The organism is Haliea salexigens DSM 19537 (assembly GCF_000423125.1).
Taxonomy (GTDB): domain Bacteria; phylum Pseudomonadota; class Gammaproteobacteria; order Pseudomonadales; family Halieaceae; genus Haliea; species Haliea salexigens.
Map to the genome: position 1 here is coordinate 173,015 of NZ_AUHJ01000003.1, position 57,241 is coordinate 230,255.

At 62.7% G+C, this 57,241-nt stretch carries 58 protein-coding genes (2 of these 58 cut by a window edge); 26 read left to right on the top strand and 32 right to left on the bottom strand.

Features of this window, described 5'->3' with window-relative positions:
- The 16 genes from G533_RS0105030 to gyrA form a co-directional block, all read right to left on the bottom strand.
- A protein-coding gene (locus G533_RS0105030) for an acetyltransferase (protein WP_027949021.1) crosses the window boundary here: on the bottom strand, positions 1-816 show its 5' portion. Its footprint begins 141 nt before the window's first position; the window shows 816 of its 957 coding nt (coding positions 1-816); it begins with the start codon at positions 814-816; its stop codon lies beyond the left edge, outside the window.
- Positions 817-837: 21 nt separating this feature from the next.
- Complete coding sequence (locus G533_RS0105035) at positions 838-2,880, bottom strand: polysaccharide biosynthesis protein (RefSeq protein WP_035526522.1); 2,043 nt, start codon at positions 2,878-2,880, stop codon at positions 838-840.
- Positions 2,881-2,957: 77 nt separating this feature from the next.
- A complete protein-coding gene (locus G533_RS0105040; RefSeq protein ID WP_051229983.1) occupies positions 2,958-3,959 on the bottom strand; it encodes an MraY family glycosyltransferase in 1,002 nt (333 codons plus the stop codon).
- A complete protein-coding gene (locus tag G533_RS20600; protein WP_051229984.1) occupies positions 3,956-4,897 on the bottom strand; it encodes an NAD-dependent epimerase/dehydratase family protein in 942 nt (313 codons plus the stop codon). The genes G533_RS0105040 and G533_RS20600 overlap by 4 nt, the downstream gene beginning before the upstream one ends.
- Positions 4,898-5,031: 134 nt before the next feature.
- A complete protein-coding gene (locus tag G533_RS25230; RefSeq protein ID WP_084638807.1) occupies positions 5,032-5,439 on the bottom strand; it encodes a ComEA family DNA-binding protein in 408 nt (135 codons plus the stop codon).
- 124 nt (positions 5,440-5,563) lie between these two features.
- Positions 5,564-6,265, bottom strand: coding sequence for an orotidine-5'-phosphate decarboxylase (gene pyrF / locus G533_RS0105055; protein WP_027949025.1), 702 nt, complete (start codon positions 6,263-6,265; stop codon positions 5,564-5,566).
- A gap of 30 nt (positions 6,266-6,295) precedes the next feature.
- Positions 6,296-7,498 carry a lipopolysaccharide assembly protein LapB gene (gene lapB, locus G533_RS0105060; protein WP_027949026.1) on the bottom strand — a complete coding sequence of 401 codons (1,203 nt, stop codon included), beginning with the start codon at positions 7,496-7,498 and terminating at the stop codon, positions 6,296-6,298.
- The gene (locus tag G533_RS0105065; RefSeq protein WP_051229985.1) at positions 7,491-7,832 is read right to left on the bottom strand and encodes a lipopolysaccharide assembly protein LapA domain-containing protein; all 342 of its coding nucleotides are present in this window, start codon (positions 7,830-7,832) and stop codon (positions 7,491-7,493) included. Before G533_RS0105065 ends, lapB begins: the two co-directional genes overlap by 8 nt.
- A gap of 2 nt (positions 7,833-7,834) precedes the next feature.
- Positions 7,835-8,164: an integration host factor subunit beta gene (locus tag G533_RS0105070; protein WP_276202564.1), complete on the bottom strand. Its 330-nt coding sequence runs from the start codon at positions 8,162-8,164 to the stop codon at positions 7,835-7,837.
- 177 nt (positions 8,165-8,341) lie between these two features.
- Positions 8,342-10,012: a 30S ribosomal protein S1 gene (rpsA, locus tag G533_RS0105075; RefSeq protein ID WP_027949029.1), complete on the bottom strand. Its 1,671-nt coding sequence runs from the start codon at positions 10,010-10,012 to the stop codon at positions 8,342-8,344.
- Positions 10,013-10,173: 161 nt separating this feature from the next.
- Positions 10,174-10,860, bottom strand: a complete 687-nt coding sequence (gene cmk, locus G533_RS0105080; RefSeq protein WP_027949030.1) for a (d)CMP kinase — start codon at positions 10,858-10,860, stop codon at positions 10,174-10,176.
- On the bottom strand, positions 10,860-12,164 hold the full coding sequence (aroA, locus tag G533_RS25100; RefSeq protein ID WP_027949031.1) for a 3-phosphoshikimate 1-carboxyvinyltransferase: 1,305 nt from the start codon (positions 12,162-12,164) through the stop codon (positions 10,860-10,862). Before aroA ends, cmk begins: the two co-directional genes overlap by 1 nt.
- Positions 12,165-12,191: 27 nt before the next feature.
- Positions 12,192-13,091, bottom strand: coding sequence for a prephenate dehydrogenase/arogenate dehydrogenase family protein (locus tag G533_RS25105; RefSeq protein ID WP_027949032.1), 900 nt, complete (start codon positions 13,089-13,091; stop codon positions 12,192-12,194).
- A gap of 2 nt (positions 13,092-13,093) precedes the next feature.
- The gene (gene pheA, locus G533_RS0105095; protein WP_027949033.1) at positions 13,094-14,212 is read right to left on the bottom strand and encodes a prephenate dehydratase; all 1,119 of its coding nucleotides are present in this window, start codon (positions 14,210-14,212) and stop codon (positions 13,094-13,096) included.
- A 15-nt stretch (positions 14,213-14,227) separates the two neighbouring features.
- Positions 14,228-15,307 carry a 3-phosphoserine/phosphohydroxythreonine transaminase gene (serC, locus tag G533_RS0105100; RefSeq protein WP_027949034.1) on the bottom strand — a complete coding sequence of 360 codons (1,080 nt, stop codon included), beginning with the start codon at positions 15,305-15,307 and terminating at the stop codon, positions 14,228-14,230.
- Positions 15,308-15,342: 35 nt separating this feature from the next.
- Positions 15,343-17,910 carry a DNA gyrase subunit A gene (gene gyrA, locus G533_RS20605; RefSeq protein ID WP_035526526.1) on the bottom strand — a complete coding sequence of 856 codons (2,568 nt, stop codon included), beginning with the start codon at positions 17,908-17,910 and terminating at the stop codon, positions 15,343-15,345.
- 285 nt (positions 17,911-18,195) lie between these two features.
- Here gyrA and G533_RS0105110 point away from each other — a divergent pair, with 285 nt between their 5' ends.
- From G533_RS0105110 to G533_RS0105125, 4 genes are read left to right on the top strand one after another with little or no spacing between them, the layout of a single operon-like run.
- Positions 18,196-19,527 (top strand): TRZ/ATZ family hydrolase, encoded by a 1,332-nt coding sequence (locus G533_RS0105110; protein WP_027949035.1) that lies wholly within the window; start codon positions 18,196-18,198, stop codon positions 19,525-19,527.
- Entirely contained in the window at positions 19,524-20,240 is a 717-nt protein-coding gene (gene ubiG, locus G533_RS0105115; protein ID WP_027949036.1) for a bifunctional 2-polyprenyl-6-hydroxyphenol methylase/3-demethylubiquinol 3-O-methyltransferase UbiG, read from the top strand. The genes G533_RS0105110 and ubiG overlap by 4 nt, the downstream gene beginning before the upstream one ends.
- Positions 20,237-20,926 carry an HAD family hydrolase gene (locus G533_RS0105120; RefSeq protein WP_240472376.1) on the top strand — a complete coding sequence of 230 codons (690 nt, stop codon included), beginning with the start codon at positions 20,237-20,239 and terminating at the stop codon, positions 20,924-20,926. The genes ubiG and G533_RS0105120 overlap by 4 nt, the downstream gene beginning before the upstream one ends.
- Positions 20,927-20,935: 9 nt before the next feature.
- Complete coding sequence (locus G533_RS0105125) at positions 20,936-21,697, top strand: YciK family oxidoreductase (protein WP_027949038.1); 762 nt, start codon at positions 20,936-20,938, stop codon at positions 21,695-21,697.
- 16 nt (positions 21,698-21,713) lie between these two features.
- On the opposite strand, the gene rluB is transcribed toward G533_RS0105125, so the two are convergent.
- From rluB to G533_RS0105150, 5 genes are read right to left on the bottom strand one after another with little or no spacing between them, the layout of a single operon-like run.
- Positions 21,714-22,631 (bottom strand): 23S rRNA pseudouridine(2605) synthase RluB, encoded by a 918-nt coding sequence (gene rluB / locus G533_RS20610; protein ID WP_051229986.1) that lies wholly within the window; start codon positions 22,629-22,631, stop codon positions 21,714-21,716.
- Positions 22,628-23,383 carry an SMC-Scp complex subunit ScpB gene (scpB, locus tag G533_RS20615; protein ID WP_051229987.1) on the bottom strand — a complete coding sequence of 252 codons (756 nt, stop codon included), beginning with the start codon at positions 23,381-23,383 and terminating at the stop codon, positions 22,628-22,630. The genes rluB and scpB overlap by 4 nt, the downstream gene beginning before the upstream one ends.
- Positions 23,383-24,222 (bottom strand): segregation and condensation protein A, encoded by an 840-nt coding sequence (locus tag G533_RS0105140; protein WP_051229988.1) that lies wholly within the window; start codon positions 24,220-24,222, stop codon positions 23,383-23,385. Before G533_RS0105140 ends, scpB begins: the two co-directional genes overlap by 1 nt.
- A gap of 39 nt (positions 24,223-24,261) precedes the next feature.
- Positions 24,262-24,885, bottom strand: a complete 624-nt coding sequence (locus G533_RS0105145) for an L-threonylcarbamoyladenylate synthase (RefSeq protein ID WP_027949040.1) — start codon at positions 24,883-24,885, stop codon at positions 24,262-24,264.
- Positions 24,882-25,748 carry a PHP domain-containing protein gene (locus G533_RS0105150; RefSeq protein ID WP_051229989.1) on the bottom strand — a complete coding sequence of 289 codons (867 nt, stop codon included), beginning with the start codon at positions 25,746-25,748 and terminating at the stop codon, positions 24,882-24,884. Before G533_RS0105150 ends, G533_RS0105145 begins: the two co-directional genes overlap by 4 nt.
- Before the next feature lie 99 nt (positions 25,749-25,847).
- Here G533_RS0105150 and G533_RS0105155 point away from each other — a divergent pair, with 99 nt between their 5' ends.
- Genes G533_RS0105155 through G533_RS0105180 form a run of 6 tightly spaced genes read left to right on the top strand, consistent with a single transcriptional unit; the run spans position 25,848 to position 29,523 of the window.
- On the top strand, positions 25,848-26,438 hold the full coding sequence (locus G533_RS0105155; protein WP_027949042.1) for an inner membrane-spanning protein YciB: 591 nt from the start codon (positions 25,848-25,850) through the stop codon (positions 26,436-26,438).
- A gap of 8 nt (positions 26,439-26,446) precedes the next feature.
- A complete protein-coding gene (locus G533_RS0105160; protein WP_027949043.1) occupies positions 26,447-26,746 on the top strand; it encodes a YciI family protein in 300 nt (99 codons plus the stop codon).
- Between the two features lie 58 nt (positions 26,747-26,804).
- The gene (locus G533_RS0105165) at positions 26,805-27,479 is read left to right on the top strand and encodes a TIGR04211 family SH3 domain-containing protein (protein ID WP_051229990.1); all 675 of its coding nucleotides are present in this window, start codon (positions 26,805-26,807) and stop codon (positions 27,477-27,479) included.
- 24 nt (positions 27,480-27,503) lie between these two features.
- The gene (locus G533_RS0105170; protein ID WP_144079794.1) at positions 27,504-28,079 is read left to right on the top strand and encodes a peptidylprolyl isomerase; all 576 of its coding nucleotides are present in this window, start codon (positions 27,504-27,506) and stop codon (positions 28,077-28,079) included.
- Positions 28,076-28,846: a pyridoxine 5'-phosphate synthase gene (locus G533_RS0105175; protein WP_027949046.1), complete on the top strand. Its 771-nt coding sequence runs from the start codon at positions 28,076-28,078 to the stop codon at positions 28,844-28,846. The genes G533_RS0105170 and G533_RS0105175 overlap by 4 nt, the downstream gene beginning before the upstream one ends.
- 5 nt (positions 28,847-28,851) lie before the next feature.
- Positions 28,852-29,523 carry a pseudouridine synthase gene (locus G533_RS0105180; protein WP_240472377.1) on the top strand — a complete coding sequence of 224 codons (672 nt, stop codon included), beginning with the start codon at positions 28,852-28,854 and terminating at the stop codon, positions 29,521-29,523.
- 4 nt (positions 29,524-29,527) lie between these two features.
- Here G533_RS0105180 and G533_RS0105185 read toward each other — a convergent pair whose 3' ends face one another.
- Positions 29,528-30,349, bottom strand: a complete 822-nt coding sequence (locus G533_RS0105185; protein WP_027949048.1) for a sulfurtransferase — start codon at positions 30,347-30,349, stop codon at positions 29,528-29,530.
- A 133-nt stretch (positions 30,350-30,482) separates the two neighbouring features.
- Here G533_RS0105185 and G533_RS0105190 point away from each other — a divergent pair, with 133 nt between their 5' ends.
- The 3 genes from G533_RS0105190 to G533_RS0105200 all read left to right on the top strand — a co-directional run bounded on the left by G533_RS0105190 (position 30,483) and on the right by G533_RS0105200 (position 33,215).
- Entirely contained in the window at positions 30,483-30,986 is a 504-nt protein-coding gene (locus G533_RS0105190; RefSeq protein WP_027949049.1) for a DUF2244 domain-containing protein, read from the top strand.
- A 188-nt stretch (positions 30,987-31,174) separates the two neighbouring features.
- Entirely contained in the window at positions 31,175-32,500 is a 1,326-nt protein-coding gene (rimO, locus tag G533_RS0105195) for a 30S ribosomal protein S12 methylthiotransferase RimO (protein ID WP_027949050.1), read from the top strand.
- Between the two features lie 7 nt (positions 32,501-32,507).
- The gene (locus tag G533_RS0105200; RefSeq protein WP_027949051.1) at positions 32,508-33,215 is read left to right on the top strand and encodes a 16S rRNA (uracil(1498)-N(3))-methyltransferase; all 708 of its coding nucleotides are present in this window, start codon (positions 32,508-32,510) and stop codon (positions 33,213-33,215) included.
- 6 nt (positions 33,216-33,221) lie between these two features.
- Here G533_RS0105200 and G533_RS0105205 read toward each other — a convergent pair whose 3' ends face one another.
- Positions 33,222-35,696 (bottom strand): TonB-dependent receptor, encoded by a 2,475-nt coding sequence (locus G533_RS0105205; protein ID WP_027949052.1) that lies wholly within the window; start codon positions 35,694-35,696, stop codon positions 33,222-33,224.
- Positions 35,697-35,852: 156 nt separating this feature from the next.
- Positions 35,853-36,518: a peptide-methionine (S)-S-oxide reductase MsrA gene (gene msrA / locus G533_RS0105210; RefSeq protein ID WP_027949053.1), complete on the bottom strand. Its 666-nt coding sequence runs from the start codon at positions 36,516-36,518 to the stop codon at positions 35,853-35,855.
- A gap of 203 nt (positions 36,519-36,721) precedes the next feature.
- Between msrA and G533_RS0105215 the strand changes: the two genes are divergently transcribed.
- From G533_RS0105215 to htpX, 5 genes are all read left to right on the top strand, one after another.
- Positions 36,722-36,913 (top strand): hypothetical protein, encoded by a 192-nt coding sequence (locus G533_RS0105215; RefSeq protein WP_027949054.1) that lies wholly within the window; start codon positions 36,722-36,724, stop codon positions 36,911-36,913.
- 13 nt (positions 36,914-36,926) lie between these two features.
- On the top strand, positions 36,927-37,613 hold the full coding sequence (locus tag G533_RS0105220) for a hypothetical protein (RefSeq protein ID WP_027949055.1): 687 nt from the start codon (positions 36,927-36,929) through the stop codon (positions 37,611-37,613).
- 8 nt (positions 37,614-37,621) lie between these two features.
- Positions 37,622-38,341: a J domain-containing protein gene (locus tag G533_RS0105225; protein WP_027949056.1), complete on the top strand. Its 720-nt coding sequence runs from the start codon at positions 37,622-37,624 to the stop codon at positions 38,339-38,341.
- A gap of 85 nt (positions 38,342-38,426) precedes the next feature.
- Positions 38,427-38,747: a hypothetical protein gene (locus G533_RS0105230; protein ID WP_027949057.1), complete on the top strand. Its 321-nt coding sequence runs from the start codon at positions 38,427-38,429 to the stop codon at positions 38,745-38,747.
- 10 nt (positions 38,748-38,757) lie between these two features.
- Entirely contained in the window at positions 38,758-39,639 is an 882-nt protein-coding gene (gene htpX / locus G533_RS0105235; RefSeq protein ID WP_027949058.1) for a protease HtpX, read from the top strand.
- Here the strand turns inward: htpX and G533_RS0105240 are convergent.
- Both G533_RS0105240 and G533_RS0105245 read right to left on the bottom strand, forming a co-directional pair.
- Positions 39,617-40,330, bottom strand: coding sequence for an EthD domain-containing protein (locus G533_RS0105240; protein WP_027949059.1), 714 nt, complete (start codon positions 40,328-40,330; stop codon positions 39,617-39,619). The two genes, htpX and G533_RS0105240, sit on opposite strands and share 23 nt — an antisense overlap.
- A gap of 8 nt (positions 40,331-40,338) precedes the next feature.
- Positions 40,339-41,109 (bottom strand): glucose 1-dehydrogenase, encoded by a 771-nt coding sequence (locus tag G533_RS0105245; RefSeq protein ID WP_027949060.1) that lies wholly within the window; start codon positions 41,107-41,109, stop codon positions 40,339-40,341.
- 194 nt (positions 41,110-41,303) lie between these two features.
- Here G533_RS0105245 and G533_RS0105250 point away from each other — a divergent pair, with 194 nt between their 5' ends.
- On the top strand, positions 41,304-42,041 hold the full coding sequence (locus G533_RS0105250) for a DUF1499 domain-containing protein (protein ID WP_035526534.1): 738 nt from the start codon (positions 41,304-41,306) through the stop codon (positions 42,039-42,041).
- Positions 42,038-43,087 (top strand): S1C family serine protease, encoded by a 1,050-nt coding sequence (locus tag G533_RS0105255; RefSeq protein WP_027949062.1) that lies wholly within the window; start codon positions 42,038-42,040, stop codon positions 43,085-43,087. Before G533_RS0105250 ends, G533_RS0105255 begins: the two co-directional genes overlap by 4 nt.
- Before the next feature lie 47 nt (positions 43,088-43,134).
- Here the strand turns inward: G533_RS0105255 and G533_RS0105260 are convergent, their stop codons facing one another.
- On the bottom strand, positions 43,135-43,884 hold the full coding sequence (locus G533_RS0105260; protein ID WP_027949063.1) for an SDR family NAD(P)-dependent oxidoreductase: 750 nt from the start codon (positions 43,882-43,884) through the stop codon (positions 43,135-43,137).
- A 259-nt stretch (positions 43,885-44,143) separates the two neighbouring features.
- Here G533_RS0105260 and G533_RS0105265 point away from each other — a divergent pair, with 259 nt between their 5' ends.
- From G533_RS0105265 to G533_RS0105275, 3 genes are read left to right on the top strand one after another with little or no spacing between them, the layout of a single operon-like run.
- A complete protein-coding gene (locus tag G533_RS0105265; protein WP_027949064.1) occupies positions 44,144-45,352 on the top strand; it encodes an acyl-CoA dehydrogenase family protein in 1,209 nt (402 codons plus the stop codon).
- Between the two features lie 10 nt (positions 45,353-45,362).
- Complete coding sequence (locus tag G533_RS0105270; RefSeq protein ID WP_027949065.1) at positions 45,363-46,502, top strand: acyl-CoA dehydrogenase family protein; 1,140 nt, start codon at positions 45,363-45,365, stop codon at positions 46,500-46,502.
- Positions 46,503-46,538: 36 nt separating this feature from the next.
- Positions 46,539-46,901 (top strand): nuclear transport factor 2 family protein, encoded by a 363-nt coding sequence (locus G533_RS0105275; RefSeq protein ID WP_035526537.1) that lies wholly within the window; start codon positions 46,539-46,541, stop codon positions 46,899-46,901.
- On the opposite strand, the gene G533_RS0105280 is transcribed toward G533_RS0105275, so the two are convergent.
- Genes G533_RS0105280 through G533_RS0105290 form a run of 3 tightly spaced genes read right to left on the bottom strand, consistent with a single transcriptional unit; the run spans position 46,902 to position 51,590 of the window.
- Positions 46,902-47,963 (bottom strand): efflux RND transporter periplasmic adaptor subunit, encoded by a 1,062-nt coding sequence (locus G533_RS0105280; protein ID WP_027949067.1) that lies wholly within the window; start codon positions 47,961-47,963, stop codon positions 46,902-46,904.
- Positions 47,956-51,273: an efflux RND transporter permease subunit gene (locus G533_RS0105285; RefSeq protein WP_027949068.1), complete on the bottom strand. Its 3,318-nt coding sequence runs from the start codon at positions 51,271-51,273 to the stop codon at positions 47,956-47,958. Before G533_RS0105285 ends, G533_RS0105280 begins: the two co-directional genes overlap by 8 nt.
- Positions 51,270-51,590 (bottom strand): ArsR/SmtB family transcription factor, encoded by a 321-nt coding sequence (locus G533_RS0105290; RefSeq protein ID WP_205622549.1) that lies wholly within the window; start codon positions 51,588-51,590, stop codon positions 51,270-51,272. The genes G533_RS0105285 and G533_RS0105290 overlap by 4 nt, the downstream gene beginning before the upstream one ends.
- A gap of 153 nt (positions 51,591-51,743) precedes the next feature.
- Here G533_RS0105290 and G533_RS0105295 point away from each other — a divergent pair, with 153 nt between their 5' ends.
- The 3 genes from G533_RS0105295 (at position 51,744) to cls (ending at position 54,958) form a co-directional block, all read left to right on the top strand.
- Complete coding sequence (locus G533_RS0105295) at positions 51,744-52,511, top strand: class II aldolase/adducin family protein (RefSeq protein ID WP_051230014.1); 768 nt, start codon at positions 51,744-51,746, stop codon at positions 52,509-52,511.
- A gap of 90 nt (positions 52,512-52,601) precedes the next feature.
- Positions 52,602-53,510: a tyrosine-protein phosphatase gene (locus G533_RS0105300; RefSeq protein ID WP_027949071.1), complete on the top strand. Its 909-nt coding sequence runs from the start codon at positions 52,602-52,604 to the stop codon at positions 53,508-53,510.
- 17 nt (positions 53,511-53,527) lie between these two features.
- Positions 53,528-54,958 carry a cardiolipin synthase gene (gene cls / locus G533_RS0105305; RefSeq protein WP_027949072.1) on the top strand — a complete coding sequence of 477 codons (1,431 nt, stop codon included), beginning with the start codon at positions 53,528-53,530 and terminating at the stop codon, positions 54,956-54,958.
- Positions 54,959-54,987: 29 nt separating this feature from the next.
- On the opposite strand, the gene G533_RS0105310 is transcribed toward cls, so the two are convergent.
- Together G533_RS0105310 and G533_RS0105315 are read right to left on the bottom strand one after the other, a co-directional pair.
- Positions 54,988-56,376, bottom strand: coding sequence for an alanine/glycine:cation symporter family protein (locus G533_RS0105310; RefSeq protein ID WP_027949073.1), 1,389 nt, complete (start codon positions 56,374-56,376; stop codon positions 54,988-54,990).
- 50 nt (positions 56,377-56,426) lie between these two features.
- Positions 56,427-57,241: the 3' portion of a sodium-dependent transporter gene (locus G533_RS0105315; RefSeq protein ID WP_027949074.1), read on the bottom strand. 535 nt of this gene lie beyond the right edge of the window; the window shows 815 of its 1,350 coding nt (coding positions 536-1,350); its start codon lies beyond the right edge, outside the window; it ends in the stop codon at positions 56,427-56,429.

Genomic DNA, 57,241 nt, shown 5'->3' on the forward strand with positions numbered 1-57,241 from the left:
AGGCGCACGTACACTGACGAGATAATCTCCATCTTTTCGCGCTGTCACCACGGCGTGTGCTCGCGCCGGATCCTGGTTGGCCAGATCGTTGCCAAAAACGCCACTCACCCGCCGCGCCCAGGCCGCGTCGGGCAATTGGTACACCGCTGCACTCTCTCCACGGTGAATGGGCTCGAGCGCCGCAGCTGCCGCCATATCTTCCCGGTACCCTGTTTCGAGGCGTTCGAAGTGGCCGCGTTCCGCGTCCATGAACTGGAACGGGTCATCGTGCCTTGCGAGCAGCTGGTACAGCTCCGCGGGGGCGAAATGCAGGTCCTCCAGAGCCGGGCCATAGCCGTTGTAGTTGATATAGATACCCAGATCTTCCAGCGCCTGCACCTGCGCGGCAGACAAATCCAGCGTCTTCGCCAGCCGTTGCGCGGAATCGCGCAGGTTATCGCCAAAGGCACCGGTCACGGCCCAGGCAGTATAGGCCCCCTGTAGCCGGCCGTTGACCAGCAGACTGGTGCACACGTCGGATGCGGGATTGATCAAGGTCTCGAGCTGCGGGCTGGCGGGGATCTCCCCGGCAAAGTGGTGATCGCAGTAAAATATATCGGCACCGGCAGCAAGCAGGCGCTGTAGATCGGTGCGATTCTTGTCCAGTGAGATATCCAGCACGGTCACGCGGTCGCCGGGCCCGGCCTCAACCTGCTGCAGCAGGGCGATGTCGCGCTTGACCCCGGTTACCAGTACAGCGTCGAGAGGTTCCGCTCGGCGCAGCTGCACCAGCGCACACAGGCCATCCGCATCGCCGTTAAAGACGTCATAGTTCATTCTGATTCCTTCCGGCTGAGATCAGGACTTGTCGGGGAACAGTTCCTGAACGTTAGACAAACCGACGGCGGCCGGTTTTTGCTTGGGCTTGGCAAGCGTGGGACGCCCGGCCATGCCCTGTTTGCGCCAGACATGATCATAGCGCACTTCGTGTAAATTAAATCCGCTCACAGCGGCGTTCAGGATTGAGGTAATACCGGCGCAATCCATCGTATCGCAGTAATGCATGAGCTCGGTCAGCAAGCGGTGAATCTGATTGTAGGAGAGACACTCTTCCTCGGCGCGCATGATCATGGGGTGCCCGGTGCCGGTCACGTTGCTGCCGAGCAAAAGCTCCTCACGCAACTTCTCCCCGGGGCGCAAACCGATAAACTCGATCTGGATATGGTCGTGTGCGTGGCTGTCGTGCTGCATCTCGTAGCCGCTGAGGCGGATCATACGCCGCGCGAGGTCCACAATCCGCACAGGCTCGCCCATATCCAGCACGAACACATCGCCGCCAGTGCCCATTGCGCCGGCCTGTAATACAAGCTGCGCGGCTTCCTGAATGCTCATGAAATAGCGCGAGACTTCCGGGTGGGTGACGGTTACCGGGCCACCGCCCTCAATCTGTTCGCGAAATAGCGGGACCACAGAACCGGAGGAACCAAGCACATTGCCGAATCGCACCATGCAGAAGCGGGTACCGGAATCGCGCTGTGCGAGCCCCTGCAACACCATTTCCGCAAAGCGCTTGGAAGCACCCATGATATTGGTGGGCCGCACGGCCTTGTCGGTGGAAACCAGGACGAAAGTCTCCACCCCGGCCTTGCGCGCAGCTTCCGCCGCGTACCAGGTGCCGAACACATTGTTGGCCACACCCTCGGCAACGTTGTATTCAACCATGGGTACGTGCTTGTAGGCCGCGGCGTGATATACCGTTTGAACAGCAAAGGTGCGGTACACCGTTTCCAGCCGCCGCTGGTCCTGCACGGACCCCAGCAATGCGATGACCTCGACGCCGGAACCGAGTGCCTGGCCCATCTCGCGCAGCTCGCGCTCAATGCGGTACAACGCGTACTCGGAGTTATCCAGGAGGACGAGCTCTCGAGGCCCTGAAGTCAGTATCTGACGGCACAGCTCCGAACCGATAGAACCACCCGCACCGGTAACCATCACGACCTTGTCGGTAATACAGCGGTCGATCAGCTCGGGGTGCGGCGGCACCGGGTCGCGCCCGAGCAGGTCATCGAGATCGATATCCTGGATCTGGTTGACGCTCGCGCGACCTGCGACAAGTTCATTGATCTTCGGCACGGTGCGCACATGCACCGGGAGCCCGACCAGCGAGTTAATGATTTCCCGGCGACGCTCCGGCGAAGCCGCTGGAATGGCGAGCAACACCTGAGTGATATTGTGCTCGCCTATAAGCCGCTTGATCTCTTCGGGCCGCGCCACCTGCAGGCCATTGATGACCGAGTGCTGCAGCCGCACATCATCGTCCACGAACACCACCGCCCGGTACTGGTCGCCATGGTGCAAGGCAGTCAACAATTGACGCCCCGACTCACCCGCACCATAAATAATGACGTTGCGCGACAGCGAGCGCAGCTTGGCCTGGTAATACGCGCGCACGGTGAGGCGCGTACCGCCAATCAGCAACAGGGCAATACCCCAATAGAAAAACGGCATGGTGCGCGGCACTTCAGCCTGCGCAACAAACACAGAAGCGGCAAGTATCAGCGTGGAATAAGTGACAGCAGTAATCACTGCCCAGATCGCCTGCTGGCCCATGAAGCGGATAACCGCTCGATAGAGGCCAAGACGCAAAAATATAATGGCGCTGATAACCACGGTGATGGCAGCACACGCTATTTCCGTTGTGCCCAGCGTGAACTCGGTGCTGCCGTGGCGAAGCGCTACCGCGGACCACATGGCCGCGCTGACAAACACCATATCGAGAGCGAGAAGAAGCGCCTGCTTGATATTCCGCGGCAGCTCTATGAGTTTTTCGAGTGCATCCCGCACGCTTCCAAGCACCCCGGAAATCGCTTGCAGCACACCATTGCCAAGCCGATTCAGCAAAATCCCTCCCGCTCCGGATAATCGTGACAGGCTCGCTTGAAGTGATTAATTGTGGCGCGAACCCGGAGACCCCGATGTTACGTCAATCGCTGCAACTTCGCCATGCCGAGCAGGAGGGGAAGGTATGCCAAAATTACCAAGAAAAGCTGGAATTCAGGCCAGCGCCAGATCGTCCATGCCAGTGGGAAAAGCCATAATGCGTTCAGCGCCACAAGCAGGAAATCCACCGCGAGGTGAGATCCCCAGTGGCGACTGAGACGCTGATAGGCATGATCTCGATGCGCCTCAAACACGCTTGCCCCTGCTCGCCAGCGCGTCAGCAGGGTCCACGTGGCATCGGTGACAAAGGCAGCAAGTAAAACCAGCCAACACGCCAACGGCAAGGTGCCGTAACCGGCTCCGATCAGCGCGAGACCGCCGAGCAAAAAACCCAGGGGCACACTGCCCGCATCCCCCATGAACAGTCGAGCGGGTGGCCAGTTCCAGTAGAGAAAGCCCAGCTGGCTCAACGCCAGCAGCACACACATCAGGGCGAGTGTGACATCCCCGGCCAGCAGTGCCAGCAAGCTCCCTCCCATGCCCGCAAGAAATGCCTGCAGGGTGGCCAGGCCATCAATGCCGTCCATGAAATTGTACAGGTTGACCAGCCACAGGAGCGCCAATACCAGTAGCGGCGCCTGCACCCAGAGCGGAAAGGCCACCCCGAAAAGCACATCGCTACGCGGAGCAGCGGCAAACACAGCAGTGACGAGCAGCGTACAGACCGCGCAGTAGACACCCAACCGCAACCACGCCGGCAGGTTGTAGCGATCATCCAGCAAGCCCACCAACATCAGCAGCACCGCAAGTCCGAGCAATATACCGTACACCGGTGGCCATACCACCCCGGCCTGCGCGGCCACCGCCGTGGCGAGCGCCAACGCCAGAATAATCCCCACACCGCCGCCGCTTGCCGTGGGCAGGCTGTGCGAGCTGCGCTGACCCGGGCTATCCAGCCATCGGCCGCGCCGCGCCAACTGCAGCCAGAGCGCACAGAGCAACGCGGCGGCGAGCGGTGCGGACAGCATGGCGGCAATCACGGAGGGCCCTCCCCCGCGCACGCCATAGCCGGTGCAACGGTAGCCAGCGTATCGCGCGGCACCCAGCTGGTTGCCTGCAAAAGCGCGTGGTTGTCGTAACGCTCGGCACCGAACAACTTGTCGAAGCTGGACCCCTGTGCCTGCCGCTGGACCAGATCGAGCAGGGAAGCGAGAACGCGCCACAGCCAGGCGGGGCTCGCCACACCGGGCCCCTGTTTGCCCAGCGCGGCTCGCAACAGCTGATACGTCTCTCTGGTGCTGTACGCCCGGCCATCCGCGACATTGAAGGTGTTCACCCCGCTCAGGCCAGCCCCGGGCAGCAGCAACAGGAGCTCGACCAGGTCGTCCAGACCAATCATGGAACGCGCGCCGCCGGCCGGCGGCGCTGGCACACCGAATCGCGCAGCACGCAACAGCCACTTCAGGTTGCCTTTCGGCTCCGGACCATACACCAGTGCCGGGCGCAGAATCGTGACCGTCATGGCACTGCGGTGAAAGCGCTCGCGCAGCGCACACTCGGCCTCCCACTTGGAGCGACCATAGGCGTCCGCGGGGGCAGACACCTCCATCTCCCGCCGTGGCGTGGATGTTGCCGGAGGGCCCATCGCCTTGACGCTGCTGACAAAAATGAAGTGGTGTACGCCTGCGCGCTCAGCTGCATCTGCAAGTGCCAGGGTCGCGCGGCAGTTCACGGCGGCATACTGTGCGGCCGGCGCCTGCGAGTGGGCGATACCCGCAAGGTGATAAACGGTGCTCACACCCTGCAGCAGGGATTCGTCCAGGTTCTCCGTGGCGAAATCCACAGCGTGCATCGCCGGGCCGCCGCGGGCAGTTCCACCCCGGCGGCTGACAAGTACGGGAGCCAGCTCTTGCTGCTGTAGTCGCACCGTGAGTGCCTGCCCGATATAACCGCTGGCACCGGTTACCAGCACTGACATGCACACCCCGCCAATTTCCTGTTGCCTTGTGCCGCGCCGGCGTAATGTGCGGACATACATTTCCCTTAAGCAGCGTTTCTGCACCCGCAAAAAAAAGTGGGGGCCAGGGCCCCCATGATACGGATGCCCGGCGCCTAATCCAGTGTTATGACCGTGCGGTTCTTTTCCAGCGTGGCGGGACCAATGCCCTTGACGTCCGCCAGCTCCTCCACCGCCGTGAAAGGCCCATAGGCCTCCCGGTAGCGAATGATGTCCTGCGCCCGCGACAGCCCTACACCCTGCAGCATAGCGGCCAGTGTGGCGGCATCCGCAGTGTTGATGTTGACGCGCTGTACCGCGACCTCGGCAGCAAGCGGCGGCACATCGGGCGCCGCCGATACTGGAGCTGACAGGCCGCCCAGACTGAGGCATACCGCCAGGGCGCCCAGCAAAGCCGGCCAGCGCTGTCGGCGTTTTCCGCCGGGTGATTGTAACTCCGGGTGGACCTGTGAGTCGGGCTGACAGGCCCGATAAACATGCGTGAGGTGTTGTTTGAGTGACATGGCGTTATCTCCGTATGACGTTTGTGGCATCCCTGCACATCCGTATCGAAGCAAAGTCTAGCAGCCACCCGGACAGGCGGGGTGCCTTTGGTCACATCTGACTTAATGCGCCAGCTCGCCAACGCTATCCGCCCGCCGTACGCAACTCCTCGTGCACCCGCTGCAGGGCCGCCAGCGGGTCGGCTGCCGACGTAATTGAACGACCGACCACGAGATAGTCCGCCCCTCGCCTGCGCGCGTCAGCGGGTGTGACAACCCGACGCTGGTCACCCGGCGAGTCACCCGCGAGACGAATGCCCGGTGTGACCAGGGCAAAGTCTTCGCCGCGCTGCTTCCGCAGTGTGGGGCACTCCTCGGCCGAACACACCACGCCCTGCATCCCGCAGTCTGCCGCCAGGCCGGCCAGTGATGAGACGCGCGCCAATGCGCCTTCAAGGCAGCCGAGCTCACGCAGGTCTTCATCGGTCATGCTGGTCAGGACCGTGACCGCAATAAGCAGCGGTGGCTGTTGCAGGCGTGCGAGTTCCGCGGCGGCCGCCTCCATCATGCGGCGCCCCCCGCTGGCGTGCACATTAACCATCCACACGCCGAGGTCGGCCGCAGCACGCACCGCCGAAGCCACCGTGTTGGGTATATCGTGAAACTTGAGATCCAGGAACACATCGTAGCCCTGATCCTGCAGGCGCCGCACCAGACCGGGCCCGCTGCGCGTGAACAGTTCCTTGCCTACCTTGAGTCGACAGAGCTGCGGCGACAGCTGCTCGACCAGGGCCAGCGCCGAGGCTTCATCGGGATAGTCGAGAGCCACCAGAATGGGAGAGTGCATCGAGAACGCCTTCAATAACTGCGGTCGTGCTCAGTCAACACGGTTGCCGCGAATGGATTTGACCGTGCCCCAGTGCTTGCAACCGGGGCAGAACCAGTGGAGTTGGCGGCCAGCAAAGCCGCAGTGACCGCAGCGGTAACTCGGCCGCTCCGCCAGCAACCGGGCCACCAGTTTCTGCAGTGCCGCAAGATTCTCACGCACGGAACCTTCGGTATTCGCTGCCTGCAGTTCAATCAGCCGCGACAATCCTCCCAGCGAGGGCGCTTTCGCCAGCTGCCCCGAGAGAAACTCCATCGCGGCCTGATCGCCCTGTGTGGCACGCACATCATCGGCAACCGCCACCACAAGGCCCGTAGCCGGGCTGGACTGCAGGCACTCCTGCAGGTATTGCCGCAGCGGTGTCGTGTCGCCCAGCTGGCTGTAGGCCTCGTGCAGGGCGGGCACGGTTTCGGGGATGTAATCAGGGTCCTGCTGCTGCACCTTGCGCAGGGCCTTGATCGCCGCCTTGTATTGCCCGGCCTGGCATTCCAGCTCGCCCAGCATGAGTGAAGCCCGCACGCAGCGACGATCGTGGTGCAAAGCCTGCTGCAACTGCTTGCGCGCCGCCTGCAGGTCGCCCTGTTCCAGCATTTCCGCCGCCAGCTCACAGTGATAATGCGCCAGCGCAACTGCCACCGGCTGACGGCTCGCGCCACTGGGCGCCGGTGGGGTGGGGCCCAGCAGGGACTTGCGCGGCAACAGGGCCGTTGCCACATCAACGGCCTGGGCCCACTCCCGCTGGCTCTGGAAGATGTCCAGCAGGTGTCGGCGGCTCGCGCGCCGCTGTTCGGGAGAATCCTTCACCAGATCCAGCAGCAGGCGCTCGGCGCGATCAAACAGCCCCGCACTGATGTAGTCGCGCGCCAGCTCGAGATGCGCCTGGTGAATTTGCGGGCGGGGCAGGCTGGGGCGGGCCAGCAGGTTCTGGTGTATGCGTATGGCCCGGTCAACCTCGCCGCGCTTGCGCAGCAGGTTGCCCAGCGCAATGTGGGTTTCCAGCGTTTCGCTATTGACCTCGAGGGCGTCGATGAAAGCGTCCACCGCGCCGTCCGGGCGGCCATCCAGCAGGTAATTCAATCCCTTGTAGTATTGGCCTGGCACTTCAGACGCCTGCGCACTCGCGCTGCGCCGCCCCAGCCACCAACCGATGCCGATGGCGGCAAACAGGAGCGCGAATACCAGCAGATCATTCACCGTCTTTGAGCCCAGCGACCCTCAGACGATCCAGTTCCACTTTGCATTTCTCCAGCTTGCGCCGTGCCAGAACAAGCTTGCCGCGCAACCGGAGAATGATGATGCTCGAGGCCAGCAGCCCCAGCAAACCGCCCAGCGCCAGCGTGACGAGCACCCAGAGCGCGAGGCTACGCGGCGCCAGGTCAACCACCAGCAGGTCGAGAGCGACCGGCTCGGGATTCTGCACGGCGAACAACACGCCCGCCGCGACCATAGCCAGCACAACCAGTACCAGAATCAGTCGGCGGAGAATCCTCGCCAGACGACCCGCACCGTTGGAAGCGGTGGTGGCCATGCTCACAACCCCGCCTGCAATCCCAGGTTGACCCGCTCCCGCAGCTCTTTCCCGGGCTTGAAATGGGGAACGTACTTGCCGGTCAGTTCTACCGTGTCGCCGGTTTTCGGATTGCGGCCACGGCGCGGTTCACGATAGTGCAGTGAAAAGCTGCCAAAACCCCGAATCTCGATGCGCTCTCCACCGGAGAGTGCCTCGGACATGTGTTCAATAATCGTCTTGACGGCCAGCTCCACGTCTTTCAGCGACAGCTGTGCCTGCCGGGCGGCAATTGCCTCAATGAGTTCACTTTTCGTCATCGCGGGGCCCCTATCCACCTGCGCTCTCGCCAGACCGCTATCGGTCGTGCTCTGGGAAACTATTGTGACGCCGCCAGCGCAGTTACGCAACTCGTTATTTTATATAGAAAAAAGGCCCACCAACGGGTGAGCCTTCGCGAGGAGTGAGGCTTCGGGGGCACCATGGCGCCCCGTTGCCTGACTGCGGAGCGCACGCGCCCCGCAACGGTATCACTTCTCCATTTGCGCCTTGATCAGGTCGCCGATGGTGCCGGGGGAAGAGGACTCTTCCTGATCCTTCAGCGACTTCACGGCATCTTTCTCGTCGTCGTAATCTTTCGCCTTCACCGACAGCACAACGCTGCGGTTCTTGCGGTCGACCGAGATGATCTTTGCTTCGACGCTGTCGCCCACCTTGTAGACGCTGCGCGCATCTTCAACCTTTTCACGGCTGATGTCGGAGGCTTTGAGAATACCCTCAACCTCGTCTGCCAGCTGCACGGTCACGCTGCGCGCGTCGACGGCAATCACTTCGCCGGTGACGATGGCACCGCGATCATTCTCACCGACGAAGCCGGAGAACGCATCGTCCTCAAGCTGCTTGATGCCCAGCGAGATACGCTCACGCTCGGGGTCGATGGACAGAATGACGGTTTCAATCTCGTCGCCCTTCTTGTAATTGCGCACCGCTTCCTCGCCCACTTCGTTCCAGCTGATGTCGGAGAGGTGAACCAGGCCATCGATGTTGCCTTCCAGGCCGATGAAGATGCCGAAATCGGTAATCGACTTGATGCTGCCGGCAATCTTGTCGCCCTTGGCGTACTGGGAAGCGAAGGCGTCCCACGGATTCTGCATGCACTGCTTGATGCCCAGCGAGATGCGACGACGCTCCTCGTCGATATCCAGCACCATGACCTCGACCTCATCACCCAGCTGGACGATTTTGGACGGGTGCACGTTCTTGTTGGTCCAATCCATTTCGGAGACGTGAACCAGACCCTCGACTCCCTCTTCGAGCTCGGCAAAGCAGCCGTAATCGGTGAGGTTGGTAACACGCGCCTTGACGCGGCTGCCTTCGGGGTAACGGTTGGTGATTTCGACCCACGGATCTTCGCCCAGCTGCTTGAGGCCGAGGGAAACCCGGTTGCGCTCGCGATCGAACTTGAGGATCTTGACGTCGATTTCCTGACCCACTTCGACGATCTCGGAGGGGTGCTTGATGCGCTTCCACGCCATATCGGTAATGTGCAGCAGACCGTCGACGCCACCCAGATCCACGAACGCGCCGTAGTCGGTGAGGTTCTTGACGATACCTTTGACGGACATGCCTTCCTGCAGAGACTCGAGCAGGGCTTCACGCTCAACGCTGTTGGCCGCTTCCATCACGGCGCGGCGGGACACCACCACGTTGTTGCGCTTCTGGTCCAGCTTGATGACCTTGAATTCGAGTTCCTTGTTCTCCAGGTGCGCGGTGTCACGAACCGGGCGCACGTCAACCAGCGAGCCGGGAAGGAACGCGCGGATGGTATTGATATCAACCGTAAAGCCACCTTTGACCTTGCCGTTGATAATACCCTTGACCACTTCGTCCGCCTCATGCGCGGCTTCGAGTTCTTTCCAGGACTCGGCACGCTTGGCTTTTTCGCGGGACAGCTTGGTCTCACCGAAACCGTCTTCCACGGTTTCCAGCGCAACCTGGACTTCATCGCCGATGCTGAGGGAGCAGTTACCCGCAGAGTCGACGAACTGGGCACGAGGAATCACGCCTTCGGACTTCAGCCCGGCATGGACGGTGACCCACTCGTTATCGATGTCGATGACAACGCCGGTAACAATGCTGCCCGGCTCCATCTCGACGGTCTTCAAGCTTTCTTCAAAGAGTTCAGCGAACGATTCGCTCATTACACAGTACCTGTTTGTGAGAGTACGGCGGCTAACCGCCTTGCCGCGCCTCCAGCTGGCACGGGTCATCCGTTAAAACCGACCCCGGCCACTTCTGGAACCGACCTGGGGGCAGCGAGATAAACACCATTGCGAGCGCCGGCAGCAACACGCCAGCCCGGTCACACCAGGCCGCGCTCGCGCGCCGCCTCCATGACAGCAGAGAACACGTCGCCGATAGGCAAACGACTACTGTCAATGACAATGGCATCTTCAGCGGGAACCAGCGGGGAGGCGGAGCGGCTGCTATCGCGCGCATCGCGCTCCTCGATGTCCTCGAGAAGGCGCGGGAGACTAACATTTTCTCCCTTGTCGAGCAACTGTCGGTAACGCCGCCGCGCGCGCTCTTCGGCGCTGGCGGTAAGGAAGATCTTGAGCGATGCGCGGGGGAATACCACCGTGCCCATGTCGCGGCCGTCCGCCACCAGCCCGGGGGCCTGGCAAAACTCCCGCTGGCGCTCCAGCAGCGCTTCGCGGACCGCAGGAATCACCGCCACGGTGGAGGCGCCGCGTCCACCCTCTTCGGTGCGAATGGCACGACTGACATCCCTGCCTTTATAGGCCACGCGCACCTCGCCGGCCGCATCGAGCGCAAAGGCCACATCCAGGTGACGGGCGACAGCTGCCACCGCCGCGTGGTCATCCCAGCCAACGCCCTCCAGCACACAGGCATGCCCGGTCACGCGGTAGAGGGCGCCGCTGTCAAGAAAGTGCCAGCCCAGGGCCTCTGCGAGCAGGTGACTGAGTGTCCCCTTGCCGGCCCCGCTGGGACCGTCGACCGTGATCACTGGCACCGGCTGGCGCCCCATCAGTCGACCCGCGCGGATATTTGCAGGCCGAGGCCACGCGCCAGCGCGTCAAAGCCCGGAAAGGAGGTACTGACATGGTCGCAGTCGAGAATGCGAATTTCCTCGTCCGCCCGCAGTGCCGCAATAGCAAACGACATGGCGATACGATGATCGTGAAAGGTGTTGATGACACCGCCGCCGATGGGGCCCCCTTCGATGATGATGCCGTCGTCCAGCACCTCGTTGACCACCCCGAGGGTGGTAAGGCCCGCCGCCATGGCAGCAATGCGATCACTTTCCTTCACTCGCAGCTCCTCTGCACCGTGCAATACCGTGCGGCCACTGGCGCAGGCAGCGGCAATAAACAGCGCCGGGAATTCGTCGATCGCCAGCGGCACCTGGTCCAGCGGGATTTCAATGCCCTGCAGGGGGGCGTAGCGCACACGAATATCCGCCACGGGTTCCCCGCCGATTTCCCGCTCGTGCTTGAGTATGATGTCAGCCCCCATGGCGCGCAGGATATTCAGCACACCGATGCGCGTGGGGTTGATACCAACATGGGTAAGCAGCAGGTCCGAGCCCGGTGCGATGCTCGCCGCGACGAGAAAGAACGCCGCAGACGAGATATCCGCAGGCACGTCTATGTCGGTTGCCAACAGGCGACCGCCACCCGTGAGGCTGATAACACCCTGCTCACTGCGCACGGTGTAGCCAAACCCCTGCAGCATACGCTCGGTATGATCGCGCGTCGGGGCGGGCTCGGTCACCGAGGTGGTGCCCTCGGCGTAGAGTCCGGCAAGCAGCACACAGGACTTGACCTGCGCACTGGCCATAGGCAAATCGTAATGAATGCCCTGCAGCGCCTGGCCGCCGGAAATATGCAGCGGTGGCGTACCGCGCTCGGCGCCCTCGATACGGGCGCCCATCAATTTCAGCGGGTCCATCACCCGGCCCATGGGACGCTTGCACAGGGAAACGTCCCCCGTGAGTTCGGTATCGAACGCCTGCCCCGCCAGCAGGCCACTCAGCAACCGGATGCTGGTGCCCGAATTCCCCATATCCAGGGCGGCGGAGGGGACTTGCAAGCCGCGCAAACCCACACCGTGAATGGTGACCTCACCGTCCTCGGGACCCTCGATCGCGACACCCATGGCGCGAAATGCTGCCACGGTAGCGAGGGCGTCCTCCCCCTCGAGAAAGCCGCTCACCCGAGTAGTACCCTCGGCGAGGGCACCCAGCATGATCGAACGGTGTGAGATGGACTTGTCCCCGGGGACGCGGACTTCACCGCTGATCACACCACCGGGCATTAATTGAAATTCCATGCAGGGTTCTCTCTGGAGTTCTCGGGCTCAGGTCGCCGTCTGGCCACGCGCCGCCAACAGGGCGGCAAATTCATCGCGCGCTGCCTTGGCGCGGGAAAAAGTCTGCAGCAGGGTATCACCCTCGCCGGCCTCAATCGCTGTACGCAGTTCCTCAAGGTGGGCGGAAAACAGATCAATAGACTGCAGTAGGGCCGGTCGGTTGGCAATGGCGATATCCCGCCACATCACGGGGTCGCTGGATGCAATACGGGTGAAGTCGCGAAAGCCACCCGCGGCAAAGCGGAAAATGTCATCGCTGGCATCACTGCTCGCGAGCGCATCCACCAGCGCATAGGCGAGCACGTGAGGCAGGTGGCTGGTCGCCGCCAGCACCCGGTCGTGCTCCGCCACGGTCATCTCCACCACCTCCGCACCGGTGCTGGCCCACATGGCACGCACGAGTTCCACCGCGGAGGGTTCATTCCCCGCCACCGGCGTTAAAATCACCCGGTGCTTTTCAAACAACGCGGCATTCGCGGCATCCACACCGCTGCGCTCGGAGCCGGCAATAGGGTGGCCCAGCACCAGCCGCGGTGGCATGGCACCCCACACACGCTCAGCGGCGCGCTGCAGGCTGCCTTTGACGCTGGCGACATCGGTGATCACCGGCGGCCGGGGCCGCTCAAGCAGCCGCGGGAGGATTCGCTCCAGCATCTCTTCGGCTATCAGGGTGGGCGTTGCAATCACCAGTATATCGGCCGCATCGACGGCCTCATCCAGGTCCAGTGTGTAGCGGTCGATCACGCCCAGCTCCACCCCGCGCCGCAGCGATGCCTCGCGGTGCCCCCAGCCAATGCAGGAGGCGGCAAAACCACTGGCGCGCAACGCCGCGGCCAGTGAGCCGCCGATCAGCCCCAGCCCGAGCACAACCACCGTCGGCTGCGCCACGATTACAGCACCGCCTGCGGGTAGGAGCCCAATGGCTTGAGCAGGATGGACTGCTCTTCCAGGTCAGTGACAATGGCGCGAATAGCATCGTCCTGCATGTGTCCCTCAAACTCAATGAAGAACACATAGGCCCACTTTTCGGTCCGCGAGGGGCGGGTATCAATTCGGGTGAGGCTCACGCCGGCGCGGCGAAAGGGGTCCAGCAGGGTAAACAGGGCACCGGGCTTGTTGCGACTGGAAACGATGAGGGAGGTTTTATCCCGGCCGCTGGGGGGCACTTCCTCGCGCCCCACCACAAGAAAGCGTGTGGTGTTGTCAGGGTAGTCTTCAATGTGCTCGGCAAGGCGGTCCAGATGATAGAGCTCCGCCGCCATATCGCCCGCCACTGCCGCAACACCGGGTGTGGTCGCCGCCAGCCGGGCCGCCTCACCGTTACTGCTCACCGCCTCGCGCTTGGCCCGTGGCCAGTGTGTATCCAGCCAGTTCCGACACTGAGCGAGCGCCTGCTGATGCGCACAGATCCGCGTCACATCGGCCTCGGCGGTACCCGGCGCGACCAGCAGGTGATGCACGATCCGCATCTCGACTTCGCCGGAGATCTTCAGTGGCGAGTCCATGAAGTTGTCCAGCGTGTGGCTGACCATGCCCTCGGTCGAGTTTTCCACCGGGACCACCCCATAGTTGCACTCCCCGGATTCCACCTGTGCGAACACGCCATCAATGGTGTTTTGCGGCACGCAGAGCGCAGCGTGGCCAAAATGCTTGAGTGCGGCGGCCTGGGTGAACGTGCCTTCCGGGCCGAGGTAAGCGACCTGCAGGGGACGCTCCAGCGCAAGGCAGGCGGACATGATCTCACGGAAAATATGCGCAACCGCGACGCCCTCCAAAGGCCCGCCGTTGCGGTCGATAATGCGCTGGAGCACCTGCGCCTCGCGCTCCGGGCGGTAGTACACCACCTCGGGGGAAACTTCGCCCCGCTCGCGCAGCGCCAGCACTTCCTCCAGCTTGATCTCAGCCACCCGCTGGGCACACTGGGCGCGGCGCTGGATCAAACTCTGGATTTCCCGATCAATGGCGTCAATGTCCGCCCTGACCTGGTCGAGATCCCTGGTATCTGCCATCAGAATGCCGCCGTATCAGCCGTTGCGTTGCGCGAAATCCTGCATGAAAGCGATCAGCGCATCAACTGCCGCCTCGGGCACCGCATTGTAAATACTGGCGCGCATTCCGCCCACGGAGCGATGCCCGGACAGGTTGAGCAGGCCCGCTTCGCGGGACTGCTGCAGGAAAAGCGTGTCGAGGCTGGCATCCGCCAGGGTAAAAGGCACGTTCATCTGCGAGCGGCTGGGCACTTCAACCGGGTTGGCGTAGAAGTCGCTGCCGTCGATCGCAGCGTAGAGCTTCTCGGCCTTGCGGCGGTTGATCTCCGCCATCGCGTCAAGCCCGCCCAAACCCTGCAACCAGTCGAACACCAGGCCCGCCAGGTAGAGTGCAAACGTCGGCGGTGTGTTGTACATGGAGTCGTTGTCGGCGGCGGTTTTCCAGTCGAGCATGACCGGGCAGGCCTCGCGGGAACGACCCAGCAGGTCGCGACGCACGATAACCAGTGTGAGGCCCGCCGGGCCGATATTTTTCTGCGCGCCGGCATAAATCACCCCGAAGCGCGACACATCGATCGGCCGCGAGAGGATAGTCGATGACATGTCCGCCACCAGCGGTACCTCCACCTCCGGCACCCAGTGAAACTCCACGCCGCCAATGGTCTCATTGGGCGTGTAGTGAAAATAAGCGGCGTCCGCCGACAGCTGCCAGCTGTCCCGGGGTGGAATGCTGCTGAAATTAGTGCTTTCTGCGCTGGCCGCCACATTGACCGAGCCAAAGCGCTTGCCCTCGGCGATGGCCTTCTTGGACCACTGCCCGGTGTTCAGGTAATCCGCACTGCCACCCTCCGGCATCAGGTTCAGCGGCACGGCAGAAAACTGCAGGCTGGCACCGCCCTGGAGGAAGAGCACGGCGTAGTCGTCCGGAATCGACAGCAGGCTGCGCAGAGTGGACTCGGCCCGTTCAGCGATGCCAACAAACTCGCTGCTGCGATGGCTCATCTCCATCACCGACAGGCCGCGACCGTGCCAGTCCAGCATATCGTTGCGGGCAGTTTCCAGCACCGGCTCCGGCAGCGCCGCCGGGCCAGCACAAAAATTGTACAAGCGCGTCATTTCAGTCATTTCCTTGAAGTGAGGGGAAGGCGCGGTTACTCGCCGTCTTCCCCGGAATCCTCTGCAGCATCCAGCTCTGGCTCGGCTACCCGTTCCACGCTGACCAGATGTTCGTCGGCGCGGGTGCGAATCACCCGCACGCCCTGCGTATTGCGCCCCAACAATGACACTTCATCGGCTCGTGTGCGCACCAGGGTGCCCTGGTTGGAAATCAACATCAGCTCATCGCCCTCGAACACCTGGGTGGCGCCCACCAGGGCACCGTTGCGTTCGCTGGTGGACATGGCAATCACGCCCTTGTTGCCGCGGCCCTTGGTGGGGAATTCGCCGGCCTCAGTGCGCTTGCCGTAGCCATTTTCGGTCACGGTGAGGATGCGCCCGCCCGCCTGCGGCACGATCAGCGAAATCAGGCGCTGACCTTCGCCCAGACGAATACCGCGCACACCGCGCGCCGTGCGGCCCATGGCGCGCACATCATCCTCGCGGAAACGCACGGTCTTGCCGCCGCTGCTGAACAACATGACATCACAGCTGCCATCGGTCAGCGCGGTGCCCACCAGCACATCACCCTCATCCAGTGCCAGGGCACGCAAACCCACGCTGCGCTGGCGCGCGAAATCCGTCAGCGCGGTTTTCTTTACCGTGCCGTTGGCCGTGGCCATGAAGATGAACCAGCCTTCGGTATATTCATTCACCTGCAGAATCGAGGTAACACGCTCCCCGGCTTCCAGTGGCAACAGGTTGACCATCGGCCGGCCGCGGGAGTTACGCGTGGCCAGCGGAATCTGGTACACCTTGAGCCAGTAGACCTTGCCCAGATCGGTAAAACAGAGAATCGTGGCGTGGGTGCTGGCAATCACCAGATGCTCGACAAAGTCTTCATCCTTGACCGAGGTCGCGGTGCGCCCGGTACCGCCACGACGCTGGGCCTGGTAGTCCGAGAGTGGCTGGGTCTTGGCGTAGCCGAGGTGGGAAATGGTGACTACCCGATCCTCCTCGGTGATGAGATCTTCCACCGTCAAATCATGCTGTGAGGCGCTGATTTCGGTCACCCGGTCGTCGCCGAATTCGGTAACAATTTCCTCCAGCTCTTCGCGAATCACCAGCTTCAGGCGGTCCGGGTCGGCGAGAATGTCCAGGTAGTCGGCGATTTCCCGCAGTTTTTCGTCGTATTCGTTGAGCAGCTTTTCATGCTCCAGCCCGGTCAGGCGGTGCAGGCGGAGGTCGAGAATGGCTTGGGCCTGCACCGGCGACAGGTGGTACTGGCCGTCAACCAGGCCGTACTGCGGCTCCAGCTCGTCCGGGCGGCAGGCGTCCTCGCCGGCGCGCTCCAGCATCGCCAGCACGTCGCCGGGCGCCCAGGCCTGGGCGATCAGTTTCTCGCGCGCCTCGGCGGAGCTCGGCGATGCCTTGATCAACTCGATGACCGCGTCAATGTTGGCCAGCGCTACAGCGAGACCTTCCAGTGTGTGACCGCGCTCGCGGGCCTTGCGCAGCAGGTACACCGTGCGCCGGGTGACCACTTCACGCCGGTGCCGAATGAAGGCCTCGATGATCTGCTTCAGGTTGAGCACCCGTGGCTGGCCATCTACAAGCGCCACCATGTTGATGCCAAACACCGATTGCAGCTGGGTTTGCGCGTACAGGTTGTTCAGCACCACATCGCCGATTTCGCCGCGACGCAGCTCGATAACCACGCGCAGGCCGTCCTTGTCGGACTCGTCGCGCAGCTCGGAAATGCCCTCAATCTTCTTCTCTTTTACCAGCTCCGCAATGCGCTCAATGAGGCGTGCCTTGTTCAACTGGTAGGGGATTTCGTGGATGACAATGACATCCCGACCCTTTTTCTCCTCGTGAATCACCTCCGCTTTGGCGCGCACGTAAATGCGCCCGCGACCCGTACGGTAGGCCTGAATAATGCCGGCACGGCCATTGATGATGCCGCCGGTGGGGAAATCCGGCCCGGGGATGAACTCCATCAATTCATCCACGGTAATGTCCGGATTGGCCATCAGCGCCAGGCAGCCGCCCACCACTTCACGCAGGTTGTGCGGCGGGATATTGGTGGCCATGCCCACGGCAATACCCGAGGAACCATTGATGAGCAGCGTGGGGACCTTGGTGGGCAACACAACCGGGATGCGTTCGGTGCCGTCGTAGTTGTCGACGAAATCGACGGTTTCCTTGTCCAGATCAGCCAGCATGGCATGGGAGATCTTGCGCATGCGGATTTCGGTGTAGCGCATGGCGGCAGCGGAGTCGCCATCCACCGAGCCGAAGTTGCCCTGTCCATCGACCAGCATGTAACGCATGGAGAACGGCTGGGCCATGCGCACAATGGTGTCATAAACCGCCGAATCACCGTGCGGGTGGTACTTACCGATCACGTCACCGACCACACGGGCGGACTTCTTGTAACCCTTGTTCCAGTCGTTGTTGAGCTCGTTCATGGCGAACAGCACCCGCCGGTGAACCGGTTTCAGGCCATCGCGAACATCGGGCAGGGCCCGCCCGACAATCACGCTCATCGCGTAGTCGAGGTACGACTGCTTGAGCTCGTCCTCGATGTTGACGGGAAGAATTTCCTTGGCTAATTCACCCATGTACTGAAGCTTCCTTGTATGACTGCGGGGAGCCGCCACGGCACGGCACCGGGACGAACTCAGGCCGCGCTGACAGCCCCGGCAAGGGGCCTCGACAGACGCGCGACACAAACCCCGAATTATACGGGAGAAGCCGGATTGCCGCCATGTTTTTGCGGATTATAGCGGCCGTTTGGGCGGCAATTGGCGATTTCCGGTTATACTGGCGGACGAATGCAAGCGACGATGCAACCCCACGGGGTTGGATCCGCCAACCCCGGACCAGAAGTCCCCGATCGAGGCCTCATGAACACGCCCGCCGAGACAGTCGACACCCTGCTACATCCCGGCTGGATTATCCCCGTGGCACCCGCCGGGCAGATACTCCGCAACCACAGCCTGGCCATTCGCGGCGAACAGATCGTCGCTGTGATGCCTCGTGCCGAGAGCGCAAAGCTGCAGGCTGCTGAGGTGTTCGAGCTGCCCGACCACGCCCTGCTGCCGGGGCTGATCAACGCGCACGGGCACGCCGCCATGAGCCTGCTGCGCGGCTATGCCGACGACCTGTCACTCATGCCCTGGCTGGAGCAGCATATCTGGCCCGCCGAGGGCCGGCATGTGAGCGATGAGTTTGTCGCCGATGGGGTTGCTCTGGCCATTACCGAGATGCTGCGCGCCGGCACCACCACATTTTCGGATATGTACTTCTACCCGGACGCCTGCGCACGCGTTGCGCAGCGCATGGGCATGCGCTGCCAGATCAGCTTTCCCGTGCTGGACTTCCCCACGGCCTGGGCGCGCGATGCAGACGACTACATCAGCAAGGGTCTGGCCCTGCGCGATGCGGTCAAACACAGCCATCTGATCAGTGTGGGTTTTGGGCCGCATGCCCCCTATACCGTAAGTCACCCAAATCTCGCCAAGGTCGCCATGCTGGCAGCGGAGCTGGACGCCAGCATCCAGATCCACCTGCACGAGACACGCGGTGAAGTACTGCAGGCTGTGGAGGCACACGGCGAACGCCCGCTGGACAGCCTGCACCGGCTGGGACTGCTGGGGCCAAGAACCCAATGTGTACACATGACCGACCTCGGGGAGCAGGATATTGCGCTGCTCGCGGAGACCGGCGCACAGGTGGTGCACTGCCCGCAATCCAACATGAAGCTGGCCTCCGGCGCCTGCCCGGTCGCGCGGTTGCTGGCCGCGGGGGTCAACGTGGCGCTGGGTACCGACAGCGCCGCCAGCAACAACGGCCTGAACCTGTTCGGAGAAATGCGCAGCGCCGCCCTGCTCGCCAAGTTGACCAGCAGCGATGCCAGCGCCCTGTCGGCCACCCAGGCGCTGTACATGGCCACCCTGGGCGGCGCCCGGGCCCTGGGCCTGGATGAACAGATCGGCAGCCTGGAGACCGGCAAGCTCGCCGACCTGATCGCCGTGGATTTGAGCGGCCCCGAAACCCAGCCAGTCTACAACCCCGTTTCACAACTCGTGTACGCCTGCAACGGCAGCCAGGTCACGCACAGCTGGATCGGCGGGCAGCTGCGACTGCGCGAGCGCGAGCTGCAGGGCATTGACCTGGCCGCCATTACAGCGCGTACCGAATACTGGCAACAACGCATCACGGGAACACAGCAATGACCGCACGTGCCAATGTAGACCCTCAGGAAATCGCCAAATTCGAGGCGCTAGCCTCGCGCTGGTGGGACCGCAACAGCGAGTTCAAACCCCTGCACGATATCAACCCGCTGCGCGCCAATTATATCGACGAGCATTCGCCGGTTGCCGGGCAGCGCCTGGTTGATGTCGGCTGCGGCGGCGGCATACTGGCGGAATCCATGGCGCAACGCGGCGCCACCGTCACCGGCATCGATATGGGGGAAGCACCGCTTGCCGTTGCGCGCATTCACCAGCTTGAGTCCGGGGTTGACGTCGATTACCGTCAGGCGACCGCCGAGGAGCTGGCTGTCGAGCAGCCCGCCCATTACCACGTGGTTTGCTGCCTGGAGATGCTGGAACACGTGCCCGATCCGGCGGCCGTGGTCGCGGCCTGCGCCGAACTCGCAACGCCCGGCGGCAGCCTCTATTTTTCCACCATCAACCGCAACCCGAAGGCATTTGCGTTCGCCATTGTCGGCGCGGAATACCTGCTGAAACTGCTGCCAGCGGGCACGCATGAATACAGCAAATTCATCAAGCCCTCCGAGCTCGCGGCCTGGGTACGCGCCGCGGGCCTGCGTGTCGAAGGCATGACCGGGCTGCTCTACAATCCACTGACCCGCCAGTACCGCCTCCACGAGCGCGATGTCTCGGTCAACTACATGCTGCGGGCCAGCAAACCGGCCTCCCTGTGAGGCCACCACCGCTGGAAGGGCTGCGCGCGGTGCTGTTCGATCTGGACGGCACCCTGGTCGACACGGCCAGCGAATTCGTGGTGGTGGTGCAGGCGCTGCGCGCTGAATACGGGCTGCCGCCACTGGAAGCCGCGCTCATCGCCGCCAGTGTCTCCAACGGGGCGCGGGCGCTGGTCACCCTCGCCCTCGGCACACAGGAAACGGAGCCACATTTCGAAACCCAGCGACAGCGCCTGCTGACCCTGTATGGCGAGGTCCTCGGCAGCACCGCCCAGCCCTATCCCGGCATTCCCGCGCTGCTTGCCGCACTCGCCGAGCGGGGCATCGCCTGGGGTGTATCCACCAACAAACCGCGGGCCTTTGCCGCGCCGCTGATGGAGCGCCTGGCCATCCAGCCGACTATCGGCAGCCTGGTATGTCCGGACGATGTGCGCGAACGCAAGCCCCACCCCGAGGCGCTGCTGCGCAACTGCGCAGAGCTCGGCTGCCTGCCCGAGCAGGCCATTTACATTGGCGATCACCAGCGTGATATCGAAGCGGGCCGGCGCGCCGGCATGTACACCGTGGCGGCGCTCTATGGCTATATCGAGGCGGACGACAACCCCGCTCTGTGGGGGGCCGATGCGAGTGTCAGGGACAGCCGGGACCTCGCCCTCCTGCTGTTCGGCACCCATTTAACCGCTTGAGGAACACACATGAATTGCCCAGGACTACCCGACGACTACACGCCTGCCCCAAACCTGCTGGCGGGCAAGACCCTGCTCGTGACCGGTGCCGGTGACGGCATAGGGCGTGCCGCGGCGGAATGCTTTGCCGGCCACGGCGCTACCGTCATTCTGCTCGGGCGCACACAGGAGAAGCTGGAAGCGGTCTACGACGCCATTGAGCGCGCCGGCGGCCCACAACCGGCGCTGTTCCCGCTGGACCTGTCCACCGCGGGAGAAGACGACTACGCGAGCCTGGCAAGCGCCATTGAAAGTACCTTCGGTCGCCTTGACGGCCTGCTGCACAACGCCAGCGTGCTGGGCGAACGGCGCCCCGTGGCGAACGCTTCCTGGACGGCCTGGGCCGAGGTGATGCAGGTGAACGTCAACGCCCAGTTCCTGCTGACCCGGGCGCTGCTACCGCTGCTGGAGCAGGCCCCGCAGGCTTCAATTGTGATGACATCATCCGGCGTGGGACGGCGCGGGCGCGCCTACTGGGGCGCCTACGCCGTATCAAAGTTTGCCACGGAAGGGTTTATGCAGGTGTTGGCGGACGAACTGGAGAACACGTCACGAGTGAGGGTAAACAGCCTGAACCCGGGCGCCACCAATACCGCCATGCGCCGCACGGCCTACCCGGCGGAGGCGCCGACCACCAACCCCTCCCCCGAGGCCATCATGCCGTTGTATCTGTACCTGATGAGCGACGACAGTGCAGGGAGAACGGGCGAGGCCTTCAACGCGCAGGGATGAAGGCCGGCTGGAAACGCTAGCGCTTCTTGTGCGGCCGCCGGGGCGGCCTGCGGCCGGCCGCCGCTGCGGGCGCCTTGCGTTTGCCGAACTGCCGCTCCATCACTTCCTTTTCCTTGATCGTGGAGCGCTTCACCTGTTTTACCGGCAAGCGGGCCAGGTCGTACAGACCCTTGACTTCCTTGGTCTCCAGCTCGGTCCACTGGCCCTGTTTGACGCGTGACGGAATGAATACGTTGCCGTAGCGCACCCGCTTCAAGCGCGACACGGTCAAGCCCTGGGACTCCCACAGGCGTCGCACCTCGCGGTTGCGGCCTTCCATCAACACCACGTAATACCAGTGGTTGATGCCATCGCCGCCGCCATCCTGAATATCCGTGAAGCGCGCCGCGCCGTCATCGAGCATGACGCCATCGAGCAGCCGCTGGAGAATCTCCTCGTCCACGGCGCCCATCACGCGCACCATGTACTCCCGTTCAATGTTCGAAGACGGGTGCATCAGCGCATTGGCCAGCTCACCATCTGTGGTAAAGAGCAACAGGCCGGAGGTGTTGAAATCGAGGCGGCCAATGGAAATCCAGCGCCCGGATTTCAGCTTCGGCAGCCGCTCGAACACCGTGCGCCGGCCCTGCGGGTCCTTGCGGCTGCACACTTCACCGGTGGGCTTGTGGTAGATGATGCAACGCGTCTGCTCCGCGGGGGCCGCCTCGAGTGGCTTGCCATCGATGCTGATGCGGTCGCGCCCGGACACCCGGTCGCCCAGTGAGGCGCGGCGCCCTTCAACTTCCACGCGGCCCTCTTCGATCCAGCGCTCCATTTCACGCCGCGAACCGAGACCGGTGCGAGCCAGGACCTTCTGCAGCTTTTCGCCACTCACGGTTTCCGCAACCGGGGGAGTGCTTGTGTCATCGGCTGGCGTAAGACGACGGCGGCTCATTGTCCGCTCCCCGGCACACCGGGCTCTTCCGCCGCTTCATCACGGTCGACGGAGTCGGCGGAATCGCCTGCATGACCGCCGTCCTCGGCCGCTGACGGCTCCCCGTCCAGCAGGGTCTCTGGCGATGCGGCCGCTGCATCGGGGCCATTGGCCACCTGCGCGGCGTCATTGGCGGCAGGCGCCAGCGGCTCATTGAAACCGAGTTCCGCGTTCAGCGTCTCAAGGTCGCGAATTTCCGCCAGTGCGGGTAACTGATCCAGGTTTTTCAGGTTGAAGTAATCCAGGAATTGCCGCGTCGTGGCGTACATAGCGGGACGACCGGGCACATCGCGATGACCGACGACTCGAATCCAGTCGCGCTCGTGCAGGGTCTTGATGATGTTTGAACTCACTGCCACACCGCGAATCTCTTCGATTTCGCCGCGGGTAATGGGTTGTCGGTAGGCAATCAGCGCCAGTGTTTCCAGCAGCGCGCGCGAATATTTCTGGGGCCGCTCCTGCCACAGTCGAGCCACCCAGGGGCTCAACGACTGCCGCACCTGAAAGCGAAAACCGCTGGCGACCTCACAGAGCTCGAAACCGCGGTCTTCACAGCGCTCGCTCACCACGCCCAGCGCCTCGCGAATGTCAGCCGCGGAGGGACGTTCACCTTCTTCAAACAGCTCACCGAGCTGCGCCACGGTCAGTGCGCGACCGGCAGCCAGTAGCGCCCCTTCGATGATCTGCACCAGCATGGATGCCGAATCGGACATTATTCGGACCTCGCCTTGACGTGAATGGGGCCGAAATTCTCGGTTTGCACAATCTCCACCAGCGCCTCCTTGATCAGCTCCATCACGGCGAGAAAGGTGACAACCACACCCAGCCGGCCCTCACGGGCGGAAAACAACGAGACAAAGGGCACGAACTGACGTCCCGAGAGCTTTTCCAGCACCTCGGACATGCGCTCACGCGTCGACAGCGCCTCACGCTGGATATGGTGGCTTTCGAACATGTCGGCGCGCCGCAACACTTCGCTGAGTGCCAGCAGCAACTCGCGCATGTCCACTTCCGGGTCGGGACGGGCGCGGTCGAGATCCGGCGGCTCGGCGCTGCCCACCCAGGTATCGCGTTCCAGCCGGGGCAGCTCCTCGATGTCCTCTGCGGCCTTCTTGAAGCGCTCGTACTCCTGCAAGCGGCGGATCAGCTGGGCGCGGGGGTCTTCCTCGTCGTCCTCCACGTCCACTGCTCGCGGCAGCAACATGCGCGATTTGATTTCCGCCAGCAGGGCTGCCATCAGCAGATATTCGGCGGCGAGTTCGAACTGCATGGCGTCCATGAGTTCGACATAGCGCATGTACTGCTCGGTAATTTCGGAAACGTCGATTTCCAGGATATCGAGGTTCTGGCGCCGGATCAGGTAGAGCAGCAGATCCAACGGCCCTTCGAAGGCCTCGAGGAATACCTCCAGCGCCTGCGGCGGGATGTACAGGTCCTTCGGCAGCTCGGTCATCGCCTTGCCAAGCACCACGGCGAAGGGCATTTCCCCCTGCTGCGGCCGGGCGCTTGAGGGGCTGTCAGTGGCGGCAGCGGCTGGCGTGGTCTCGTTCACGAAAAATCCTGTACCGGGTCAAAGCGGGAGTATACCCGATCAGACTTCGAAAGGCGTCACATCGCCTTTGCCGGCCCGCAGAATGATGGGCAGTTCGTCCGCCAGATCCACCACAGTGGTGGGCTCCAACCCGCAGTAGCCGCCGTCGATCACCAGGTCGACCTCGTGCTCGAGTACATCGCGGATCTCGTAGGGGTCGATCAGCGGCAATTCATCATCCGGCATGATCAGTGTCACGCTCATCATGGGCTCGCCAAGGTCGGCCAACAGCGCCATGGCCACGATGTTGTCCGGGATGCGCAGGCCCACGGTTTTGCGCTTGGGGTGCATGAGGCGGCGCGGCACTTCCGAGGTGGCCCGCAGAATGAAAGTATAGGCACCCGGCGTGCAGGCCTTGAGCAGCCTGTAGACGGTGTTATCGACCCGGGCGTAATTGGCGATGTCAGAAAGATCGCGGCAGACCAGAGTGAAGTTGTGCCGGTCGTCGAGACGCCGGATACGCCGAATGCGATCCAGTGCGGCCTTGTCGCCAATCTGGCAACCCAGCGCGTAGGCGGAGTCGGTGGGATAGACCACCACACCGCCGCCGCGCACGATGTCCGCGGCCTGGCGAATCAATCGCGCCTGCGGGTTTTCCGGGTGGATCTGAAAAAACTGGCTCACATTAACTCCCCTGCCGCGCAGCCATCGGGCGGCAGCCAGCGCTGCCACACGCCGCGCAAACCACCGAGATGGCGCAATTCTACACCGACTTCGGCGCCCCAGGCCGCATCCTGGTGGAAATCACTGCCCGCGGACACTTCCAGCCCGGTCTCCAGCGCAAGCTGGCGTAACTGGCGGCTCTGGTCAGGGGTCTGGCGACCGTTGAGTATCTCCACGGCGTTGCCGCCAGCGCTCGTGAAATCAGCCACCAGCCGCCGCAGCTTGCTGCGCGTCAACTTGTATTTGAGCGGATGCGCCAGCACTGCCACGCCCCCGGCCGCCACGATCCATGCTGTTACCTCCGCAAGCTCGGGCCAGAAGGCCTTGACGTCCCCGGGCTTGCCCTGCCCGAGGTAGCGGTCGAATGCCTTGGCAACGCTGCTTACATGCCCGCGGGTGACCATCCAGGCCGCGAAATGCGGGCGCCCCAGCTGGCTTTCGCCCGCCTCTGCCAGAGCGCCTTGCAGCGCGCCGGGGAAACCGAGCTTCGCCAGGCGCTCGGCAATAACGCGGGCTCTTTCCGAGCGTGCCGCCGCAAGCCGCGCCAGGCCCGCGGCCAACACGGGGTGGTCGCAGTCCATGCCCAGTCCCACCACGTGCACGGTCACACCGGACCAGACGCAGGACAACTCCACACCCGGTACTACGCGCATCTCGCCGGCAGTGGCGTTATACTCTGCCGCCACCGCTCGATAACCCGCCACCGTATCGTGATCGGTTATCGCCAGCAGGCGTATACCCCTGTCACGCGCCCGCTCCAGCAATGCGACGGGAGACAGGGCGCCGTCAGAAGCGGTGGTGTGGGTATGGAAGTCGATCAACACAGACTCTACACTCCAAAATCGCGGAAACGGCTGGCGCGCAGCGCAGTGGCCCTGCCGCCTGAAGCGTCCATCCTAACATGCCAAGGCCAGGCTGATTTCATGAGACAACTGCTGGAATTCCTCCCCATCGCGCTGTTCTTCATCGTCTACCAGATGGACGGCGACACTGTCACCCTGTACGGGTGGAGCCACACCATCGACGGCATATTCACCGCCACTGCGGTGTTGATGGCCGCGACCGTACTACAACTACTGCTCACCTGGGTGATCACTCGCCAGCTGGAAAAACGGCTGCTCTGGGTGGGACTCGCGGTGTGCGGATTCGGCGCCGCCACCCTGTTCCTGCACAATGAACTGTTTATCATGTGGAAGCCGACCATTTTCAACTGGGCCCTGGCGCTGGCCTTCGCCGCCTCGCAATTCATCGGCAAGCGGAACCTCATGGAGCGCACCCTGGGCAGCCAGATCCAGCTACCGCACCCGGTGTGGACCCGGCTCAACCTGCTCTGGGTCGCGCATTTCACGGTGGTCGGCGGCCTCAATCTTGTGGTTGCCTACGGCTACAGTGAGGCCACCTGGGTAAGCTACAAACTCTACTCCGCCATCCTTTTCACCGTACTGCTCACCGGGCTAACGGCGTGGCTGGTGGCGCCCCACCTGAAAGACCAACCCGCTGAGAACCAGGAGTAATACGCTGCATGCTCTACGCCATCATGTGTGAAGACGTCGACAACAGCCTGTCGCTGCGTCAGGCCGCCCGCCCCGCCCATCTGGAACGTATCCAGCAGCTGGTCGATGACGGCAGGTTACTGGCTGCAGGGCCCCACCCGGCGCTGGACACTGAGGACCCGGGTAGCGCGGGCTTTACCGGCAGCCTGATCATCGCCGAGTTTGACAGCCTGGAAGCAGCCAGAGACTGGGCAGACAGCGACCCGTACGTGGCCGCTGGCGTGTTCCGGCGGGTTGTCGTCAAACCCTACAAGCGCGTGCTGCCCTGAGCGGCATGCAGTGGTAAACTGGCGAGCTACTGATCGCCTGCAGAGAAGGACCCGCGTTTTGCAGCACATTCTGATAGTTTCCCTGTTCGCCATCCTCTGCAGCGCCACGGCGCAGGCACAGGATACCCGCTACATCAGCGACACCCAGTACATTCCCGTGCGCAGTGGTGCGGGCAACGAGTTCCGTATCATTCACCGCGGCATCCCCTCCGGCACTCAGCTCACGGTGAGTCGCGAGTCGGAAGACGGTACCTGGGCAGAAATCACCACCGAGGGCGGCACCACCGGCTGGGTGCGTTCGCAATACCTGATGGCCAGTGTTCCGGCCAGAAACCAGGTGGACTCGGCGCGCTCGCGTGCGGAGCAACTGGCGGAGCAGAATGCAGCGCTCACAGAGGAATTGAACCAGCTGAAACAGGTGCGCGGCGAGCTTGAGACCAGCATCGACAGCGCTGATGGCACACTGCAGGCGGTGACCGAAGAGCTGGCGCAATTGAAGCAGATTTCCGGACGCTCACTGGAATTGGACGCCGAAAACCGGCGCCTGGTGGAAGATGTGGAGAACCTGCGCGCACAGGCCGACATGCTCGGCGCGGAGAACCAGCGCCTGCAGGAAAACCTGCGCAGCAGCGCATTTATCGACGGCGCCCTGGCCGTACTGCTGGGGGTGGTGATCACCCTGGTCGTGCCACGCCTGTGGCCAAAGCGCCGGCGCAATGATGGCTGGGCCTGAGTACCACAACGGAGAATTCCACTGATGAAATATACCCTCAGTCTGCTGGCTGTGTTGATGCTGGCGATGAACCCGGCCTGGTCGCAACAGGCGGCAGGCAATGACCCCATCGTGACCATCAAGACCAGCGAAGGCGACATTACCCTGCGCCTGTTTCGGGAAAAGTCGCCGGTGACCGTTGCCAACTTCCTCAGCTACGTGGACAGCGGACACTACGAGGGCACGATCTTCCACCGGGTCATCCCCGATTTCATGGTACAGGGTGGCGGGTTCCTGCCCGACATGACCGAAAAAGCAACCGGCGAGCCGATTGTCAATGAATCGCGCAACCGTCTGCACAACGTCCGCGGCACCGTGGCCATGGCGCGCACGGGCGACCCGGACTCGGCGACTGCACAGTTCTTCATCAACCAGCGCAGCAACCTGCGACTGGACTGGTCGCCGGGCCAGGAGGGTTATACGGTATTCGGGGAAGTCATCGAAGGCATGTCTGTGGTGGACTACATCGCGTCCAGCCCCGTGCGCCAGTGGGGAGGCTACCAGGACGTTCCCGTGGAGCCCATCCTGATCGAGAGCGTTCAGCGCGCGGGCGGCGAATGACTGCACTCAGCGTCAACCTGAACAAAATTGCGCTGATTCGCAACTCGCGCGATACCCGCAACCCCGACATACCGCTGCACGCGCAGCTCTGTATCGACGCCGGGGCCGATGGCATCACGGTGCACCCGCGTCCCGACCAGCGACATATCAGGGTGCAGGATTGCCACGACCTGGCTGCCATGCTCAGCGTGGAATTCAACATCGAGGGCAACCCGATGACCGGGCCGCGCAAGAGTGACCGCGCGGGTGTCAGCGATTACCCCGGCTTTATGGCGCTGGTGCGCGAGATCCGCCCCGCACAGGCAACGCTGGTGCCGGACGGGGACAACCAGCTCACCTCCGACCACGGTTTCGACCTGCACAAGGACGGCGACAGGATTGCGCCGCTGGTAGCGGAGCTCAAGGCACTGGGGATCCGCACCAGCCTCTTCATGGACCCGGAGCCGGCACAAATGCGTCTCGCCGCGGAGCTGGGTGCCGATCGCGTTGAACTGTATACCGAAAGCTACGCTCAGGCCTTTGCCAACGGCACGGAGATCGACGCCGTGCTGCAGCGTTACATCCGCGCTGCGGAAGCGGCGGCCGAAGCCGGGCTGGGGGTGAACGCCGGGCATGATCTGGACCTGCACAACCTGCCGGCATTCAGCCGCCTGCCGGGCCTGCTCGAAGTCTCGATTGGGCATGCCCTGACGGTCGATGCCCTGCGCCTGGGCCTCGCCAACGCCATTGCCGCCTATCAGCGCGCGCTGGGCAAAACGGTCGCCTGAGCGGCGTGAGCAGTGAAGATGAGCTACCACCCTACCTGGTGCCGCACAGCCAGGAACCGATTCACATTTTGTACGCCGATGATGACTTGCTGCTGGTGCGCAAGCCGCACCTGCTGCTCAGTGTGCCGGGGCGCCACCCCCTCAACCGCGACTGCCTGATCAGCCGACTGCAGCAGACCTACCCACAAGCCAGTATGGTGCATCGCCTTGACCTGGACACCTCGGGCATCATGGTGATTCCACTGAACCGCGCCTGCCACGCACACCTGAGCCGCCAGTTCCAGGAAAGGCTCGTATACAAGCGCTACGAGGCGGTGGTGTGGGGGGTGGTGGCACGCGACCGCGGCGAAATCAGCCTGCCCATCGTCAGCGACTGGGAGCGCCGGCCGCTGCAGAAGATCTGCTTCGATACGGGTCGCGAAGCCATTACCTGGTTTGAAGTGGTGGCGCGCGAAGCCGACCGCACAAGGCTGCAGCTCATGCCCCAGACAGGCCGCTCACACCAGCTGCGTATTCACTGCCGGGAGCTCGGCCACCCTATTCTCGGCTGCGACATGTATGCCCATGAAGCCGCCCTGGCCATGGCGCCGCGCCTGTTGCTGCATGCGAGCGAGCTCGGCTTCACGCACCCCACCACCGGCGATTGGCTACAGGAAGCCTGCCCGCCCGATTTCTGAGGCGTTAACCAGCCGGTAGATAGCTGCACCAATCCGACCAGCTGCCGGCATACAGCAGTGCATGCTCATCTCCTGTGCGTGCCAGTGCGAAGAGATTGACGCAGGCGGTGACACCGCTGCCGCAGTACACCACGCGTGGCGCGCCTTCGGGCAGCGCCGCAAAGTGCTGAGCCAGTTGCCTGTCATCCAGCAAAAATCCCCGGGCATCCGATACCCCTTGCCAGGGCATATTCAGCGCGCCGGGAATATGCCCCGCCACCGGATCAAGTGGTTCTTCCAGGCCCGCAAACCGCGCCGGATCGCGCGAGTCCAGCAGCACCGAGCTGGCGGCCTGCATTGCCCCCAGTCCGGCAATATCCACTACACCTGTATAGCCCTCCACTGTGGGCACGGCGCAGGGTTGGGGCTGTGGCACGCACTGCTCGCTGGTGCCGCCGGCAGCCAGCCAGGCGGCATAGCCGCCATCGAGCAACTCGGGCGGGCGATAACCCAGGGAGCGCAGCAACCACCAGAAACGCGCGGCAAAGGCGAAGCGGGAGGCATCGTAAGCCACTACCCGGGTGCCCGGTGCAATACCCAGTGACGCCAGCTTTGCGACCAGCTGCTGCGCGGCGGGCAGTGGATGCCGCCCGCCGTGCGGCCCCACAGGGCCGGAGAGATCCCTTTCCAGGTGCAGGTAATGCGCACCGGGAATGTGCCCGCGCAAATAATCCTCGTATCCCGCCGCGGGCTGACCCAGCACGAAACGGCAGTCGACGACCACGGCATCCGTTACCGCGGCAAGTGCCTGGGCATTGATCAGATTGGCTGTCGAGGGCGAACTCATGCTTCAAGTGTAGCGCCAAGGGCCGGCCGCGCCCAGCGTACACGCGGCGTTTTGTCGCTGGTCAAAACAGCGACATGCATGCCAGCGCGCCGCGACTGTACTAGACTGGGACAAATTTTGCAGAGGCCGCCGCGTGGTCATTCGCAACTGCGACGGTGAAACCGTCACCATCGTCGCCAAACCCAACCAGTCCGCAAGCTGGCGCACCAACAAGCTGGTGCTGCTGGCGCTCGCCATACCCTCGCTGGGGGCTGGCATCGGCTTTGCGCTGGCGGGCGCCTGGGTCATTCTGCCCTTCGCCGGACTGGAGCTGGCAGCGCTGGGAGGCTCGCTCTATTACGTCAACTGGAAACTGCAGTATCGTCATGTCATCACCCTGGACGCGAGCACGGTGCGCATCGACAAGGGCTTTTACCTGCCACGGCAAAGCTGGACTTTCCCCCGCGCACAAACCGGCTTGAGCATCCAGCCGGAGCGCCACCCCTGGGACGCGCCAGGACTCAGCCTGCAAAGTGCCGGCGAATCTATCCGCGTGGGGGAGTTTCTCAACCGGGATGACGGGCTCCTGCTACAACAGCAGCTGCAGCGGGAGCTGCGCGTGCGCAGTTTCGCCCCGCACGCCAGCCAGGCGTTTTAGGGGGCGCCCGGCTAGGGGCGCCTGGCCGGGGGCGCCCAGCCGGGGCAGCATTACCACGTTTTTCACTCTGCACGACGGTAGCCTATCGGGTATCATCGCGCCCACGAGCAACGCCTCCCGCCAGCGCACACAACGCCCCCTGCCGGCGTGGTGAAACCGCCGCAGGCGAGTCCTCCACAGGAAACAGCATGAGCAACACCGACAAGAAAACCATTGGTTTCGTCAGCCTGGGCTGCCCCAAGGCCCTGGTGGATTCGGAGCGCATCCTGACCCAGCTCAAACTGGATGGCTACGACATTGTACCCACCTACGAAGATGCACAACTCGTGGTGGTCAATACCTGCGGTTTTATCGACAGCGCCAAACAGGAATCGCTGAACGCCATTGGCGAGGCCTTGAGCGAGAACGGTCGGGTGATCGTGACCGGCTGTATGGGCAAAGGGGCCGATGCCGATGCCATCCGCCAGTTGCACCCGAAAGTGCTCAGCGTGACCGGGCCTGCCGCCTATGAAGAGGTGGTCGGTGCAGTACACCAGTACGTGCCGCACACGCCGGTGCATGACCCCTATACCGACCTGGTGCCACCACAGGGCGTAAAACTGACGCCGCGCCATTACGCCTACCTGAAAATATCGGAGGGCTGTAACCACCGCTGCAGCTTCTGCATCATCCCGCACATGCGCGGCGATCTGGTGAGCCGCCCGATCGGTGAGGTGATGGAAGAAGCCGAGCGGCTAGCGCGGGCGGGAGTGCGGGAACTGCTGGTCATTTCCCAGGACACCAGCGCCTACGGCGTCGACCTGAAATACCGCACAGGCTTCTGGAACGGCCGGCCAATGAAAACCAGCATGCAGTCGCTGTGCGAAGGCCTCGCCGAGTTCGGCATCTGGGTACGGCTGCACTACGTCTACCCCTACCCGCATGTTGACCATGTGTTGCCGCTGATGGCGGATGGCAAGATTCTTCCCTATCTCGATATTCCCTTTCAACACGGCAGCCCCAGTGTGCTCAAGCGCATGAAGCGGCCGGCGGCCGCGGAAAAATCCCTGGAGCGTATTCATCGCTGGCGCGAGACCTGCCCGGACATCACCCTGCGCAGCACCTTTATCGTCGGCTTCCCGGGGGAAACCGATGCCGACTTCGACGTGCTGCTGGACTTCCTGCGCGAGGCCCAGCTCGACCGCGTAGGCTGTTTCCAGTACTCGCCGGTCGCCGGGGCACCCGCCAACGATCTGCCGGACCCGGTACCGGCGGCGGTCAAACAGGAGCGCTGGGAGCGTTTTATGGCCCTGCAACAGGAGATCAGTGCGGCGAAGTTGCAGGCCAAAATCGGACGCAGGATCGAAATCCTCATCGACGAAGTGGACGACGAAGGCGCCATCGGCCGCTCCACGGCGGACGCCCCGGAAATTGACGGCAAGGTCTACCTCGACGGCGTCACCGATCTCCAGCCCGGGGACTTCGTGGAAGCCGAAGTCACTGCCGCCGACGATTACGACCTCTGGGCCGGCTAGCACTGCAGTGAACCTGCTGCTGTTCAGGCCCCATGAGTGCTCGCCCGAGGGGCAGCTGCGCGTCACCGGCCGCCGCGCGCAACACCTGCGACAGGTGCTGCAGGCCAAACCCGGCGACGAACTGCAGGTGGGGCAAATCGATGGACTTATCGGCACGGCGGAGCTTGCAGCCATTGACGCGCACAGCGCCACGCTGCAGGTACAGCTACACCACGCCGCACCGACCAAACTCCCGGTGACACTGCTGGTAGCCTTGCCGCGACCGAAAATGCTACGGCGTATTCTGCGCAGTGCGGCGGAATTCGGCGTACGCGAGATTCACCTGCTGAACAGCTACCGCGTGGAGAAAAGCTACTGGCAAACCCCGGTGCTGGCGCCGGATGTGATCGAGGAGTATCTGCTGCAGGGGCTGGAACAGGCGCGCGACACCGTATTGCCGGGGGTGCATTTGCAGCGACGTTTCAAGCCGTTTGTCGAGGATGTACTTCCGGGACTTATCGCAGGACAGTGCGCTTTGCTCGCCCATCCGGGCGCGGGACCGCTCGCACCCACAGCTTTGACGGAAAACACCGTGCTCGTTGTCGGGCCCGAGGGCGGCTTCATTCCCTATGAAGTGGAGAAGTTACTGATGGCGGGTTGTCGTCAGATAACACTGGGCGACCGCATTCTCCGGGTGGAGAATGCGGTCGCGGCACTGCTTGCGCGAGCGCTGTAGGCGCGCCTAGAACCGGTACTGGATTTCAGCCCCGTACATGCGTGGCGGCGCCACCGCAAAACCACCGGTACCGGAGGATTCCACCAGGGCGATACCCCCGTTGATGTAGTCCTCGTCGGTGAGGTTGGTGCCGTAGAGCGAAGCGCTCCAGCGTTCATCAATTGAAGTCCAGCCGAGCCGGGCACTGAGTTCGAACTGTTCATCCTCAAACCAGAGGCCGGTGGTACAGCTCAGCGCATCGAAACAGAACTCCATATCGAACTTCCAGCTGGCCTGGATGCGCGGCAGGAAGGTGCCCCAGGCGGTATCCAGTGCGTACTGCGCTGACAGCAGGTAGCTCTGCTCGGGCAGGCGTGGCAGGTTTTCACTGGAACGGTCGTTGGGGCAGGAATCGACCTGTATCAGGCTGAGGTCGGCGCGCACGCAGTTCGCGGCCGGTGGCTGTGCAGTGTCAGCAATGGTGATCTGCGTGTCCATGAACTCCTTGATTTCACCATCCGTGAAGGTCGCGTTAAAGCCGATAATCAACCTGTCGGTCGCCAACCAGGTGGTTTCCAGTTCAAACCCCTTGATAGTCGAATCTGCCGCGTTGATGGTGGCAGGTGACGGCGAGTTCACCTCCGGGTTGATGACCAGCGTGGTCAACTGGCGGTTGGTGTAGTCGCTATAAAATAGCGCGCCGTTGAGCCGCAACCGGCGATCGAGCAGGTCCAGTTTGAAACCCAGCTCGATATTCTGCACTTCCTCCGGCTCGAAAGGCTCGAGCTCGCCGGTGGGCGACTCGGACAGCCCCCCGGACAGGAAGCCCTCGCTGTAGGTGAGATACAGGCTGCCCTGATCCAGCCACTCACTCTCCCCGATCAGATACTGAATGCTGGCCATGGGGGTGACATCGCTGTTGGAGATCTTGCGCTGGCGCACGTCACTCTCATCGAGAATAAAAGCCGGGTTGTACTCGAACCCGGGGCGCTGCACCACGAAAAGACCGCCTCCCACCGGGATTGCCGCGCCGCCGTTGGCATCCAGCGTACTGGTGTCTATCGCGTAGTCCTGTACCCGCAGGTCGCGGCTTTCATCGGTGTAGCGCAGCCCGAGCGTGGTGCGCCACTGCGGCGTGAACTCCCACTCCACCTGCGCATAAGCAGCGACGGCATCGTTCTTCGCGGTCAGGCTGCTGGGTGAAATATTGAGAAAGAACAGGTTAGCGATCGCCGGATCGAACGGACCCAGGAAACTGATGCTCTGCCGCCCGCCGCTCTCTTCCTGATACCAGAACAGCCCGGTGACATACTGCATGCGATCATCGAAGGCACTGCCGATGAGCTGGAACTCCTGGCTGTACTGGTCGCTTTCTCCGGCACCACCCTGCGGGTGTACCGTATTGGTGCGGTGCAGAAACGGTATACCCGTATGATCGAGCTCATCATTCTGTGACGCTTCGGTGAAGCGATAGGCACTGATGCTCTTGAGAGAAAGGTCCGGATTGATGGCCCACTCCGCCACCAGGGACGCCCCGCGGTTCTCGGCCTTGTAGTCACCGCCGAGGTCGGAGATCACAGTGCGCGGATCGCCGCCACCGGCCTGCGCTGCGTCCTCACAGAAATCAGCCAACGTGCGGCCCGTGGCGGGACCAATCGCGATGGCGTTGAACAGGGCCGCCTGCCAGCCGTTGGCACCTTCAACGTTGACGCATTTCTGCGGGCGCATTTTCTGATCCGTGTCGGCCCAGTTCAGGTTCAGGTCGAGCACCAGGTCTTCCGTGGCTGTCCAGCGGGTCTGCCAGATCAGGCTCTGACGATCCTCATCCATGTAATCTTCGCCGTCGAAGAGATTTTCAATCTGGCCATCGCGCTTGCGGGTCACGCCTGAAAGGCGGGTCCAGACTGAATCGGTCAGCGGTACGTTGAGCACAAACTCCGTATCCAGGCGGTCGTAATTACCCACCCGCAGGCCCACCGAACCTTCAAAATCCTCCACCGGCTTATTGGTGGTAAACACCAGCGCGCCACCGGTGGTGTTTTTGCCAAACAGGGTGCCCTGGGGGCCACGCAGCACCTGCACGGACTGTATGTCGTTCAGGTCCAGCAGCGCGCCATCCGGTCGGCCGAGGTAAACATCGTCGATATAAATCCCCACGCCGGAGTCGATGTTCTCCCCCGTGTTGCGCTGGCCGACACCGCGAATGTACACGCTCGCCAGCGGTGCCGAGCCGTTGGCTTCGACCACGTCGATATTGGGCGCCAGCGTGTTGAGGTCGGCAAGGTTGCGTACGCCCGCCTCGCGCAGGGCCGTGGCATCCAGCGCGGTCACCGCCAGCGGCGTTTCCTGCAGGCTCTCGGCGCGCTTGCGCGCTGTCACAACCACCTCCTCAAGCACCATGCCCTGGGCGAGCACGGAGTTGGGAACAGCCGCCGAGCAGGCGGCCGCCACGGCCAGTGACAGAACAGATATCCGAGACGTTTTCTGCTTCACCATCAACATCTATTGCACCTCACTATTATGATTATCATTATCGCGCGATCGCTCATACTAACAGCGATTAGTCTGGATTAAAGCAAGCTTTGCGTCGCGCCGACAAGGCGACAAAATACCGCGATCGGGGCAGTGTGGCAGGCTTGGGGCACCGCCCCTCACGTTTCAGGTTTCGCGCCCGGCGTGCACGCCAACCGGACAGCTTACCCCCGTACCACCCAGGCCACAGTAGCCACCCGGATTCTTCGCCAGGTACTGCTGGTGGTACTCTTCGGCGTAATAAAACGGGGGCGCCGGAGATATCTCGGTGGTGATCGCACCGTAGCCGGACTGCTCCAGTGCCCGCTGGAAGTCATCCCTGCTCGCCAGCGCCTGTGCCTGCTGCTCGTTGCCGTAGGTGTAAATGGCGGAGCGATATTGTGTGCCCCGGTCATTGCCCTGCCGCATGCCCTGCGTGGGGTCGTGGCCCTCCCAGAAGCGCTGCAGGAGCTCGGCATAGCTGACCTGCGCGGGATCAAACACCACCAGCACAACCTCGGTGTGCCCGGTACCACCGCTGCACACTTCTTGATAAGCGGGGTTGGGCGTATGGCCGCCGGCATAGCCCGCTGCAGTGGTGTACACACCGGGCAATTGCCAGAACAAGCGTTCTACGCCCCAGAAGCAGCCCATGCCGAATACAGCCTGCTGCAACGGCGCAGGGAAAGGCCCTTGTAGCGGGTGGCCGTTGACGAAGTGCGCAGCGGGCACAGGCATGGCTTCGCTGCGGCCCGGCAAGGCAGACCCGGCATCGGGCAATGCGTGTTTCTTGCGAATATCAAACAGACTCATGCGGTTCACCTCTACCTGACAGAAAGCCCAGTGTACTGCCCTTCCCGTTTCTGGTGTAGCGGGTGTAAGCTGCCCGAACGGCATTCCCGCAGCGCTGCCACTGTACTGTCACACTTTTGCCCTAACGTGCAGGCAGAAGCACCCCGGCGCAGTGAACCAAAGTGTAGACGCCGGGTCTGACTGGGAAGAACAAGGACTGCAAAATGAATACACACAACGAAACATTCAACCCGGGGGCACTGTGTAGCCGCAAACTGTGGCGACTTGTCTCTGGGAAGGAACAACAGCCGCAACTGGACGAGGGCAGCCTGCGCAGCGCCGTTGCGGAACTGGCCGAACGGCGCACTTATCTCACTGAGCTGGAACGCCTGGGCAAGCTCGACCCGCGGCACTGACGCAGCCTCCGCCATGGCGAAACCTCCTGCGCAAAACTCCAGTTCACAAGACATCCAGGCTTTTCTCGGCACCGCCAAGGCCGTGGCGGTGTTTGCGCAACGACAGCCACGGCTTGTCTTCGCCATCGACGCCACCGCCAGCCGCGAGCCCACCTGGGCCATGGCGCGCGACCGACAGGCCGCCATGTTCCACAGTGCCAGCAAGCTTGCCGCGATCAGTATCCAGCTGTGCTATTACCGTGGTTTCCAGGAATTCAAGGCGAGTCCGTGGCTGACTGACAGCGACGCCCTGGCGCAACAAATGGCGCGTGTGCGCTGCCAGGGCGGTCACACGCAAATCAGACGCCTGCTGCGTCACGCCCTCACCGTACACCAGGAAAATCCCATCCGCGGCCTGGTATTTATTGGCGATGCGCTGGAAGAGCCGGCAGATGATGTCTGCCAGCTCGCGGGACAGTGCGGCCTGCGCAAGCTCCCGCTGTTTCTGTTCCAGGAAGGTCGCGACCCCGCTGTGCAGAAAACCTTTCAGTCCATGGCGCGCGTAAGTGGCGGGGCCTGGGCGCGTTTCGATCAGCACAGTGCGAACACCTTGGCAGATCTGCTTGGCGCCGTGGCCTGCTATGCCTCGGGTGGCCGCGAAGCGCTGGAGAATCACCCCGGCCAAGGTGCTAGACTGCTGCTTCAACAGTTGAAACCCTGAGGGCCTACGTGCCGAGACTTCTGCTCCTGCTGGCCATTGCCGCAGTCCTTTACATCCTCTATGTCCGCGCGCGATCGCTGCCACCCCACAAGCGCAAGGCACAGTACATCAAGCTCGGGCTGGCGGCAGTCGCTATTGTCGTTTTATTTCTTACGCTAACCGGGCGCATGCATTGGGTCGGCGCTGCGCTCACCGGCCTGCTGGTGGCCGGCAGGCAGCTACTGCCCCTGCTGATACGGCTGTTCCCGATGCTCTCTTCACTGCGCAACTCATCGGCAAGCGCGGGGCAGGGCCGACAATCCACTGTAGACAGCGCCGTGCTGCGTATGCATCTGGACCATGACAGCGGCAAGCTCAGTGGCGAGGTGCTGACCGGCCCGTTCAAGGACTGGCGACTCGATGAACTGGATCGCACGCAACTGGAAACCCTACTGCAGTATTGCCGGCAGGAAGACAGTGATTCTGTACAACTTCTGGACAGCTACCTGCAGCAGCGCTTCCCGGGCGAGACTGATTTTGGTCAGCAGAGCTCCAAGCCGCCGCCCCACAGCCAGAGCGGACTCAGCCGTAGCGAAGCGCTGGCTATTCTAGGCCTCGGCGATGAGGCCACGGATGATGATATTGTTGCCGCGCACCGCAGCCTGATGCAAAAACTGCATCCAGACCGCGGCGGCAACCACTACCTTGCCGCCAAGGTGAACGAAGCCAAAGACTTCCTGCTGGGGTAAAACAGACGGCGCAATGCAGGCTGGTGTACATCGTGACGACTCTTTACACTGCGCGCCGCACACGGTTAAGAGGAGCCCGAGAGCCATGAGTGAGGTATTTGTCGTCCGCAATCAGCTTGGCCACTACTGGGGCAAAAGCAAAAGCTGGGTAGACGGTCGCGACGCCCGTCAGGTGGCGCGCCTGAAGCATCACGATGAAGGCGTCAACCTGCTGTTCGAGCTCAGCAGCAAGGATGTGGCACTGCGCGGGGAAGTCGTGGCGGCGCAAACCGATGAGCGCGGCGAACCGGCCATAGAAGCCAGCCATCACCCGCTGCCGGACGCGGAGCAGGATTTACTCACAGAGACGGAACAGAATCCATCAGCTACCGGTCAAATCGGGGCTGAAACAACCACCACGAGGTGAAACAACGACCATGAGAATCCTGCTCTTCCTTGCCACAAACATCGCGGTACTGGTACTGGTCAGCATTATTTTCAATCTGCTGGGCCTTGAGGGCATTCTTGCCGCGAACGGCGTTGACCTGAACCTGGGTCCGCTGCTGATCTTCTGCGCCCTGTTCGGGTTCGGCGGCTCACTTATTTCGCTGTTTCTCTCCAAGTGGCTGGCCAAGCGGGGCACCGGAACCCACATCATCGAACAGCCACGCAATCGAGACGAGCAGTGGCTGCTCGATACCGTGCGGGAGCTCGCCGAAGAGGCCGGCATCGGCATGCCCGAAGTGGGGGTTTTCCCCTCGGAGGCAGCCAATGCCTTTGCCACCGGCTGGAACCGCAACGCGGCACTGGTCGCGGTTTCCAGCGGCATGCTGGAGCGCTTCCAGCCCGCTGAGGTGCGCGCTGTCATGGCACACGAAATCGGCCACGTAGCCAACGGCGATATGGTGACACTCACCCTGATCCAGGGCGTGGTCAACACCTTCGTCATGTTTCTGGCGCGCATTATCGGCCACACCGTGGACCGCGTCATTTTCAAGACGGAGCGCGGTTACGGCATTGGCTATTACGTGGTCACGATCGTTGCGGAACTGGTGTTGGGCTTCCTCGCCAGCATGATCGTGTTCTGGTTCTCGCGCTGGCGCGAATACCGTGCGGATGCCGCCGGCGCAAGGCTGGCCGGTGGCGGCGCGATGGTGGCAGCCCTGCAGCGCCTGCGTGCCGAGCAGGGCCTGCCCCAGGACCTGCCGGGCGAGCTGACCGCCTTTGGCATCAGCGAGCAGATGAAGGAGGGTTTCTCCGCCCTCTTCCGTTCACATCCGCCGCTGGAGGATCGTATCAGGGCCCTGCAGCAGGGCTGAACCAGTACGCGCTCATCGGCACCACGTCGATCCTGTCGAAGTCGATGAAGCGCGCACAACTTTCCATCATGGCATTCTGGTTTGCCTCCAGCGTCGCGTCGTCCTGCGCGGCGTAGAAGCTGTGCGCGGATGTCATGGCGTCGGCGGGGAAGTCTTCCTCGACGATCGCGTCCAGCGTCGGGCCACCCTCATCGAGGGCACAGACCACCAGATTCTGACGGTACCCGAAGGTAGACTGGGTATCGATGGCCACCTGCCAGTGGCTGCCTTTCCAGATATTGAGCCACTCAGGCACCGTCAACCGGGGAGGACGCTGCAGCAGGGCAACCTGGCAGAAGCCGGTCACCCGCGCGTCAGCGCCCGGCGGATGCGTGTCGTTGACAATCGGCTCGGCCTCGGCCACCAGCCACGCGTGGCTGCGGGCAACCAGCTCGGGTACCAGTGCCGCTGGTTGCGGCCTGCGCCAGGCATCGTCGAGCCAGACTGAAAGCAGCGCGTCCGGCAAGGGGCCGCCACTGGCGAGGCGTTTGTCCGCTGCAGGCGCCACAGCGGAATCCACTACTGCCAGACGCAATCCACGCACAGACTCCAAACGCTGCAATGCCGGCACCAGGTCTGCCAGCAGTCCCGCACGAAACGCATCTTCTCCCACTGCGGCCACACGCCACAGGCAATACTGTACTTTCTCCATGAAACCTCCTAGGACAAGCCAACCGGTGGCGTAATGGTGGAGCAATTGTCGATCAACATCTCGGTACCGTTGACGAACCAGGACTCATCCGCAGCGAGATAGAGCACCATCTGGGCGATATCCTCGGGGTTGCACATGTCAGCATCCTTCAGCGACGCCAGCTCCTCCTCGGAGGCGGAATCCTTGCCGGTGGCCGCCTTGATCACCATGGGCGTGCGCACCCCATCGGGGTGAATCGAGTTGCAGCGAATACCGTTACCCCGCTCCTTGCAGTACATGGCAATGGATTTGGTGATGGAGCGCACAGCACCCTTGCTGGCGCTGTAAGCTGCGGCAAAAGAAATGCCCTGAATGGCCGCCACCGACGACATGTTGACGATGGAACCGCCACCGCTTTGCTCCATGGCGGGAATGGCGTGTTTGCAGCCGAGAAAAACACCCTCACTGTTGACCGACTGCACCTTGCGGAACATGGCCAGATCGGTGTCCACAATCGAGGCGATGGTCAACATACCGGCGTTGTTAACCAGAATGTCCAGGCGCCCGAACACCTTCAGGGTATCGGCAATAACCTGACGCCAGTTGTCCTCGTCTGACACATCCAGGCGCATGAATCGGGCTTGCTCGCCGATGCTGTCGGCAACGGCCTGACCGTCAGCTTCATTCAGATCGGCGACAACCACCGACGCGCCTTCCGCGGCCAGCAAAATGGCATCCGCCTTGCCCATGCCACTGGCGGCACCCGTGACAATGGCGACTTTTCCGGCGACTCGTCCCATACTGCTGCTCCTTCGCCCCTTGTGGGCCTGCTAAAACTGTGAGCGCTGGAGTTAAGCAAATGCCCCTGCGAAGCTCAATGCGCCGCGTGAAAAACAGGGATGCATGGCTGCTCTGTTGAACCGATTGCGGGCCTCGCACAACACCGCTCGTAATAGTATTCTCATCCCCCACCACGACTCGCCTGGAGCTCACCATGACCGCCTCTCAACGCTCTCCCCGCCTGCCCGCCTGGCTGCTCATATTCACGGCACTGCTTCTGCTGGCATTGCCCGTGGCGGTACTGGTCGTGCGCGCCGGCCTGTGGCAGCAGGGACTGCTGCTGTACGCGCTGGCCTGTTTACTGGCGACCGTGTCGGCCCTGATACTGGCGCTACTGTGCGTACTGCCGCGCTACCGGTCGCAACGCAAGCAACTGCTGCTCGGCATCGCCTGCGCACTGCCCGGCACCCTGCTGTTCCTCTCCCTCGCGGCAGGGCGCGGCGACTACCCCGCCATTCACGACATCACCACGGACTTGAGTGACCCGCCGACCTTCTCTCACGCTGCCACACTGCGTGGGCCGGAGAGCAATTCGCTGGACATCAAACCCGACAGCCTGGGCGCACAACAGGAAGCCTACCCGGATCTGCAATCCCTGCGCAGCGAGCGCAGTGCGCGCAACGCCTACCGTCACGCCCTTGCCATCGCCGAACAGCTGGGCTGGGAGGTCGTCTGGCAGGACCCTGATGCCTGGCGTTTCGAAGCGGTCGACACCACCGCCATCATGGGTTTCAAGGACGATGTTGCGGTACGCATTCGCTCTACTGCCGAGGGCAGCGTTGTCGACCTGCGTTCCGTTTCCCGCGTCGGGGTGGGTGATATCGGCGCCAATGCACAGCGCATTCGCGCCTTCCAGACAGCTTTCACCGAGGATAAAGGGGGACAGCTGTGAAACAGTGGTGGGCCGCGTTGGCGCTGGCACTGCTGTGGCCCGTAGCCCTTGCGGCGAATGTGGACTACCTGAGTTTCGCCACCGAGGACGAAGCCAACAGCACGGAAATTTTCAGCAAGGCGAGTCCGGCGGTCGTGTTCGTGACCAACAAGGCGCTGCGACGCGACCTGTTTTCGCTTAACGTACACGAGATACCGCGTGGTTCGGGAACGGGTTTCGTCTGGGATCCAAGCGGCCTGATCGTGACCAATTTTCACGTCATCGCCGGGGCTCACCGCTTGACAGTCACCCTGCAGGACCGCAGTGAGTTCGATGCCGAGGTCATCGGTGTGGCGCCGGAGAAGGATCTCGCGGTGCTGCGTATCCAGAACCCGCCGGCGGGCCTGATCACGCTGCCGCTGGGCGACTCATCGGAACTCAGTGTCGGGCGTAAAGTGCTCGCGATCGGCAACCCCTTCGGTCTGGATACCACCCTCACCACTGGTGTCGTCAGTGCGCTGGGGCGCGAGATCCGTGCCCCGGGCAACCGCACCATCCGCGGCGTGATTCAAACGGATGCCGCCATCAACCCGGGCAACTCGGGAGGCCCTCTCCTGAACTCCCTGGGTCAACTGGTCGGCGTGAATACGGCAATCTACAGTCCCAGCGGCGCCAGCGCGGGCATCGGCTTTGCCATTCCCGTGAATACGGTCAGGGAGGTCGTGCCACAGCTGATCAGCTACGGTCGCATCCAGCGGCCCAGCCTGGGCCTGGAGCTTGCGAGCGACCGCTGGATACGCCGCTACCGCATCGAGGGGCTGCCAGTTGTGCGCGTATTCCCCGGCTTGCCGGCGGATCGTGCGGGCATACGCGGCGCCTACCGCAATGCCCGTGGCGAAATCCTCCTGGGTGACATCATCACCGCCGTCGATGGCAAAGCCGTGCGCAGCAACGACGACTACCTGAGCCTGATCGAGCAGCACACACCTGGCGACACGATCACCATTTCGCTGCGCCGAGGCGACGAGCAGCGCGATGTCAGCGTCGAGTTGAGTGATTCAGACTAAACGCAGCAACGCCCCCGGGGAAGGGGCGGGCTGCGCACAGTGACGTATCAGGACAACATACCACCGTCGACCCGGATGTCTTCACCGGTGATATGTACCGCATCTTCAGAGGCGAGCATGGCAATGACACCGGCCATCACCTCCGCATCCTTGGCTCCGGACAGGGAGGTGATGCGTGCAATCAGCTCGAAGTCCATGTTGGGTGGCCACTCAATCCCGGTGGTCATGCCGCTGTTGATATCCCCTGGACACACGCAGTTGGCACGCACACCGCGCTTGGCGAATTCCACCGCAATACTGCGCGTCATCGCCAGAACGCCACCCTTGCTGGCAGAATAAGCCGCTCCGCACGGCAAACCCGTGAGAGCCGCTGTAGAAGCAGCGTTGACAATACTGCCCTTCGTTTCCATAAGATGTGGCAGCACTTCCCGACACAATAGCAGCGTACCGGTAAGGTTCACCGCAATGACTCGCTGGAAGGCCTCAACAGCGATCGCGTCTGTGTCGTCGAAACGTAGAATGCCCGCCATATTGACCAACGCGTAGAGGCTTCCGTAGTGCGCCACACAGGCCGCGACCGTTTCCTTGACCTGGGTTTCATCCGCGACATCACAGCACCGTGCTGTAGCCTCACCGCCGGCCGCCTCGATGCTCGCCACCGTTTCATCCAGCCCCGGCTGGCTGATATCCACGCAGTACACGCTGCCTCCCTCGGCGGCGATACGCACCGCGGCGGCACGTCCAATTCCACTGCCGGCACCCGTGACCATGACCACCCTGTTACTGAAACGCTGCATCGTCTGTCCTCGTTATCGATAATCAGCCGGCGAGCATGTACCAGAGGTGGCAGAAGCGTCAATTCGCGCGGTACGCAGCACTGAACTCAGCCGCCGAGATTGCACATCCGAACAGGGTTTGCTGCTCTATACCAGCTCCGTATCTAGACCTCCCTTGCGCGGTCAATCGTTGCTTATGGCCGCCCGGTCATTACCCTTGGCACACTCGAAGCGCGCCCCGCAGGGAAAGCGCGCACGGCCGTCATACAGGAGATACAGCGTGGAAGACCTGGACCAGTTCAGAGAAGAGACGCGGCAGTGGCTGGAAGCCAATTGTCCGGCTTCACAGCGGCTGCCCAATACGCCCGAAGAACAGTACTGGGGCGGCCGCCGTGGCAGCTTTGCCAGCGAAGATGCCAGGGTCTGGTTTGAGCGCATGCGCGACCGCGGCTGGACGGCGCCGGAATGGCCAGAGGCCTATGGCGGCGGCGGCCTGACCCCGCAGCAGGGACGGGTGTTGAAAGAAGAGATGAAGCGCATCAAGGCGCGCACGCCCCTCTACAGCCTGGGGCTGTGGATGCTCGGCCCGGCACTGCTCGAATACGGTAGCGAAGAGCAGAAGCAGCAACACCTGCGCGCTATCGTCAACGGCGAATTCCGCTGGTGCCAGGGCTACTCTGAACCGGCTGCCGGCTCTGACCTCGCCAGCCTGCAAACCCGCGCCGAAGACCAGGGCGACCACTTCCTGGTCAATGGCAGCAAGATCTGGACGACTGGCGCAGACCGCTCGGACTGGATTTTCTGCCTGGTGCGTACCAATCCCCATGTAAAAAAACAGGAAGGCATCAGCTTCCTCTTGATCGACATGGCAAGCCCCGGCGTCAGCACGACACCCATTGAACTGATCAGCGGCGAGTCGGAGTTCTGCCAGACGTTCTTCGACAATGTGCGCGTGCCCAAGAGCAACCTGGTCGGCGAACTGAATCACGGTTGGTCGGTCGCCAAAGCGCTGCTGGTGCACGAGCGCAAACTGATGGCGGAAATTGGCGGCGACTCCCCACGCCAGGAAATCGCGCCCGTCGAGGCCGCGCGGCGCTACCTCGAATTCAGCGCCGGGCGCATCGCCGACAACCAACTGCGCAGCGACCTCGCCGACTACGAAATGCGTATGCACGCCATCGGCCTGACCCACATGCGCAGCTTTGAAGAGCGCGCTGCAGGCATCAAGGGAAGTGTCGGCCTGGCGATGAAGTACCTCGGTACCGAAGCCGTGAAAGACAAAAACGAGCTGCTGCTGGCAATCATGGGAACGCGCGCCCTGGGCTGGGAAGCGCCCGGATTCACCACGGAAGAGCTCGACACAACGCGGCTCTGGGCCATGTCCAAGGCCATGACCATTGCCGGCGGCACCAGTGAGGTGCAGTTGAATGTCATCGCCAACCACGTCCTGCAACTGCCGCAGGCACCGAAAGCCGCGACCGAGTCCTGAGGAGTACAGCATGGCACTGGTATTGAATGAAGAGCAGCGTTTGCTGGCCGAGACCGCACGCGAGTTTCTGCAAAAGCAGGCACCGGTGAGCGCACTGCGCGCGCTGCGTGACAGCCGCGACCCACTGGGTTACGACGCCACGCTATGGCAGCAAATGGCCGAGCTGGGCTGGGCCAGCGTGATCCTGCCGGAGGACTTTGGCGGCCTCGACTTCGGCTTCAGTGGCCTCGGCGTAGTACTGCAGGAGAGCGGCCGCACACTGACGGCGAGCCCGCTGTTCGCCACCGCGGTTGTGGGCGCATCGGCCCTGTTGCTCGGCGGCAGCACGGACCAGAAAGCCGAGTATCTGCCCCAGGTCGCAGCGGGTGAGGTCACGTTGGCCCTCGCGCTGGAGGAATCAGCGCACCATCGACCCCAGCATATAGGCACGCGGCTGGAAACGGTGGGCGATGGTTTTGCGCTCAACGGAGAAAAGGTATTTGTGCTCGACGGCCACTCGGCAGATACCCTGCTGGTGGTGGCCCGCAGCAGCGGTGAACCCGCCGCCCGCGACGGCCTCTCGGTGGTTATGGTGCCGCGCGACACAGCCGGTGTTGCCATCGAGCGCACCGTCATGGCCGACAGCCGGAATGCAGCCAATATCCGCTTTACCGATGTCGCCATTTCCAGCGCGCAGGTGATCGGTAACGTCGGCGAAGCCGGGTCATGGCTGGAGGACGTGCTTGATCGTGGCCGAATCGCCATGGCCGCGGAGATGCTGGGGAGCGTTGAGGAAGTTTTCGCACGTACCGTGGCATGGCTCAAGGAGAGAGTGCAGTTTGGCGTACCCATTGGCAGCTTCCAGGCCCTGCAGCACCGCGCGGCGCGCCTGCAGACCGAGCTGGAGCTGGCGCAGTCTGTTGTGTTGCAGGCTCTGGCTACCGTGGATGAGCAGCCCCGGCAGCTGGCGCTGATGGCCAGTCTGGCCAAGGCCAATCTGAATGAACTGGCCAAGCTTGCCACCAATGAAGCTGTGCAAATGCACGGAGGCATCGGTGTGACCGATGAGCTGGAAATCGGTTTCTTCCTCAAGCGCGCACGCACGGCCATGCAGATATTCGGCGATACCGGCTTCCACAAAGACCGCTACGCGACACTGTGTGGCTACTGACACAACACGACACTGTTTAGAGCCCGGAGGGCAATTATGGACAATGCAGACAAGATCGCCATGGTGGAACGTTACGTTCAGGCGTTTGAAAAGGGTGACGTAGAGATCATTCGCAGCATGTACGCACAGGACGCGGTTGTGGAGGACCCGGTGGGCACTGACGCCCACCACGGGCTGGATGCTATCTGCGCATTCTATCAGGGAGCACTGGGAGCCGGCGCCAAACTGCGCCTGTCAGGGCAGGCGCGTTGCGCGGGTAACGCGGTTGCTTTCCCGTTTCATGTGGTGATGCCGGGCATGCAGATTGACGTCATCGATGTCTTCGAGTTCAACGACGAGGGCAAGATCAGCAGCATGAAGGCCTACTGGGGGCCCGACAACCTGCGCAAGGACGGCTGACTAGCGCTCACTGCTCTGCGCCAGCAGCTCGTCACCGGCCTGCAGCCCGGCAACCACCTCGACGCGGCCATCGCCGTCGCGTTTCCCCACGCGCAGGAAGCGTCGCTCAGGCCCTTCGGGGCCCGCGACCGTGGCCACCCAAAGCTGACCGACCTGCGCCAGCAATGCCTCGGGCACACGCATCCGTCGCTCGCTGCCCGCCGGCACGTCAACCCGCGCATAGAGCCCCGGCAACAAGCGGTCGTCGTAGGGCAACCGGATCTTGACCAGAAAGCTGCGCGAGCCAGGCTCGGCTGCTGGCACAATTTCCTCGATGCTACCCTGCACGACGCTATCCAGCGCCGGCAAGCTCACAGACACAGCCTGCCCCACGGCAAGCGTTACCGCCAACTGCTCGCGCACGCTGGCTTCGACCCGCAGCGACAGCGGATTATAGAGCGACAACAGTGTAGTTCCCGGTGCGGCCATATCACCGGGCTCGGCAAAGCGATCAACCACCCGCCCGTCGAGTGGCGAGTGAATAGAGGCATAGGCCAGCGCCGCGCGCGCCTCTTCCAGCCCCTGCTCCATGCGTTGCAGGTCAGCTTGCAGGCTGTCCCGCGTTGCCTGCGCTGCCTCCCGGTCAGACGCCGACAACAGACCGCGCTGCTGCAACTCGATACTGCGCTGCAGGTTGCGCTCTGCTTCGGTGAAGCGCGCCCGCGCCGCCGTGATCTGGTTGCCGGCCTGGGCGACCCGCGCTTCCAGGTCGGTCCTCTCCAGTTCCAGCAGTAGCTGCCCTTCTCTGACCGTATCACCGGCCCGCACCAGAATACGCTCGATGCGGGCGATGATCCGCGATGCCACAAGCGTTGCCTGCTTCGCCTCCACGGAACCTGGCACCGGCTCGGTGACCGCAACCAGCTCCTCCACGACCCGAAAGGCCGGTTGTTGTGCCTGCTCGGGCCGGGGCTTGAGCCCGGGCGCAAGCCGGTTATCGAAGACGCCCGCCATCCACGCCACCAGCAGCACCAGTACCGCTGTTGCCGCCACGGCGGGCGCCCATCGCAAAATACTACGCATCGCCTGAAACCTCCCCGCGCTCGCGGTCAAAGACCAGCAGATACACCACCGGTACCACCACCAACGTCAACAGGGTCGACGCGATGATGCCGAAAATAATAGCCAGGGCCAGGCCACTGAAGACCGGGTCGAGAATAATCACGAGATTGCCCAACAGCGTTGTACCCGCCGTCAACAGCACCGGGCGCATGCGCACATGCCCCGCCTCCAGCAGAGCATCGACAATTGAGGCGCCGCGACTGCGCGCCTGGGTGACAAACTCAACAAGAATCAGTGAATTGCGCACCACGATCCCCGCCAGCGCAATCATGCCGATCATGGCCGTTGCCGTGAACAGAACCGGATCGGGGGCGCCTGCCACGGTGCGCTCACCCACCGTGTTCAACCACCAGAACCCGGGCATGATGCCGATCACCGTTAACGGAATGGCCGCCATGATGATCAGCGACAGCGCCGATGAAGCCGTTTGCACCCGCAGCAGGAAGAAAATCGCCAACAGGGCAAAGGCAAAGGCCAGCCCCATATCGCGGAACACATCTACCGTGATGCGCCATTCGCCCTCTCCAGTCCAGCGTACCTCGATGTCTGGCGGCAGAGCCCAGCCATCGCCGCCGCCTGCGGTGAGAAACGTACGTCCCTGCCAATCATTGGCGCTGCCTTCACCAGCGCCCTCATCGGCGACAATGTCGGCAATCACGTCAGCCGGTGGGCGCCCTGACAGCTCGGCGGTGACATAAACCACCGGGCGCAGATCCTTGCGGTAAATGGCCTGATCAGCCGTCAGTTGCCGAAAGTTACCCAGCTCACCCAGCGCCACCAGTGGCTGCGGTGCGGCGTCGAGACCGCTGGCCTTGCTGGCCTGGGTAATACCGGCACGCCCTTTCACCTGCAGGCGCGCAAAGTCGTGCGGGGAGATGCGCTCTTCCGGCGCCAGACGCAGCAACAGCGGCAGGGGTTTGGCCTCGCTCGCCTGTTGCAGAAAACCCGCAACGACGCCTTCATTGGCCATCGCAATGGCGTCGTTGATATCCGCTGTCGACACACCGGAAAGGGCCGCCCTGGGCTTGTCGACAACAAAACGCCAGCGCGGTTGTGCTGCCTGCACCGAGGTATCCACCTCAACCACGTGTGCTTCGCGCGCCAGGCGCGCCGCAAGCTGCCGGGCAGCGACCTGCTGCCGGTCATACGGTGTGAGCGTCGCGCCGTAGACTTCCGCCACCAGCGTGCTCATCACCGGCGGGCCGGGCGGCACCTCAACCACCTGCAGGTTGACGCCCTCCTTCTGCAGCGGTGCCAACAATTCGCGCAGACGCAGCACAACACCGTGGGACTGCTGCTCGCGCCGGCCCTTGTCTACCAGAACCACCCGGATATCCGCCAGGTGCGGCGCCACCCTCTGGTAGTGACGGCGCACCATGCCATTGAAGTCAATCGGCGAAGGCTCACCCACGAACACCGCCGCTGCTTCCACTTCCGGCACGCGCAGCAGTGTTTGCACCACGCGCTGGCTCAGCGCCGCTGTCTGTTCCAGCGTGGCAGATTCAGGCAGATCCACCAGCACCTGCACTTCGTTCTTGTTGTCGTAGGGCAGCAGCTTCAAGGGCACCAGCCGCAACAGGGGCAAGCTCGCGGCGCCCATGAACATTACCAGCACCACCCAGACCACCAGCCGTGCCCTGCCGCGCCGTATCAACACAGGACGCATAAACCGGGCGTAGGCACCGCCAGCAGGGGCGGGGTCTCCCGCGATTGCCTCCAGAGCGGGGCTATCGACAGAGGGCAACAGGCGCTCGGCGAGCCAGGGCGTCACCAGAAACGCGACCAGTGTGCTGCTGATGACCGCCACAGGCACATTAAAGGCCATGGGCGCCATATACGGCCCCATCATGCCGGTGATAAAGGCCAGCGGCAGGAAAGCGACCACAATGGTCAACGTGGACATCAGCAGGGGGACCCGAATTTCCGCCATGGCGTCGACGATGCGCCGTGTCCGCGGTCCGCTGCCGCCGGCAAAGTTACGCGCAATATTGTCCACCCCGGTAATCGGGTCATCCACCAGCAGGCCCAGCGCGAGAATCAGCGCAAACAGCGTCACCCGGTTGATGGTGTAACCAAAAGTCATATCCAGTGCCAGGGTGAAGCCGTAGCAAATGGGCACGGCGAGCCCCACCACCAGGCCCGCGCGCCACCCCAGGAACACGCTGATGAAAACCACCACTGTCACGATGGCAAAGCCGAGGCTGCTGGCCAGATTATTGACCTTTTCGTTGGCGGTTTGCCCGTAGTCGCGCAGCACGCGTAGCTGCATTTCGGCGGGCAGTAGTTCCCGTTGCAGGGTATTGAGCTCCGCGTGGACCCGCTGCGCCAGCCCCACGGCATTGGTGCCGGGCTTCTTGGCAACGTTCAGCGTGACCATCGGGTAGCGGGCAGCGGCGTCGGGACCGGCAGCCGTGCGCTCCCCGGCGAAGCTGATCCAGGTGTAGTGGCTGGGCTCCTGCGGGCCGTCGACAATGCGCGCAACATCGCGCAGATACACCGGTACGCCGTCGATCACATTCACTACCAGCTCGGGAAGTTCCTGTGCACCGCGCAGTGCATCGCCGCTCTCAAGCAGGATAGACGTATTGTTGTGAGTCCAGCGTCCGGCGGGTTGCAGCAGGTTGGATACCGACAACGCCGTATGTACCTCCGACGCGCTGGTGCGCCGTGCGGCCAGGCGCTCCGGGTCCAGCAGTATCTGCACCTGCCGCGCGCGTCCACCGGTCACCGTCACTTCACCCGAGTCCCGCAGGCGTTGCAGGCGGGTACTCAACTCATCGGCCACGCGACGCAGATCGTAGTCACTGTAGAGCTCCGGAGCATCCGACCACAGCGCCAGTACCACGATCGCGACATCATCCACCTCGACCGGGCGCAGGTGCCACTGACTGACTACAGCAGGCAGCAAGTGTGGATTGGAGTAGAGCTTGTTGTAGGTGTTGAGTAATGCCGCTTCACGCTCTTCGCCCACGTAGAAGGAGAGCGTGACGGTGGTACGGCCAGCCGTTGTGGTGGAGTAGACGTGTTCAACGCCCGGTATCTGGGCCAGCAGCTTTTCCAGTGGAACCGCCACCTGCCGCTCGACTTGCGTGGCGGAGAGTCCTGGCGCCTCGACAAACACATCCACGACGGGTACGACAATCTGCGGCTCTTCCTCTCGCGGCGTCAGCCACAGTGACAGGATTCCAGCCAGCAGCCCCACCACGAACAACAGCCTGGGCAAGCCACCACCGAGTGTGTACGCCACAACCCGATCCAGCGGGTGGCTCATGACCTGCCCTGTTCCTCGCCACAATACAGGGTATGCAGGACCTGCAGAATTGCGGCCACCTCACCCGCAGCAAGCGAGTAATAAACCTGCTGCCCCTCCCGCCGCGCCGTGACCAGGCCGGCCTCGCGCAAGCGCGCAAGGTGCTGAGACAGGGCCGACTGCGACAGTTCGATGTCGGCATTCAACGCTCCCACAGAACGCTCACCCTCCACGAGTGCACAGAGAACCAGCAAACGTTGCTCGTTGGCGAGTTCCTTCAGCAGGGCGACTGCCTGCTTGGCCTGCGCGGCCATTGCACCTGGATCCATCTCCGCCATGACTGCTTCACCCCGGCTGCTTGCGCCAACAATATATTAGATTTAATTAATATGTAAAGTCTTTGACGCCAACCACAGGTCAAAACCGTCTACACTGCAGAAGTAATATACAGAGAAAAGGGCCAGAATATGAATACTGCAAATGCCATCATCATGAACCGGGACACCACCGGCATGGGAGGTGAATCCACCGAGAAATCCAGCAGCGAGCTGCGCACCGAGCGCAAGCAGCGCCTCGCGGCAGCACTGCGCCTGTTCGGCAAGTTCGGCTTCGACGAGGGTGTGGCCGGCCACGTCACCGTGCGGGACCCCGAGCACAGTGACCACTTCTGGGTAAACCCCATGGGCCGCTCGTTCAAGCAGATGCGCGTATCCGACTTGTTGCTGGTCAGCCACACCGGCGAGGTGGTGGAAGGCGACGGCCTGCTCAATGGCGCTGCTTTTACTATCCACTCACGTATTCACATGGCCAACCCGCGGGTAACAGCGGCGGCCCACTCACACTCCCTGTATGGCAAGGCCTGGGCATCCCTGGGGCGGCCACTGGACCCGATTACGCAGGACGCCTGCGCATTCTTCGAAGACCATGTACTGTTCGATGACTTCACCGGCGTGGTACTGGATACCGGTGAAGGCGAGCGCATTGCGAAGGCACTGGACGACAACAAGGCGGCCATCCTGCAGAACCACGGTCTGCTGACGGTGGGCGAAACCGTTGACGAGGCTGCCTGGTGGTTTATCACCATGGAGCGTTCCTGCCAGGCACAACTGCTGGCCGAAGCCGCCGGTACACCGCGGTTGATTGACGCCGATTGCGCCCGGCAGACGCGCGCCACGGTGGGATCCCCACTGGCCGGCTGGTTCAGTTTCCAGCCGCTATATGACGTTATCGTGGCGGAGCAACCCGAATTACTCGAATAGGGTACTCGAATACGCTACACGAACAAGCGGCTACGATCGCCCGCGCGGGGATGCTATCCTGCGCGTGGCTTTCATCCACACGGATACCGCATGTCACGAACGTTCTGGTACAAAATCCTGTTGGCTGCGTTTCTTATCACCCTCGCCGTCATCCAGTTCATTCCCCCTGCCCCCGTGCAGGTGCCGGTGGAGCTGCCCGCCGCCGAGCGCGAAGACGCGCGCTTATTGGCATTCGAGGGTATTCACAACTTCCGCGACATGGGCGGTTACACCACCGAGGACGGACACAGCGTTGCCTGGGGCAGGCTTTACCGCTCCGGGCATCTGGCCAACGCGTCGCGCAGTGATCTACAGCAGCTACAGCGCCTGCAACTCGACACCCTGATCGATTTTCGCTCCCGTGCCGAGCGTGAAGACGAACCCAGCCGCCTACCCGAAGACACCACGTTCACGCAGTTGAGCATCCCCATTCTCGATTCCGGCAACGATGCCCTGATACATGACCTGCGTGCCAGGATCGACAGCGACGATCTCGCGGGCTTTAACGCCGATGACTTCATGCTGCAGGCCAACCGCCAGTTTGCGGACGAATTCACGCCCCAGTACCGCAGCTTCATGCAGGCCGTACTCGCCGCCGAGGGCCGTCCGCTGGCCTGGCACTGCACGGCGGGGAAAGATCGCACCGGGTTCGCCGCCGCAATACTGCTGAGAATTCTGGGCGTACCTAAAGAGCAGATCATGGCGGATTACCTGGCGAGTCGTGAACCGTCACTGGAGGCCCGCAGCCAGGACCTGATGCTGCTGCGGGTATTCAAGGGCGAGGCGGCAGCATCCACCGTGGAAACCATGCTCGGTGTCGATGCGCGTTGGCTGCAGGCCGGGTTCGACGAGATAGACGCCCGCTGGGGGAGTTTTGACGCGTACGTGCGCGACGGCCTCCAGCTGACGTCCAACGACATCCAGAATCTGCGCCGCCATTTACTGGCGGGGGCCGGGTAGGCGGTTTGGGGCTGGAAATGTACACCGAGATCATCGCCGTTGCGGTGGTTCTGTTCTATGCACTGGGTATCGTCTCTGCCGTCGAGGCCATCATCAATGTACGCACGGCGCAGGGGGCCATCGCCTGGGCGATTTCCCTGCTCGCGGTGCCCTATCTTGCAGTGCCCTGCTATCTGGTATTCGGGCGCACCAAGTTCGACGGTTATCTGGAGCAGCGCAATGCCGTGGAGCAGGAAACCCGCGAGCTGTTGCAACAAACAAGAGCCGAGGTATCCAAACATCTGGTTTTCAGCTCCCCCGCCGAACCCGTCTACAACGCCCTCTTCAACCTCACGGGTATTCCTGCTGCCGGGGGCAATGCTGTGGAGCTGCTGGTTGATGGCCAGCAGACCTTCGACAGTATTCTCCGCGGCCTGGAATCCGCCCAACACCACATCCTGCTCGAGTCTTACATTATCCGCGACGACAACCTGGGCAGGCGCATCGGCCGGGTCCTGTCGGACAAGGCGCGCGCCGGTGTCAGCGTACACCTGCTCTACGATGAGATAGGCAGCCGCAATTTTCACCGCACGGGGCTGTGTCGCCAGCTGCGCCAGACCGGCGTGCAGGTTGCCGCTTTCAATACCACACAGGGGCGCCGCAACCGCTTCCAGCTCAACTTCCGCAATCACCGCAAGATCGTCGTTGTCGACGGGCACGTGGCCTGGGTCGGTGGCCACAATATTGGCGACGAGTACCTGGGGCTGGATCCGGATATCGGGCACTGGCGTGACACGCACCTGCGCCTGCAGGGCCCCGCCGTGTTGGGCGTGGAACTGGCCTTTGCCACCGACTGGCGCTGGGCCACGCAAACCTCACTGAGCGTCGTACAGCCGGACGCGGAGGATGCCCACCACGGCACAGAGAATGTGCTCGTATTCCCGTCCGACCCCTCCAGCATACTGGAACAAGCCGGGCTCATGTTCCTGCAGCTCATTGTGGCCGCGCAGAAGAGAATCTGGATCGCGAGCCCCTACTTCGTCCCCGACAGAAGCATCGTGTCGGCCCTGCAGCTCGCCGCGCTACGCGGTGTCGATGTGCGTGTCATGATTCCCGATGAACCCGATGGACCGGTCGTGGGCATGGCCAACTGGTCGTTCACCCGTGAACTGCTGCCCGCGGGCGTGAAGGTGTACCGCTACCAGGGTGGCTTCCTGCACCAGAAGGTACTGTTGATGGACCACCACCTCGCTGGTATCGGCACCGCCAATTTTGACAACCGCTCTTTCCGGCTCAATTTCGAGATTACACTGCTGGTGGACGGCGAGCACTTCGCCAGCGAGGTGCAGGCCATGCTTGAGGCTGATCTGTTGAAATGTCGCGAGGTAACGCCTGCTGAAATTGCGGCCAAGCCCGCCTGGTTCCCGCTTGCCATGGGCGCCGCTCGCCTGTTTTCACCTGTACTGTAAGTGCGGAGCATGCACCCGAAAACAGACGTTTAATCCGGCCAGGACTTCTCGTCGATATCCAGATCGCGCCAGTCACCCGGTCGCAGGCGGGGTTCCTCACCCTGGCGCAACTGGGTGTCGTAGTCGCGTAGCAGGCGCATGCCAATACGGTACATCCACACCAGGCCAACCAGGTTCACCAGCGCCAGCAAGCCCATGGTGAGCTCGGCAAAACCGAACACCGTGCTCAGATCCTGCAGGGATCCCCAGAACACCAGCCCCAGCACCGCAACGCGGAAAATATTGGCGACTGTCGGGTTGTCGTCACTGAAAAAACTCAGGCTGTTATCGCCGAGATAATAGTTGTAAAGAATGGAACTGAACGCAAACAGCACCAGCGCAACGGACACAAAGGTGGCACCCCAGTCGCCCACATGACTCCCCATGGCAAGCTGGGTCAACAGCACGCCATCCACATCCGGGGCACCCGGCTGGTAGACATCAGACAGCAGAATGATCACCGCGGTGCAGCTGCACATGATCATGGTGTCAATGAACACGCTGAACGCCTGCACCACACCCTGGTTGGCCGGGTGCGGCACATGCGCCACAGCCGCCACGTTGGGGGCACTGCCCAGCCCCGCCTCGTTGCTGAACAGGCCGCGCTTTACCCCCTGCAGAATGACGGCGCCGAGCCCGCCGCCCACCGCCTGCTCAATGCCGAACGCACTTTGCACTATGGACCAGAGCGCTGCGGGCACCTCGGTGATGTGCAAGGCAATCACCACCAGGGCCGCAAGAAAATACATGAGTGCCATGACCGGCACGATAACCTCGGACACGAGGGCAATCCGACGAATACCACCGAATATGACGCTGCCAAGTACCAGCACCATCATCGCGCCGGTGGCCCAGGTGGCCACGCCGAACGATTCGGCCAGCGATGTGGCTACCACATAAGACTGCACGGCATTAAAGCCCAGGCCGAAGGTCAGCAACAGCAACACGGAGTAGACCGCTGCGAGACCGCGCTGGCGAACACCGTGGGTCAGGTAATAGGCGGGCCCGCCACGAAAGCTGCCATCCGGCTCCGTGCGTTTGAACAACTGTGCCAGGGAACACTCGAAAAAACTGGTCGCCATACCCATGAGGCCGATCAGCCACATCCAGAACACGGCACCCGAGCCACCCAGCGTGATCGCCACCGCAACGCCGGCGATATTGCCACTGCCTACGCGCCCCGCTACCGATACCACCAGGGCCTGGAAGGAACTTACCTGGCCGCGTTCATGGTGCATGCCACCGCGCAGCACGCCGAACATACGCCCGAAGTAGCGAAACTGCACGCCGCGTGAGGCAACCGTGAACAACAATCCGACCGCGACCAGGACCAGCACGAGCACCTGGCCCCAGAGAAAATCATTGACGGCAGTGAACATAGGAACTCCGCAGGCTCAAACCCAAGTGTGCCTGGCGCCACGGCATGACCTCAGCCGGCAACGCCTCGCACAAAAATGACCACCAGCGCAGGTGGCACCACAAAACGGATCATGAAGCGCCAGAGCCCATAGCTGGCGCCGCTCATGCTCCAGAGTTCGTCGCGACTGGCCCGCGCGGTCGTGATCCAACCTGCAAACACCGCGATCATGAGGCCACCCAGGGGCAACAGGATCTGGTTGGAAAAGTAATCCATGGTGTCGTTGAAATTCCGCCCACCGAGGTTGAAGTCGACCCACACGTTGTAGGACAGAATGCTCAGCACGCTGAATACGGCAACCGACGCGATCACCAACAGGGCACTGCGGTGCCGCGGCATACCGTAGCGCTCTTCTATCCAGGCATTCACACACTCCACCAGCCCGACCATGGAGGTAATACCGGCCACCGAGAGCATGGTGAAAAAGAGTACGCTGAACACATGTCCGCCGGGCATCTGGGCAAAGGCCACCGGCAGGGTTTGAAAAATGAGGCCCGCACCGGCCGCCGGGTCCAGCCCGTAATTGAACACAGCCGGGAAAATCACCAGGCCTGCCAGCAGGGCCACCACAGTGTCCGCCACCACAATAATCAAAGCAGACTGGCCGATGGAGATGGATCTGGGCAGGTAGGACCCGTAGATCATCATGCCACCCATGGCCACACCAATGGAGAAGAAAGCCTGACCAATCGCGGCCAGCACTGCGTCGGGACCGATCTTGCTGAAATCCGGAGTAAACAGCCACTCAATCGCAGCGTGGAAGCCCCCCGCAAAATAGTTGTAGCCCGCAAGGCCCACCAGGAGCAGGAACATCAATGGCATCATCA

Coding starts and splice junctions, on each gene's coding strand:
- G533_RS0105300 (WP_027949071.1), top strand. CDS start 52,602: ATGTCACGAACGTTCTGGTACAAAATCCTGTTGGCTGCGTTTCTTATC.
- G533_RS0105250 (WP_035526534.1), top strand. CDS start 41,304: ATGACCGCCTCTCAACGCTCTCCCCGCCTGCCCGCCTGGCTGCTCATA.
- G533_RS0105240 (WP_027949059.1), bottom strand. CDS start 40,330: ATGGAGAAAGTACAGTATTGCCTGTGGCGTGTGGCCGCAGTGGGAGAA.
- gyrA (WP_035526526.1), bottom strand. CDS start 17,910: ATGGGTGAATTAGCCAAGGAAATTCTTCCCGTCAACATCGAGGACGAG.
- G533_RS0105175 (WP_027949046.1), top strand. CDS start 28,076: ATGACTGCACTCAGCGTCAACCTGAACAAAATTGCGCTGATTCGCAAC.
- rpsA (WP_027949029.1), bottom strand. CDS start 10,012: ATGAGCGAATCGTTCGCTGAACTCTTTGAAGAAAGCTTGAAGACCGTC.
- serC (WP_027949034.1), bottom strand. CDS start 15,307: ATGACGCGCTTGTACAATTTTTGTGCTGGCCCGGCGGCGCTGCCGGAG.
- rimO (WP_027949050.1), top strand. CDS start 31,175: ATGAGCAACACCGACAAGAAAACCATTGGTTTCGTCAGCCTGGGCTGC.
- G533_RS0105125 (WP_027949038.1), top strand. CDS start 20,936: ATGAATTGCCCAGGACTACCCGACGACTACACGCCTGCCCCAAACCTG.
- G533_RS0105220 (WP_027949055.1), top strand. CDS start 36,927: ATGGCGAAACCTCCTGCGCAAAACTCCAGTTCACAAGACATCCAGGCT.
- G533_RS0105160 (WP_027949043.1), top strand. CDS start 26,447: ATGCTCTACGCCATCATGTGTGAAGACGTCGACAACAGCCTGTCGCTG.
- G533_RS0105290 (WP_205622549.1), bottom strand. CDS start 51,590: ATGGCGGAGATGGATCCAGGTGCAATGGCCGCGCAGGCCAAGCAGGCA.
- G533_RS0105110 (WP_027949035.1), top strand. CDS start 18,196: ATGAACACGCCCGCCGAGACAGTCGACACCCTGCTACATCCCGGCTGG.
- htpX (WP_027949058.1), top strand. CDS start 38,758: ATGAGAATCCTGCTCTTCCTTGCCACAAACATCGCGGTACTGGTACTG.
- aroA (WP_027949031.1), bottom strand. CDS start 12,164: ATGGAATTTCAATTAATGCCCGGTGGTGTGATCAGCGGTGAAGTCCGC.
- cls (WP_027949072.1), top strand. CDS start 53,528: ATGTACACCGAGATCATCGCCGTTGCGGTGGTTCTGTTCTATGCACTG.
- msrA (WP_027949053.1), bottom strand. CDS start 36,518: ATGAGTCTGTTTGATATTCGCAAGAAACACGCATTGCCCGATGCCGGG.
- ubiG (WP_027949036.1), top strand. CDS start 19,524: ATGACCGCACGTGCCAATGTAGACCCTCAGGAAATCGCCAAATTCGAG.
- G533_RS0105170 (WP_144079794.1), top strand. CDS start 27,504: ATGAAATATACCCTCAGTCTGCTGGCTGTGTTGATGCTGGCGATGAAC.
- G533_RS0105270 (WP_027949065.1), top strand. CDS start 45,363: ATGGCACTGGTATTGAATGAAGAGCAGCGTTTGCTGGCCGAGACCGCA.
- rluB (WP_051229986.1), bottom strand. CDS start 22,631: ATGAGCCGCCGTCGTCTTACGCCAGCCGATGACACAAGCACTCCCCCG.
- G533_RS20600 (WP_051229984.1), bottom strand. CDS start 4,897: ATGTCAGTGCTGGTAACCGGTGCCAGCGGTTATATCGGGCAGGCACTC.
- pheA (WP_027949033.1), bottom strand. CDS start 14,212: ATGGCAGATACCAGGGATCTCGACCAGGTCAGGGCGGACATTGACGCC.
- pyrF (WP_027949025.1), bottom strand. CDS start 6,265: ATGCACTCTCCCATTCTGGTGGCTCTCGACTATCCCGATGAAGCCTCG.
- G533_RS0105245 (WP_027949060.1), bottom strand. CDS start 41,109: ATGGGACGAGTCGCCGGAAAAGTCGCCATTGTCACGGGTGCCGCCAGT.
- G533_RS0105205 (WP_027949052.1), bottom strand. CDS start 35,696: ATGTTGATGGTGAAGCAGAAAACGTCTCGGATATCTGTTCTGTCACTG.
- G533_RS0105185 (WP_027949048.1), bottom strand. CDS start 30,349: ATGAGTTCGCCCTCGACAGCCAATCTGATCAATGCCCAGGCACTTGCC.
- scpB (WP_051229987.1), bottom strand. CDS start 23,383: ATGTCCGATTCGGCATCCATGCTGGTGCAGATCATCGAAGGGGCGCTA.
- G533_RS0105215 (WP_027949054.1), top strand. CDS start 36,722: ATGAATACACACAACGAAACATTCAACCCGGGGGCACTGTGTAGCCGC.
- G533_RS0105230 (WP_027949057.1), top strand. CDS start 38,427: ATGAGTGAGGTATTTGTCGTCCGCAATCAGCTTGGCCACTACTGGGGC.
- G533_RS0105260 (WP_027949063.1), bottom strand. CDS start 43,884: ATGCAGCGTTTCAGTAACAGGGTGGTCATGGTCACGGGTGCCGGCAGT.
- G533_RS0105280 (WP_027949067.1), bottom strand. CDS start 47,963: ATGCGTAGTATTTTGCGATGGGCGCCCGCCGTGGCGGCAACAGCGGTA.
- G533_RS0105285 (WP_027949068.1), bottom strand. CDS start 51,273: ATGAGCCACCCGCTGGATCGGGTTGTGGCGTACACACTCGGTGGTGGC.
- G533_RS0105275 (WP_035526537.1), top strand. CDS start 46,539: ATGGACAATGCAGACAAGATCGCCATGGTGGAACGTTACGTTCAGGCG.
- G533_RS0105155 (WP_027949042.1), top strand. CDS start 25,848: ATGAGACAACTGCTGGAATTCCTCCCCATCGCGCTGTTCTTCATCGTC.
- G533_RS0105295 (WP_051230014.1), top strand. CDS start 51,744: ATGAACCGGGACACCACCGGCATGGGAGGTGAATCCACCGAGAAATCC.
- G533_RS0105065 (WP_051229985.1), bottom strand. CDS start 7,832: ATGGCCACCACCGCTTCCAACGGTGCGGGTCGTCTGGCGAGGATTCTC.
- G533_RS25230 (WP_084638807.1), bottom strand. CDS start 5,439: ATGTCACTCAAACAACACCTCACGCATGTTTATCGGGCCTGTCAGCCC.
- G533_RS0105310 (WP_027949073.1), bottom strand. CDS start 56,376: ATGTTCACTGCCGTCAATGATTTTCTCTGGGGCCAGGTGCTCGTGCTG.
- cmk (WP_027949030.1), bottom strand. CDS start 10,860: ATGGGGCGCCAGCCGGTGCCAGTGATCACGGTCGACGGTCCCAGCGGG.